This is a genomic window from Pseudomonas sp. C8002 (genome assembly GCF_013385765.1).
Taxonomy (GTDB): Bacteria; Pseudomonadota; Gammaproteobacteria; order Pseudomonadales; family Pseudomonadaceae; genus Aquipseudomonas.
On the sequence record NZ_JACAPJ010000026.1, the window covers coordinates 57,672 to 115,342 of the forward strand.

General features: G+C 60.1%; 43 protein-coding genes (2 of these 43 cut by a window edge). 16 read left to right on the forward strand and 27 right to left on the reverse strand.

Annotation, left to right across the window (positions count from 1 at the left end; genetic code table 11):
• The 5 genes in view from HX814_RS25345 to HX814_RS25365 are tightly spaced (at most 12 nt apart) and all read left to right on the forward strand, a layout consistent with a single transcriptional unit that may run on beyond the window.
• Window positions 1-1,204, forward strand: partial view of an ABC transporter substrate-binding protein gene (locus HX814_RS25345; protein WP_177009521.1) — the 3' portion only. The gene continues 203 nt to the left of window position 1, outside the view; 1,204 of the gene's 1,407 nt are visible here — the last part of the coding sequence; its start codon lies beyond the left edge, outside the window; the stop codon is at window positions 1,202-1,204.
• A gap of 12 nt (window positions 1,205-1,216) precedes the next feature.
• A complete protein-coding gene (locus tag HX814_RS25350; protein ID WP_003217654.1) occupies window positions 1,217-1,999 on the forward strand; it encodes an ABC transporter permease in 783 nt (260 codons plus the stop codon).
• Window positions 1,999-2,838: an ABC transporter ATP-binding protein gene (locus HX814_RS25355; protein WP_008433408.1), complete on the forward strand. Its 840-nt coding sequence runs from the start codon at window positions 1,999-2,001 to the stop codon at window positions 2,836-2,838. Before HX814_RS25350 ends, HX814_RS25355 begins: the two co-directional genes overlap by 1 nt.
• A complete protein-coding gene (locus tag HX814_RS25360; protein ID WP_177009522.1) occupies window positions 2,835-3,788 on the forward strand; it encodes a HEAT repeat domain-containing protein in 954 nt (317 codons plus the stop codon). Before HX814_RS25355 ends, HX814_RS25360 begins: the two co-directional genes overlap by 4 nt.
• Window positions 3,785-4,102 carry a DUF971 domain-containing protein gene (locus HX814_RS25365; protein ID WP_008433404.1) on the forward strand — a complete coding sequence of 106 codons (318 nt, stop codon included), beginning with the start codon at window positions 3,785-3,787 and terminating at the stop codon, window positions 4,100-4,102. The genes HX814_RS25360 and HX814_RS25365 overlap by 4 nt, the downstream gene beginning before the upstream one ends.
• Here the strand turns inward: HX814_RS25365 and HX814_RS25370 are convergent.
• Window positions 4,087-5,292: a multidrug effflux MFS transporter gene (locus tag HX814_RS25370; protein ID WP_008433402.1), complete on the reverse strand. Its 1,206-nt coding sequence runs from the start codon at window positions 5,290-5,292 to the stop codon at window positions 4,087-4,089. The two genes, HX814_RS25365 and HX814_RS25370, sit on opposite strands and share 16 nt — an antisense overlap.
• A 198-nt stretch (window positions 5,293-5,490) precedes the next feature.
• Complete coding sequence (locus HX814_RS25375; protein WP_008433396.1) at window positions 5,491-5,850, reverse strand: helix-turn-helix domain-containing protein; 360 nt, start codon at window positions 5,848-5,850, stop codon at window positions 5,491-5,493.
• Between the two features lie 98 nt (window positions 5,851-5,948).
• Here HX814_RS25375 and HX814_RS25380 point away from each other — a divergent pair, with 98 nt between their 5' ends.
• From HX814_RS25380 to HX814_RS31560, 3 genes are all read left to right on the forward strand, one after another.
• Window positions 5,949-6,698, forward strand: coding sequence for an SDR family NAD(P)-dependent oxidoreductase (locus HX814_RS25380; protein WP_003217670.1), 750 nt, complete (start codon window positions 5,949-5,951; stop codon window positions 6,696-6,698).
• A 251-nt stretch (window positions 6,699-6,949) separates the two neighbouring features.
• Window positions 6,950-7,486: a hypothetical protein gene (locus tag HX814_RS31555; protein WP_256344051.1), complete on the forward strand. Its 537-nt coding sequence runs from the start codon at window positions 6,950-6,952 to the stop codon at window positions 7,484-7,486.
• 82 nt (window positions 7,487-7,568) lie between these two features.
• On the forward strand, window positions 7,569-7,988 hold the full coding sequence (locus HX814_RS31560; RefSeq protein WP_256344052.1) for a hypothetical protein: 420 nt from the start codon (window positions 7,569-7,571) through the stop codon (window positions 7,986-7,988).
• 332 nt (window positions 7,989-8,320) lie between these two features.
• On the opposite strand, the gene HX814_RS31800 is transcribed toward HX814_RS31560, so the two are convergent.
• From HX814_RS31800 to HX814_RS25405, 4 genes are all read right to left on the reverse strand, one after another.
• A complete protein-coding gene (locus HX814_RS31800) occupies window positions 8,321-9,091 on the reverse strand; it encodes an asparaginase (protein ID WP_177009523.1) in 771 nt (256 codons plus the stop codon).
• A gap of 173 nt (window positions 9,092-9,264) precedes the next feature.
• Window positions 9,265-11,499 carry a hypothetical protein gene (locus HX814_RS25395; protein ID WP_177009524.1) on the reverse strand — a complete coding sequence of 745 codons (2,235 nt, stop codon included), beginning with the start codon at window positions 11,497-11,499 and terminating at the stop codon, window positions 9,265-9,267.
• Between the two features lie 2 nt (window positions 11,500-11,501).
• Window positions 11,502-12,659 carry an ATP-binding protein gene (locus HX814_RS25400; RefSeq protein ID WP_177009525.1) on the reverse strand — a complete coding sequence of 386 codons (1,158 nt, stop codon included), beginning with the start codon at window positions 12,657-12,659 and terminating at the stop codon, window positions 11,502-11,504.
• 298 nt (window positions 12,660-12,957) lie between these two features.
• The gene (locus tag HX814_RS25405) at window positions 12,958-14,622 is read right to left on the reverse strand and encodes a hypothetical protein (RefSeq protein ID WP_177009526.1); all 1,665 of its coding nucleotides are present in this window, start codon (window positions 14,620-14,622) and stop codon (window positions 12,958-12,960) included.
• Window positions 14,623-14,995: 373 nt separating this feature from the next.
• Between HX814_RS25405 and HX814_RS25410 the strand changes: the two genes are divergently transcribed.
• Both HX814_RS25410 and HX814_RS25415 read left to right on the forward strand, forming a co-directional pair.
• Window positions 14,996-16,261, forward strand: a complete 1,266-nt coding sequence (locus tag HX814_RS25410) for a hypothetical protein (protein ID WP_177009527.1) — start codon at window positions 14,996-14,998, stop codon at window positions 16,259-16,261.
• A gap of 160 nt (window positions 16,262-16,421) precedes the next feature.
• Window positions 16,422-17,588 (forward strand): reverse transcriptase family protein, encoded by a 1,167-nt coding sequence (locus tag HX814_RS25415; RefSeq protein WP_177009528.1) that lies wholly within the window; start codon window positions 16,422-16,424, stop codon window positions 17,586-17,588.
• Between the two features lie 740 nt (window positions 17,589-18,328).
• Here HX814_RS25415 and HX814_RS25420 read toward each other — a convergent pair.
• The 10 genes from HX814_RS25420 to valS form a co-directional block, all read right to left on the reverse strand.
• Window positions 18,329-19,909, reverse strand: coding sequence for an ABC transporter ATP-binding protein (locus HX814_RS25420; protein ID WP_177009529.1), 1,581 nt, complete (start codon window positions 19,907-19,909; stop codon window positions 18,329-18,331).
• A 15-nt stretch (window positions 19,910-19,924) separates the two neighbouring features.
• Window positions 19,925-20,947, reverse strand: coding sequence for an ABC transporter permease (locus HX814_RS25425; protein WP_173883025.1), 1,023 nt, complete (start codon window positions 20,945-20,947; stop codon window positions 19,925-19,927).
• Window positions 20,947-22,011, reverse strand: a complete 1,065-nt coding sequence (locus tag HX814_RS25430) for a microcin C ABC transporter permease YejB (protein WP_008433386.1) — start codon at window positions 22,009-22,011, stop codon at window positions 20,947-20,949. The genes HX814_RS25425 and HX814_RS25430 overlap by 1 nt, the downstream gene beginning before the upstream one ends.
• Entirely contained in the window at window positions 21,998-23,836 is a 1,839-nt protein-coding gene (locus HX814_RS25435; protein WP_177009549.1) for an extracellular solute-binding protein, read from the reverse strand. Before HX814_RS25435 ends, HX814_RS25430 begins: the two co-directional genes overlap by 14 nt.
• 129 nt (window positions 23,837-23,965) lie before the next feature.
• Entirely contained in the window at window positions 23,966-26,905 is a 2,940-nt protein-coding gene (locus HX814_RS25440) for a TonB-dependent receptor (RefSeq protein ID WP_177009530.1), read from the reverse strand.
• Window positions 26,906-27,096: 191 nt separating this feature from the next.
• On the reverse strand, window positions 27,097-28,050 hold the full coding sequence (locus HX814_RS25445) for a FecR domain-containing protein (RefSeq protein WP_177009531.1): 954 nt from the start codon (window positions 28,048-28,050) through the stop codon (window positions 27,097-27,099).
• Window positions 28,047-28,559 carry a sigma-70 family RNA polymerase sigma factor gene (locus tag HX814_RS25450; RefSeq protein ID WP_003217684.1) on the reverse strand — a complete coding sequence of 171 codons (513 nt, stop codon included), beginning with the start codon at window positions 28,557-28,559 and terminating at the stop codon, window positions 28,047-28,049. The genes HX814_RS25445 and HX814_RS25450 overlap by 4 nt, the downstream gene beginning before the upstream one ends.
• A gap of 181 nt (window positions 28,560-28,740) precedes the next feature.
• Entirely contained in the window at window positions 28,741-29,679 is a 939-nt protein-coding gene (locus HX814_RS25455) for an AraC family transcriptional regulator (protein WP_087693824.1), read from the reverse strand.
• A 17-nt stretch (window positions 29,680-29,696) separates the two neighbouring features.
• Complete coding sequence (locus HX814_RS25460) at window positions 29,697-30,539, reverse strand: oxidoreductase (RefSeq protein WP_003217687.1); 843 nt, start codon at window positions 30,537-30,539, stop codon at window positions 29,697-29,699.
• Between the two features lie 202 nt (window positions 30,540-30,741).
• Entirely contained in the window at window positions 30,742-33,309 is a 2,568-nt protein-coding gene (valS, locus tag HX814_RS25465) for a valine--tRNA ligase (RefSeq protein WP_177009532.1), read from the reverse strand.
• 140 nt (window positions 33,310-33,449) lie between these two features.
• On the opposite strand from valS, the gene HX814_RS25470 reads away from it, so the two are divergent.
• A complete protein-coding gene (locus tag HX814_RS25470) occupies window positions 33,450-34,577 on the forward strand; it encodes an NAD(P)/FAD-dependent oxidoreductase (protein WP_177015435.1) in 1,128 nt (375 codons plus the stop codon).
• Between the two features lie 32 nt (window positions 34,578-34,609).
• Here the strand turns inward: HX814_RS25470 and HX814_RS25475 are convergent, their stop codons facing one another.
• From HX814_RS25475 to HX814_RS25490, 4 genes are all read right to left on the reverse strand, one after another.
• Window positions 34,610-35,212, reverse strand: a complete 603-nt coding sequence (locus tag HX814_RS25475) for a dTMP kinase (protein ID WP_177009550.1) — start codon at window positions 35,210-35,212, stop codon at window positions 34,610-34,612.
• 32 nt (window positions 35,213-35,244) lie between these two features.
• A complete protein-coding gene (locus HX814_RS25480) occupies window positions 35,245-37,191 on the reverse strand; it encodes a PAS domain-containing sensor histidine kinase (RefSeq protein WP_177009534.1) in 1,947 nt (648 codons plus the stop codon).
• A gap of 96 nt (window positions 37,192-37,287) precedes the next feature.
• Window positions 37,288-38,619 (reverse strand): LLM class flavin-dependent oxidoreductase, encoded by a 1,332-nt coding sequence (locus HX814_RS25485; protein WP_177009535.1) that lies wholly within the window; start codon window positions 38,617-38,619, stop codon window positions 37,288-37,290.
• A 23-nt stretch (window positions 38,620-38,642) separates the two neighbouring features.
• Window positions 38,643-39,599 carry an ABC transporter substrate-binding protein gene (locus HX814_RS25490; RefSeq protein WP_177009536.1) on the reverse strand — a complete coding sequence of 319 codons (957 nt, stop codon included), beginning with the start codon at window positions 39,597-39,599 and terminating at the stop codon, window positions 38,643-38,645.
• 409 nt (window positions 39,600-40,008) lie between these two features.
• Here HX814_RS25490 and HX814_RS25495 point away from each other — a divergent pair, with 409 nt between their 5' ends.
• From HX814_RS25495 to HX814_RS25505, 3 genes are all read left to right on the forward strand, one after another.
• Entirely contained in the window at window positions 40,009-41,544 is a 1,536-nt protein-coding gene (locus HX814_RS25495) for an efflux transporter outer membrane subunit (RefSeq protein ID WP_256344055.1), read from the forward strand.
• 104 nt (window positions 41,545-41,648) lie between these two features.
• Window positions 41,649-42,761 carry an efflux RND transporter periplasmic adaptor subunit gene (locus tag HX814_RS25500; RefSeq protein WP_177009552.1) on the forward strand — a complete coding sequence of 371 codons (1,113 nt, stop codon included), beginning with the start codon at window positions 41,649-41,651 and terminating at the stop codon, window positions 42,759-42,761.
• A 9-nt stretch (window positions 42,762-42,770) separates the two neighbouring features.
• Window positions 42,771-45,818, forward strand: a complete 3,048-nt coding sequence (locus HX814_RS25505) for an efflux RND transporter permease subunit (protein WP_177009537.1) — start codon at window positions 42,771-42,773, stop codon at window positions 45,816-45,818.
• 36 nt (window positions 45,819-45,854) lie between these two features.
• On the opposite strand, the gene treS is transcribed toward HX814_RS25505, so the two are convergent.
• Together treS and HX814_RS25515 are read right to left on the reverse strand one after the other, a co-directional pair.
• A complete protein-coding gene (treS, locus tag HX814_RS25510; RefSeq protein WP_177009538.1) occupies window positions 45,855-47,906 on the reverse strand; it encodes a maltose alpha-D-glucosyltransferase in 2,052 nt (683 codons plus the stop codon).
• Between the two features lie 122 nt (window positions 47,907-48,028).
• Window positions 48,029-48,811 (reverse strand): SDR family NAD(P)-dependent oxidoreductase, encoded by a 783-nt coding sequence (locus tag HX814_RS25515; RefSeq protein WP_003217767.1) that lies wholly within the window; start codon window positions 48,809-48,811, stop codon window positions 48,029-48,031.
• 128 nt (window positions 48,812-48,939) lie between these two features.
• Here HX814_RS25515 and HX814_RS25520 point away from each other — a divergent pair, with 128 nt between their 5' ends.
• Window positions 48,940-50,088, forward strand: coding sequence for an aldose epimerase family protein (locus HX814_RS25520; RefSeq protein WP_102369085.1), 1,149 nt, complete (start codon window positions 48,940-48,942; stop codon window positions 50,086-50,088).
• 154 nt (window positions 50,089-50,242) lie between these two features.
• On the opposite strand, the gene HX814_RS25525 is transcribed toward HX814_RS25520, so the two are convergent.
• The 5 genes from HX814_RS25525 to HX814_RS25545 are packed head-to-tail and all read right to left on the reverse strand — an operon-like array spanning window position 50,243 to window position 56,139.
• Window positions 50,243-51,247: a substrate-binding domain-containing protein gene (locus HX814_RS25525; protein ID WP_003217769.1), complete on the reverse strand. Its 1,005-nt coding sequence runs from the start codon at window positions 51,245-51,247 to the stop codon at window positions 50,243-50,245.
• Window positions 51,248-51,295: 48 nt separating this feature from the next.
• Window positions 51,296-52,171 (reverse strand): SMP-30/gluconolactonase/LRE family protein, encoded by an 876-nt coding sequence (locus tag HX814_RS25530; RefSeq protein WP_177009539.1) that lies wholly within the window; start codon window positions 52,169-52,171, stop codon window positions 51,296-51,298.
• 39 nt (window positions 52,172-52,210) lie between these two features.
• Complete coding sequence (locus HX814_RS25535; RefSeq protein ID WP_177009540.1) at window positions 52,211-53,791, reverse strand: aldehyde dehydrogenase (NADP(+)); 1,581 nt, start codon at window positions 53,789-53,791, stop codon at window positions 52,211-52,213.
• 11 nt (window positions 53,792-53,802) lie between these two features.
• Entirely contained in the window at window positions 53,803-54,795 is a 993-nt protein-coding gene (gene araD1 / locus HX814_RS25540; protein ID WP_177009541.1) for an AraD1 family protein, read from the reverse strand.
• Window positions 54,796-54,816: 21 nt separating this feature from the next.
• Window positions 54,817-56,139 (reverse strand): MFS transporter, encoded by a 1,323-nt coding sequence (locus tag HX814_RS25545; protein WP_177009542.1) that lies wholly within the window; start codon window positions 56,137-56,139, stop codon window positions 54,817-54,819.
• Window positions 56,140-56,331: 192 nt separating this feature from the next.
• On the opposite strand from HX814_RS25545, the gene HX814_RS25550 reads away from it, so the two are divergent.
• A protein-coding gene (locus tag HX814_RS25550) for an IlvD/Edd family dehydratase (RefSeq protein ID WP_177009543.1) crosses the window boundary here: on the forward strand, window positions 56,332-57,671 show its 5' portion. 397 nt of this gene lie beyond the right edge of the window; only the first 1,340 of its 1,737 coding nucleotides appear in the window; its start codon is at window positions 56,332-56,334; its stop codon lies off the right edge, out of view.

Here is a 57,671-nt window from a genome sequence, read left to right on the forward strand (position 1 = left end):
GTGGAAAAACTTCACCAGTGGCGCGCCGCTGACCAATGAAATGGTCGCCGGCAAACTGGACTTTGGCACAATGGCCGACTTCCCCGGTGCCTTCAACGGCGTAGCGTTCGAGGCGGCGGGCAAGCACAGCCTGTTCATCAGCGTGTTGTCGGGCAACATCAAGGGCAGCGGCAACGGCATTGTGGTGCCGGTCGCTTCCAGCGCCCAGTCCCTGGCGGACCTCAAAGGCAAGACGATTTCCGTGCCGTTCGCCTCCACGGCCCATGGCATGTTGCTGCGTGCTGTTGCGGCCCAGGGCTGGGACCCGCTCAAGGACGTCAACATCATTGCCCAGGCGCCCGAAGTGGCAGGCTCGGCGTTGCAGGCCAACAAGATCGACGCCCATGCCGACTTTGTGCCGTTCGGCGAACTGTTCCCCAACCGTGGTTTCGCCCGCAAGATCTACGACGGCTCGCAATCCAACACCCCGACGTTCCACGGCGCGCTGGTGGACGAAAGTTATGCCAAACAGTATCCGGAAGTGGTCGTCGCCTACCTGCGCGCGAGTATCGAGGCCAATCAGTTGCTGGCCGCAGAGCCGGAGAAGTACAGCGAGCTGATCGAAAAAGTCACAGGCGTCGAAGCCGAGGTCAACTACCTGTTCCATGGCCCGCTGGGCGTGCAGACCCGTGACTTGAGCTGGAAGCCCGAATACCGCCAGGCCGTGGGCACCGCGATCGACACCCTCAAGCTGCTGAAAAAGGCCGACCGTGGCCTGGACCTCAATACCTTTATCGATGACCAGTACATCCGTGCCGCGTTCAAGGCCTCGGGCCTGGACTATGCGGCGCAATTGGGCAACTACGCCCAGGCGCCGTTGAAGGCCAACGACGCCCTGAGCGGCGCGCCGATCACCGACTGGAAACACGTCGCGCAAATCTGGGTCAAGGGTGAGCCCAAGGTGCGTGATTACGCGTCGGCCGAGGCGGCGTTCACGGCGCTGGACAGCCTGAACAAACAGGGCAAGGCGGTGCGCGCCGTGTATGCCCAGGCCGAAGACAGCGGCATCAAGCTACTGGCGAGCCAGGCCTGGTTTGCCACCAACCAGCACGGCCAACTCAGTGCATTCCTGCTCAAGGGCCAGGCGCAGCAATTTGCCCAGGCCCAGGGCGGCAAGGTGTTCAATTTCACCGACGCCGGCGCGCAGGCCGTTGCCGGTCGCTGAGGGAGCGTGTTCATGACAAGCACCCCATGGCGCTGGCTGCCCAAGGCCGCTTCCTTGCTGTTGTGCCTGTTGTTCTGGCAGTTGGCGGCCAGCCAGCACTGGAACCTGTGGCTGGTGACGTTTGCCAATGTGCCCACGCCGGGCTCCGTGGTGCAGGCTGCCCTGGGGCTGGCGGACTCGGGCAAGCTTGTGCGGCACTTGAGCGCAAGCCTGACCCGGGTGTTCGAGGGCTACCTGGCGGCCGCGCTGGTGGGGATCGGCCTGGGCATCGCGATTGGCCGCTGGAAGTGGGCGGAAGACCTGCTGTTGCCGCCGCTGGAGGTGATCCGGCCGATCCCGGCGGTGGCCTGGATTCCGCTGGCGATCCTGATGTTCCCGTCGTCGGAGCTGTCGATGATCTTTATCACCTTCACCGGCGCGCTGTTTCCGGTGCTGCTCAATACGGTGCATGGCGTGGAAGGCGTCGATCCTCGGCTGATCGCCTCGGCGCGCAGCCTGGGGGCAGGGCGCCGGGCGATCCTGCTGGAGGTGATTTTGCCGGGCGCCGCGCCGAGCATCATCACCGGCCTGGCGATTGGCATGGGCACTTCGTGGTTCTGCCTGGTGACAGCGGAAATGATCTCCGGCCAGTACGGTATCGGCTATTACACCTGGGAGTCCTACACCATCCAGAACTATGCCGACATTGTCGTCGGCATGCTGTTGATCGGCGTGCTGGGCATGGGCAGCAGCCTGTTGGTCAAGCGTCTCGGCGCACTGTTCACTCCCTGGCATCGACCACGAGGTAAAGCCTGATGAGTCATCTTGAAGGCCGTGTCGACATACGCGGCTTGTCCATTGTATTGGGCGAACAGCAGCAGGCATTCGAGGCGGTGAAAGCCCTGGATTGCAGGATCGAGCCGGGGCAGTTCGTGTGCATCCTCGGCCCGTCCGGGTGTGGCAAATCGACCTTGCTCGGCGCGCTGGCCGGGCATCTCACGCCAAGCCAGGGCACGCTGGAAATGGATGGCCAGCCGGTTGCCGGGCCGTCCCAGCAACGGGGCATGGTGTTTCAGCAACACACGCTGTTCCCCTGGCGTTCGGTGCGCGAAAACGTTGCCTTCGGCCTGAAGATGCGCGGCGTAGGCAAGGCCGAGCGCCTGGCCGCCGCCGATGAGATCCTTCACCTGGTGGGCCTGGAAGGTTTTGCCGAGCGCTGGCCCAACCAGCTGTCGGGTGGCATGCAGCAGCGGGTGGAAATTGCCCGGGTGTTGATCAATCGTCCCGGCCTGCTGTTGATGGATGAGCCGTTCGGCGCGCTGGATGCCCTGACCCGCATGAAGATGCAGGCCTTGCTGCTGGACATCTGGACGCGCATCCGCACCACCGTGGTGTTTGTCACCCATGACATCGACGAAGCGCTGTTCCTGGCCGACCGCATCCTGGTCATGAGCCCGCGCCCCGGGCGCATCATCGAGGATTTCCAGCTGACTTTTCCAAGGCCGCGCAGCACCGAACTGATGACCTCGCCGGAATTTACCCACCTCAAGCGCCATTGCCTGGAACTGCTGCACCACGAAGATGGTCGCCAGTTACCACGGCTGAACCCGCTCGGGCTACCCAACGATCACCCAAGACCGCGATTTGCCATATGACCTATGAAACCGAAAACCCCGACATCCAAGCCCTGCGCCCCCGGCTGCAAGCGCCGGATGCCGGCATGCGCCGGATCGCCCTGATTGACCTGGCTGACCTGGAAGACCCCGACGGCCTGGTGTGGCTGGTGGACAGCCTGCGCCACGACCCGGCCACCGACGTGCGCGCCCAGGCTGCCAGCCTGCTGGAGGCGTGGGAAGAAGACGCAGTGGTCGAGGCGCTGTGCCAGGCGCTGACCGACACTGAAGCGTCGGTACGTGATGCCGCCGCCCAGAGCTTGAGCGTACTCAAGACGACGCAGGCGGGCCGGCTGTTATTGCCGTGGGCCACCCACGCCGACGTCAGCGTGCGCACGGCAATCTTCCGTGCCCTGCGCGAGTTGCGCCTTGAAGCGGCGGCGCCGTCGGCAATGCTGGCGCTGAACGATACCGATGCGGGGGTGCGCCGCGAAGCGGTCGGTGTGCTCGGCTGGCTCAAGCACCTGCCGGCATTGGACGCCCTGGCGAGGTTGGCCAGCAGCGATCCGGACACCGAAGTCCGGCGTGCCGCCACCGGCGCCCTCGGCCTGGCCAGTGATGAGCGGGTACTGCCGGCGCTGTATGAAGCGTTGCAGGACGCCACCTGGCAAGTACGGGAAGAGGCCGCGACCACCTTGGGCAAAGTCGGTAGCACCCGCGCGGGAGACGCCTTGATCACGGCGCTGGCCGATGACTACTGGCAAGTCCGCCTGCGCGCCACCCGCAGCCTTGGGCGCCTGCGGTATGCACCGGCGTTGCAGGCGCTGCTCCTGACGTTGGGCCACAGCATCAGTAACCTGCGCAAGGAAGCCGCCCTGGCGCTGGGCGAGTTGGGCGACCGACAGGCCCTTGGCCCGCTGCGTGACGCGGCCGACGATGGCGACCCGGAAGTACGCAAGGCGGTGCGCATTGCCCTGGCACAACTGCAATGAACAGTGCACCGAACGGCATTGGCCGCGATGATGATGGGCGCTTGAGGCTGGAATGGCGCGACGGCGTGCAATGGATCGACCACGCTCGCCTGCGCCGTGAATGCCCGTGCTCGCAGTGCCGGGCCTTCCGATTGAGAGGCATGCCGCCGCTGGTGTCGGACCGTGTCCGGGTGCTGGAGGTCCATCCCCAGGGGTATGGCGTGCAGTTGATTTTCAGCGATGGGCACCAGCGGGGGATTTACCCGTGGGCTTATTTGGCAGCAATGGGGCTCCAGACCGGGGCGCCAATCTCCGCTGGTCAGGTGCGCGACTGAGGTTGCAGGTGTGCCGGCAGGCGGCGCAGCGTCCACCACACCGTCAGCATCGCTGCCACGGCGCTGAGGGCGATGCCGATCAACATCGGCGCCGGTGTGTGGTCTGCGAACAGGCCGGCCAGGGACATGGCTACGGCGGCGGTGATCATCTGGATCGCGCCCAACAGCGCCGAGGCCGAACCGGCCACGGCACCGTGATCTTCCAGGGACAACACGCCGGCCGCCGGCAACAGCAAGCCGAGAAAGCCAAAGCCAATAAACAGCAGTGCCATCATTAACGGCAGGCTGTTGCCCCACAGTGTGGTAAGTGCCAGCAAGGTCATGACGGTCGCCACGCCCGCCACCGACCAGCGAATCAACGGCGCCAGGCCGAAGCGTGCACTCAAGCGCGCGGTCAACTGGCTCAGGGCAAAAAACGACGCCGCGTTGAGGGCAAAGCACAGGCTGAATTGCGTTGGCGTGAGCCCGTAGTACTCGATGTAAACGAATGGCGCGCTGCCGATGAACACGAAGAACGTCGCAAGGCCGAAACCGCCCACCACCGACAACCCGGTAAACACCGGATCACGCAGCAACGCGCCGTAGCTGCCGAACGCATTGCCCAGGGTCTTGCCCAGGCGGCGTTCGGCGGGGTGGGTTTCCGGCAGTTGCACGGCGGTCATGATCAGGCACAGCACTGCGGCCACACCCAGTACCCAAAACACTTCGCGCCAGCTCCACACTGCAATGATCACGCTGCCGGCCAGCGGTGCGAGAATCGGTGAAATGCTCACCACCAGCATCAGCAACGCCATCAGGCGCGCGGCTTCATGGCCGGTGTACAAGTCACGCACAATCGCCCGTGGAATCACCATCCCGGCGCAGGCGCCAAAGGCCTGCAACGCCCGGAAGCCGATCAGCACCTCGATGGAGGGGGCGAGGGCGCAACCAATGCTGGCCACGATGAAAATCGCCAGGCCGGCATAAATTGGCGGCTTGCGCCCGAACACATCGCTGATCGGGCCGTAGAACAGCTGGCACACACCGATGATCATGAAGAACACCGTCAGGCTCATCTGCACCGCGGCAGGCGAGGCATGCAGGCTGGCGCCGAGTGTCGGCAACGCCGGCAGGTAGCTGTCGATGGCAAACGGGCCGACGGCGGTGATCAACCCCAGCAGCAGGGCGAGGTGGGCGATACTTCGAGACATGGTGGTTCCGGGCGGCGGTAAAAAAGAGGGGCCAGCTTAGTGATCGCCCTCGGCGCATACAAGCCGGTGTTTACAGACTCGCTACAGAGTCACCAACGGCAGGGTGTCGTGAATAGGCAATGGATACGGGAGATAGACGTAAGGTATTGATTTAACTCAACTAAATATCCATTTAGTCGAGTTGGATATTTCGCGAATTTAAGGCTGGGCGAGGGCGGTCGCTCGGCGCTCACTGATGCGTTCAACCGCCAGCATATGGTCGGTGCCCCATTGGCAAAGCGGCCCCAATGCCTGGGCCAGCGAGCGTCCGAAGGGAGTCAGGGAGTATTCGACCTTTGGCGGTATCTCCTTGTAGTCGATGCGCGCGATGATCTCATCGCGTTCCAGCTCCTTCAATTGCTGGATCAGCACCTTGTCCGTCACGCCGCCAACGGCGCGCCGCAGTTCGCCATAACGGTGAACTTCATGGGCCAGGTGATACAGGACCAACGGTTTCCATTTCCCGCCAATCACCGCCAGGGCGGCGTCGAGCCCGCAGTTAAAGGTGCTGTTTGACATGTTTTTGCCCTCAGGCTGGGTACTTACCAAAAGGTGCATACTATTCAAAACAATAGCGCAGATCTACGCTTGGGCCTCAACATTTGAGGGAAACACTCATGAGCAGGCTCAACGGGAAAATCGCCATCGTCACCGGTGGCAACAGCGGGATCGGCTTGGCCAGCGCCATACGCTTTGCGGCCGAAGGTGCACAGGTCGTTATCGTGGGACGCCGCCAGGATGAACTGGACAAAGCCTTGGTCCTGATCGGGCATGACGCGATCGCGATCCAGGGCGACATTTCAAACCTGCGTGATCTTGAGCGGGTATTCGCACAGATCAAGGCTGACAAAGGTCGTGTTGATGTGTTGTTCGCCAATGCGGGCCTTGGGGATCTGGAGCCCATTGGTGCGATCACGGAGGAATCGTTTGATCGCACCTTTGGCGTGAACGTGAAAGGCACGTTGTTCACCGTACAGAACGCGTTGCCATTGATGAGCGCCGGTGGCTCGATTGTGCTGACAGGTTCGACGACGGCCTCGATGGGCACCGCAGCGTTCAGCGTCTACAGCGCGTCGAAAGGCGCACTGCGAAACTTCGCAAGAAGCTGGGCGCTGGATCTGCAAGGCACAGGTATTCGCGTGAACGTGCTTTCACCTGGGCCGACAACGACACCAGGTTTGGACAGAGCGCTATCAGGTACCGGCCAGAAGGATGCGATTGTCGATTCGATGGTTACGCGTGTACCGCTGGGTCGTATGGGGCAGCCAGATGAAGTGGCGAATGCGGCATTGTTCCTGGCATCGGATGAGAGCAGCTTCATGACGGGCAGCGAGATGTTCGTGGATGGCGGTTTCGCTCAGGTGTGATCCAGGCTCATCGACCAAATCGAGACAGGCTGGGTTTGGTCGATGAGGAGCGTGGTGCACTGGTTGAAATCTGGCTGGCACTGGCCCTGATAACGGATCATATGATTACGCATAATGTATATTATGTTAAATCATATGCCATGTTATAAATGTTCATGAGGCTCATATGGTACTGATTCGACAAACACGCTTCTGACGTCCAATCTCTCAACGGGCCCTGTCTTTATGTTCATGGCGAGTCATTCAATGTGGTGGCTGCCGATGAAACTGATTCAGTGCCGTTTCTCTTCAGGTCAGGTCTGCCGTTGCTCGTGCAAGCTGGTCAAGCCGATAATCTTGTCGCCCGAATCCGCAAAGCTACAATGGCACCTTTTCCACAGATTGATCCGCGCACCCGTGACCAGTACCTGCGGTTGCTGAAGCAGTACCTGTCCTGGTGCGTCACCCGTTACATTCCGCGCGCACGTCACAACTCAACCACCCAGGCTAACATCGAAGTTGTATTTGCAGATGTCGCCGACGTCATTGAGCGGCGCTTTGAGAGCCATATCATCAACGCTCGTCCTGACCACTCTCGTTACCGCAGCCTGACAGATACTCACCTCCAGATCATTCGCACATTGATTCGCCCGGGCTCCGCGGAGAATCCGTTTCCAGAACGGCTGCAGTTGCGCAATTGGCTAATGATTGAATTGCTGCTGGAGACCGGTATCCGTCGCGGGGAGCTTCAAGCTCTACGCCACCGATATCAATCAGGGTTCTCAGCATGCTTATCTCAGCATCAATGACCGCGAACATGACCCAGGAGATCCGCGCGGTGAAGAGCCTGCACTGAAAACACACGGCCGGACCGTAGACATCTCGACACAGTTGTATGAGGTCTACGAGCGCTATATTCAGAGCGAGCGACGCCCAAAGCGTGACCGAAAACCTATGAAATTGCTGTACCGCTATTTGTTCATCTCGGATCGAGGCCGCCCGCTGTCGATCCGCGCGTTGTCGAACGTGCTAGATCGGCTGTTCCTGACCATTGAACTGGCTCATCCGGGGTTGTTGCCTACACTATCTGCGCATGACTTTCGCCATACCTTTGCAGATCGGTTTTTGGCTTACCTGGTCGAAAAGCGTGGGCATGACCTCGAGCGCGGCACGGACGAATTCCGACGAGTCTGCGGTTGGTCTGAGACTTCGACGATGCCACGTCGTTATGCAAGTCGTTATTTAGCCGAGTCGGTCAATCTCCACAACGCCCAGCGAGCCTCGGCAGCCTGGAGCCGACTTGACTGTTAAGGAGGTTCGCCGTGACCATATCAGTTGATCAAGAACACGCGTCACCCTCCTCCTCTTTGCCAGCCTACATGTTCAAGGGGCCGGCTCAGGTTGCGATTCGAACGCGCACCAATGATCAGCCAAAGTACGTCGATACCCGTCTACCGGCGTGGACGTGGTACGACGGTGGACTCGCAATGACAATCGACTGGGCTGCGCTCCATCTGTAAGCGGATGGCGAACACACCTTTACACCGCACCCACGTCGTAAGCGCTTGGCGAATCCACCTTACGGCTTTGTAACGAACATACCGTGTAGCAGCTTGGGTGATCGGGAATCGAGTGGCCGGATCTCAGAGCTTGGCTAGCTGCAATCTTGTCTGCAATTGACCTACGCACTCACCCGCAATGCTCCTCACAGCTGGATCAACCCATGGCTTTAGAAGCTCATGTTCGCGAATCAAGCCCAGCTGTAGTAGTACGCTGACAGCGGTCGTGTAAAGCGGCCCTAGGCTTCCGTCTGCAATTTTGATAGCTATACCCAGGCCGCGACTACGAATCCCAATTGTGTAGACCCCATCTGCGCCGACCTTAGCAATGCAATCGCCATTAGATGCGAGCGCTATGGCCTGATCACAACGACCCGTACCTGACACCATCTCGGGGTGGGAAGCCATCGCGGAAGCAATCGAAGACAATGCATTATCGTGATCACTATCAATGCCCGACTCGCCGGTGGCAAGACGCGCCCAGAGCAACGCAAGGCGCGACAATGGCATGCCGTAGTTTGGAGCACTGCAACCGTCTATTCCAGACCAAAGCTGGTTTGACGGGAGGTCTGCCAGCATCGCAATGCCTTGACGGATATCCACTTGGAGAGGGTGATCCGGATCAAGGTAATTTTGGTTATGTCCATGTAAAGAACAGTAGCCTAGAAATCCCGCATGTTTACCTGAGCAGTTGTTATGCCTCTGATCGAATGTGCTCCCAAGCGGTGGTAGGTTATGTTCACCGTACTGAATCGGCAGATGGCATCCGCAACGCAGGTCAGCTTCTGACTTGGAAATTTTTTCAAGCAGCCGGGAGACTGCTATCACGTGAAAATCTTCGCCCCGGCCTTTCAATAAGGATACTGGTTTATCGCTATTGTTCGGTGAACGGTATCAAATTAGACAGTTAACCAGGAAGCTATTGAGAGTTTCGCCATAGGACTCAACTGACACCGCGGTGAAATAGGCCACCCCCGGCCATAAGCTAGGGGTGGTTGGCATCTGAATTCAGGAGCGGAGGTATAAACTTAAAGCGGAGACCCCGCTTCAGGGTCAAGCAGGTGTACGATTTCAGGGATTTTGTCTTCCAAAACCTTGATTAGCCTTTGTCGTAGGCGCGCATCTTCGGTCTTATGGAGTCGAATTTTTTCGATGGCCAACGCCATCACGAACTCCATGGCTGCCTCTCCTCGTTCGTACCCATAACCTGCGGCCAGGCGATAGATAATGTCCGACATCGCCAAGCTTTGGGTTTCATTGGCACGGTAATCCAGCTCTGTTGGTAACGCAGCATGGAGGAACGCTGCCTGAATCACACCGTCGTCGAATCTTGAAAACACCTCTGGCGACAACAGCACTTGTTGGAGCTCACCTGACTCCAGGCGTTTGGCGTTCGCAACTTTTTCGCCGTACCTGGCGTTTTGCAGAATCCATAAGATGGTCAGGAAGATGTCCGTGGACGTTGCAACCGTGACGTTAGTTTTTCCCTCGGGCTTGCCATCCACGAACGCGAAGCCTCGAGCCAGCGTCATCGGCTCACCAGTCTGGCTGCTGGGCCAGAAAGGATTCAACGCCAGTCCCTGAGCAGGCGCTTGGTTAAAGACTTCCATTCGCTTACTGATCGGGTCAGAAAATTTACTGCTAATCGAATGCAAGGACTGCAGTAGATCCCGCTCTTCCTCCCAGTGCCGCGCGCATGCCAGTTCAGCAGCAGGGATCTCGATGTAGGTTTTGAAGATAAATCGGCTATGGTCTTTCGCTGGCTGTGTCAGGTTGGCATGCAGCTCCCTCATCGTCTGATAGCTTCGGCCGAACAGCGCACCTGCTATGTAGAGACGAGTGCCACTCCGCTGGGCAGTACGCAACCGCCGACTAACGCTTTGTAGCCGAGAGCCACGCTCAACTGCAGCGGTCAGGACAATCACCGAACCATCGAATCTCGTACCAGCATTGAAATCATCAAACGACACCCTGTTTTCGATCTTAACTCCACACTCTTCGAGGTAGGCAATGGTTTTGTCCGCTAGCTGGGCACTTGCTTCATCGTCATCGTGAATGATCCACCGCGTGGATGACACCGCTTCTTCCAGCAGAACGGTGTCGAACCATTCCTTGAACCCTGGAGTTTCAATCAGCTTGCTCTTATCGACATGCACCGTTCGCGACCGTGTTCCAGGCTTGTCCTGTCTGAAACAGCTGAACAGACCTTCGCCCATATACAAATAGAACTTGGGCTGAAGGATCGTTGGGGCGTGGTCAGTGGTGATGTTCAGGAGCTTGGTGTCACTGTGCTCAGCCACGAACCGCTCCCCGTGAATACGGATGAGCCCCGTGCCACCGGAGTCTCCCTCGTTGAGCACTTCAAAATCCGCTGGCTGCTTCAGAGTATGCAATATCGAACAACTGTCCGAAGTGGGCTCGAACGACAAGATGGTCGTCACAAGACACGAGTCAGCACTGTTGATCTTCACCCACTGGTCTGCCAGCCCGCATCGAGTGGAGGCCGAGATCAGGCACATCGCGGACGCGCCTTGCGGCAGAGGCCCATCCTTGACCAAGCCTTCATGCGAGTGGAAAGATCGAATGTCCGCGATAAGCGGCTGCTTGAAACGCATGAGGTACATTTGCAAGGAAAAAGCCAATGGCAGTAATGCGATCGTGTCCACGTACAAGATATCGGGGGGAGCTTGCCTTTTGTCTTTGATCTTCTTGATGAGTGGCAAGCACGCAAACGCCAAGAAATGGGCATGGTGCGCTTCTGAGAGCAGATCCTCAGCACGGATGAAATAGTTTGAGGCGCGAGACGAGGGTTTTGAGTAGAAGAACCCCGCGGGTGCTTTCTTCAATACGTCGGAGCGCTTGACCAGGCTAGCAAGGCCAGCTTTTGCAATGGCTCGCGATTGAGCCTTTATCACCGCACCGACCTTGGTATCAATGCCTGAAACATGCACATAGTCGGTGATCGCACCTGTCTCATCATAGAAGCCCACCCCGTACGTTTGAGGTGAGCCCGGCCCCTTTCGCTCAAACTGAGCCATCAGTGGCGAAGCCCTGTCAGCCTTGTGAGCTTTGAACTCTTCAAGCGTGTACTTGGGAACAAGGAACAGCAGCGCATCTGGCATAACGTGGCGGGGCAACTGAGTCTGCAGGGCGTGAGCAATCTGGCTTCCGGTGAAGAAGTCAGGGCCAGTGAAAAAGACAGCGAGATGCAAGGGCTTGCCGTCCTGACGAAGCTCGGCTTCGAAATCCATGAGATCAAACATTGTCAGCCCACCGGGATGCAGATAGTAAATACTGTGCCTTCAGCGGCGGCCAATCGTTCCTTAGTACCCCTGGCTGATGGTTCGAACTCCATCATTCCACTGCTTCCTTGAAAAGCTTGATTTAACGAAAGGCGCCCTGTACGTACTCGTACGTAAGCCTTAAGTCTGTTAAGCGCCTGTAGCGCAAGAAAAAGTCCCATCCCGGACGCAGCTGCGTCGGGTTTGGAAGTGATATGGCTTCTGAAGCAATTCAATGTCGCTCGTAGCTCATCATCGAAGTCGAGTTTTTCAAGACTATCGACCGGACGTCCTTCTTGGGCAGTAAGCCAACGCCTAGCAAGGCCTGGCCCGCTGTCGATGACCGAAATTTCGAGGAAGTCCAGTGTTTCCGACTTCAAAAAAAGCTTCAGTATGAAGCGTGCCAGTTCAGGCTCACGGTCGGAGTAAGCCAAGGCGTCTTTGCGATTGATCCGATTGAGTTTGATCGAGGTACCACGCAGCGCCTTTTTGTATTTGATTCCAGCGACATCAGTCACTGCATGCTGATCAGCGTTATCAATCAACTCTCGCAGAACACTCCCCAGTTCGGGAAGCCCGGCTTTAAGCAGAGTCGCCCTGTCCTGTTTCGCAGTCATTAATTCCGATGACTGTGCAATTAAGTGGGAAAACCATGAGTGAGGTTGAACATGTGGCGAGCTGTGATCGAAGTAGAAAGGTTTAATAAATTCTCGTTTTGCGAAGTTGACACTGAACAGGTTGATAGCCGTAGGTCGAGCACCTTTGGTGCTGGAGGTGTTACGGATGTCGCCGACAAACATCGCCTCAATCAATGGCTTTATCGCCAGCAGGGCTTCACGACGGTCTACGATCTGGTGATCCTCTGCATGGATCTCGCTGCTCATTATGAGAGCGAAGAGCCCCGCGGCGCTTTTGGCAATTTGAGGAATTTGGGCGATAGCCTCCTCAATCGGGGCGTAGAGATGCAGGACTGACTGCTCATAAGCCCGGGCCCAGGTAACGATCAACTGAGCAAGGGCCGCATCTACCCCTAGCCCTCCGCCATGGCTCATGCTGATCGGCAGCCTGAGTTGTGGATCGTTACCTATTGAGTCGTAAAGGCTTTCGATGTCGTACAGGTTTAACTTACGGCTGATCTGCATTCAGGCCTCACGCTCCCTCGTTGCTTACGTACCGGTCGGCTACCAATTGTTGACTTTTGGGTAGCCGGAAATTTATGGAGAATGTACTCGAAACGGAAAAATTCGGCGATCTGAATCGCCCTAGGTTTCGTAGACACCTCCAAGCCTAATAATGGGGTCCCAAAAGGAGGACCTGTGAGTCGTCAGCGTTACTCAGAAGACTCAAGATCGAAGCGTTCAAGTGACCAAGCCGGGTTCTTTATTAGCTTATGATGACTGAACGACGCGCTTGCCCTGAGCGATTGACTACAAGAGCCATTCATGAAATGTGCTTAAACAGTAATCCCGTCGGCGAGTTTGCACGAGCAATTTGTTCTGCCTGCAGATCTTTATACTTTGTCCTGATGTCCTTGAGATTAGGGAGCCCAACCATCCCTAAAAAACCACCCAGCGCGCCTAAGCCCACATTCCCTGTCAGGGCCCCCGCTACTCCGATTGTTCCGGCAGCCAGACATGATGCAACGTCGATTCCGTAAAGCTTGAGTTTTTTGTTGCGCGCGTCTTTCAGCGACGCCTGGTGCGCTGCGAAAGCCCGATCCAGGTTTTCGACGACTTGGTCGGCTGTCCGGAAGTAATTCTCTGGTCGCACCTTGATCAGCTCAGAAACACCCTGACCCAGTAAAGACCTCAGCTCTTCAGCCAAACCAGCCTTCCGGATATTGAGCACTGTTTCCGGAGGAACGTTGCCGAGCCACTCTAAATTTTTATCTGCTTCAGCACTCAATGCACGCATCACATGCATGCTTTTTCGATCATCAATTGGACGCTCTACCACTCCACCTTGGTAGTCCAGCATCCAATTGAAGTACTTCCACGACGTCTCCGCGCCTATAAATGGTGTCCCGCCAAAGTGATTAGCGCACTGCTGAGAGGCCAATGCTTGGGGCATGCGTCCCAAGCAAACATGCAACACATGATTTCCTGCTATAGCAGGGTTCAAGCCTGGGGTGGCTCCATCTCTCAGAGCTCTGACCAGTTGCGCACGAGCATCTCTCCCCCACTCTGTATTAATGACCAGTCGATCAGCACCTTTAAGCTCGGCAAGCACTGCGTCGATAGAAGCCAGCTTTTCACAAAACTCCACCAGGTGTTCAACAGACTCGAAATCACGGCCAAACAGGTAGCCGCCATGATCACAGGACAGAGGCCGGCTCTGCTCAGCTAGCAGCTCTCTATCTTCATCATTCATATCCTTTGGATTAGGTGAAATGACCACCAATGGAGGCTCTATTTCCGCCAGTGCGATATCCCTATAAGTCATCGCATTCAAAACGTGCTTGATAAATAGCTCAACGACCTGTTTGGCTGGCAATGCTTCAAAAAGCGGGGCGATCTTGAGAATCGGGCAAGGGAGCACAATAGTGTCGATGTAAAGTCCGGCGGTCGATATAACGTTTTCCCAATGCGCGGGAAACAGGTCACCAGAGAAGGTGGCTTTGAACTGCTGGCCATCTTGAAGGTGGAATGCGGCGGGATCTGACACCGATGACCAGAACTCCCTGATACCCTCTGCGAGTTCAGGCAGAGCTTTTGTACAATGCTTCACCAACTCATCATTTCTCACCGCAACTGCAGCCGCCTGTGCAGGTGTCGCATCGGCCTTGACCATCGGCTTGTAAAGAAAATCAAATTCCCGGAACAGAAATTCGAAATATACACTCTGGATTTTTTGCAAGCTTGCAGATTTTTTAGAGTCCTCTCGGTAGGCAAAGGCTCTAATGGCCAAAGTCATGGCCCGAATCCGACCATCAACAGTAGTCGGATCGACAAGCCCGTCAGGGCGTAACCGAATCGCCATTAAACTTCCTCTGAAGTCATCTACCAGATGCGCTGCAATATGAAGTTTTCCTTCATCGAGCCGGGCTCGGAGCAAGAAGACTCTGTCCGTGAGATCCTGAACTTCTTCTTCGGAGTATTGGCGCATCCTAGTCATCTCTTCATCGTTCAATGGTGTGTCGGCACTAACGTCCCTCAGATATTCTATTGCAGATCACGCTGGCAGCGCACGCGACGTTGCTTTCATCGTTGCGAAAGGGATCACGGGCGACGTTACGGACGAGCAAACGGAGATGGGCTTACAGCCCTGTCACCCGCCGCCCGTGAGTTCGCGATCCTTGCATACTCAAGAACTGCTGGACTGAACAAACGAGCCGACTCCACTATGCTGGCTTGGCCCCGTCCAAAACGCGACGCATCTGCCAATACCAATGGTCCAGTGCGATCAACATAACCAGGCGACGCCAAGCTTCCCCGATAGCGGCCAACACCCACACCAGCAGAAACAAAAGGGAGACATCGTGCAGCCATTGAAGGAGCAAGAAAAAACCCAGCTATGGCTCGATCAGTTTGGTAGCTCCGCCGACCGTCTGTTGGCCGAAAGGCTGCTCGACTCGATCAGCTACTGCCCTCTCAACGAATTCAGAAATAGCCTCACCAAGCTCATAAAAAACACACTTCCACCAAAGTCCGCATCAGCGCTTTTCATCGAGCGCGAACTACAAAAAACAAGAGCTAAGCTCCCGCCTCCGATCTACGAGTCGAAAAAGACCTACAATCCAAGGTCAAAGAAGAAGCACCTGCGAGCTCAGGGCGCAGCGATACAGGCCATTAAATCGCTTAAGTACACCAGCCAAGATATTGGAAGTGAAACGCTAACGACCCACGTCGCAACTACACTCTGCCGCTCCAACGGCACTCGTTTTCTGCTTCAGCCCACTGCAAACAATGTCAGAGATTCCAAAGTCAGAAACTTCGTCATCCTCACTGACTTTATCGGCAGCGGAGACCGAGCATTCGCGATGCTTGATGCCATGTGGAATGTTCCCTCAATTAGAAGCTGGCACTCGGGAAGGTTCATAAAATTCTGGGTGATGGCTTACAGCGGTACAGGGCAAGGCATCAGAAAAGTTGAAACCCATAGGTTTTCTCCAACCGTCGCCGTTGTGACCGACTGCCCTACCCTTCATAACAGCTTCGATGCAGACCTGGAGGATATGAAATCCCTCTGCAAAAAATACGGAGCACACAGCGACAACCCATTAGGCTGGAAAAACACCGCCGCGCTACTGGCCTTCGAACACGGGGCGCCGAACAACATGCCGGCGATATTCATCTCGGAGAAAAACAGAGGTAAGAGAAGATGGGCGCCCCTCTTTCCAAAACGTGTCACCGATGTCCTTCGTCAGTCCGCCCAGCTTACTCAAACCAATATGGACAGCCTGTTCAGCAACGCCCTGAACTCTCTCCAAGCCAATGAAATTGCGCAGTCCCCTCGATTCAAACGATCCAATGACCAAAGCAAATCCGCAATCATCGTTCTGCTAGCCCACTCGCAAGGCAAACGACGAATAGCGGAGCTGCGCCGAGTCCTGCCACTGTCTTTAGACACGCTCATCCACGCATTAGATCGTGCAGTTCGCAGGGGCTGGATCACCAACTCGGGAGCGCTGACGCTGGCGGGCCATAAAGCCATCCGCTTCCTCAGACGCCAGGGGCGGAAGTTTTTTGTAGCCCCCGCGCCCCTCGCTCCGTATTATCCAACGCAGCTGAGGGCTCCGCATTAGCGGAATCTAGTATCCCGCACGTTGTGCGGGCGGTTTGGGAGCAAATTATGCTTACCGTCGAACGATCTGACGCGTACTGGAGGTTGGCAGCCTTCGTGGTGTTCGCTATCGAAGTCTGGCGCCAGAAGGCTTCCATCCGCAGGGCGGAATTCAAAGGTAGATGACCCGCTGGAGCTCTCAGCCCTATCTAAAAGCAGGCCGCCAAGCAGGCGTGTCTGAGAGTATTCTGCAAAATGCTGTGCAGACGGCAAAGCAGATGAAGCACAGCTGCCCGCCTATATTTACCCTGAAGCACCTCGCTCACCTGACTGACGTCCCATATCCTTTTTTACATCGGACGATTAGCCGCAAGTACAGGGAAGAAGCGTACAACGTCTTCAAGCTGAAGAAGCAGAATGCTGGGCACAGCCCAGATCGGTTCAGGTGGATCTGTGCGCCCACTGAGGATTTGCTCCGGGTGCAGCGTTGGATCAACACCCATATCCTGTCCAAAATCCAGCCGCACGAAGCAAGTTTCGCCTACGACAACCGCAACGGGGTGCTGGAGACCGCACAACTGCACTGTGGGGCGACATGGCTGATCAAGCTCGACCTCACTAACTTCTTCGAGTCGATCTTGGAGCCTCAAGTCTACGAGCTCTTCAGGTCATTCGGTTACCAACCACTGGTGGCATTCGAGCTTTCGAGGCTCTGCACCCGTGTTCGCGCCAGCAGTAACCCGGATCAACGACATGGCAACAAGCCGCTTCCTCCGGGCTTACCCTATTCCGGGGACACCCGCATTGGCCACCTGCCCCAAGGAGCCGCGACGTCTCCGAGGATTGCCAATCTGGTCATGCAGTCCTTGGACGAGACGCTGCAGACCTATGCGACAGAAAATGATTTGATGTATTCGCGGTATGCGGACGACCTCGTATTTTCCTCCAAAGGCGTATTTGACCGGCCACAGGCTACTCTGCACATCAAGGCTATCAACAAGTGCATCGCTGAGGAAGGGTTCTGGCCAAACACTGCCAAGACGAAAATAGTCACGCCAGGCGCCCGCAAGATCGTACTGGGACTGCTGATTGACGGCGGCACACCTCGGCTTTCGAAAGCCTATAAGAAACATGTCAGTGACCATCTCTATTATCTGGCCCACCCCAAGATCGACGCCATGGCCCATGCGACGCGGCGTGGATTTCATTCGCTGCAGGGACTGATCAATCACATCAGCGGGAAGATCGCCTACGGCTTCAGTATCGAACCCGACTGGGCGAACGAGCACGGCAAGCGCCTCAAAGGCATCTGTGCGAAGCTTCATGTTGACCATGTCCTGTTCCCGTGAATCCCATCGTTAGCAGAAACACTCTCGGGAATCCGTGAATCGCCCAGTATTCTCTAGAGACCTTCGAGCCTCACAATTGAGGCTGTTGGGAGGTGCCATGAGCGACTAGCTCCGGGACATACCACACTGCTCAATTCTGAGCCTGACAGGGACTACCCTATTTCCAACCAGTTACCAAAGTCTGTTTTTTTTGAAAATCAGCATTCATCACCCTCTGGACTGAGACCGTCAGAGATTTGGGCGACGAGGCTAAGGACGGCGGAGAAAACTAGGTCTATGAACATCTATCGATGAACAGCTGTATTCATTTCTGGAGCATTAAGCCAGCGGTGTTCGACTCATGAGCGACTCATGAACATCTGACATCGCCCACTTGTTAAATGACGTATAGCGCCCGGGATTTGCTTGAGCAGGAAATGCGCTCGAGTGGCTAACGCACCTTGCCCTTTCAGATCAAACCGACCGGCCATGTACTTGGGGACAGTCAGTGCCAGCGCGACGACAGCCAACACCAGCGGTAAAAGCGAAACCCACAGCACTGTATTCCAGCCATAAGCCGACAGTAACCCACCCGACGAAAAAAACCCGACCGCCATTACGCCGAACACTCGGAGCTGGCCTACTACGTCATTTATCGGCCTGAGTGCGCCAGCCTGCCCAAACTGACGACGTTCCGGGACTGGTTGTTGGCAGAAGCACAGCAGACGGTAAAGCGTGAGATCAGCGCCCACTAGGCTGTACTACTCGCGATTCCTCAACGACGACGCTACCAGCAAATCCCGCGTATAGGCATGCTCCGGTGCGTCGAACAATTGCTCGGTACTCCCCGCCTCCACCACCACGCCATCCTTCACCACGATCAAGTCGTGAGCCAACGCCCTTACCACCGCCAGGTCGTGGCTGATGAACAAGTACGTCAGCCCATGTTCCTCCTGCAACCTGCGCAGCAAGCTCACCACCTGCTTTTGCACGGTGCGGTCGAGGGCTGAGGTGGGTTCGTCGAGCAATATCAAATCCGGCTTGATCACCAGTGCGCGGGCGATCGCGATGCGTTGGCGCTGGCCGCCGGAGAATTCGTGGGGGAAGCGATGGCGTGTATCGGGGTCGAGTCCGACGTCGCGCAACACGGCAATCACTTGAGCTTCGCGCGCGCAAGCATTGAGGTCCGTGTGTACGCGCAGGCCTTCTTCGATGATTTGCTGCACGCTCATGCGCGGACTGAGGCTGCCGAACGGGTCTTGAAACACCACCTGTAGTTTGCGCCGCCACGGACGCAGGGCCTTGCCTTTGAGTGCGTCGAGGGCCTGGCCCTGGAAGCGAATGCTGCCTTGGGCGTCGATCAACCGCAGGATCGCCTGGCCAAGGGTGGATTTGCCCGAGCCGGATTCGCCAACAATGCCCAAGGTTTTGCCACGTTGCAGGCGCAGGTCGATGCCGTCCACCGCCTTGATCGGCGGTTTGCGCCGCAGCAGGCCGCCTTGCGGGAACCAGACCTTGAGGTTGTCCACTTCCAGCAGGTTGCCCGCCGTTTCACGCACCACCGCCCTGCCCTCTGGCTCGGCTTCGAGCAACTGCCGGCTGTAGGCGTGCTGCGGCGCGGCAAACAGTGCCTGGCAGTCGGCCTGTTCGACGATCTGGCCGGCGCGCATCACCGCCACGCGCTGGGCGATGCTGCGCACCACGTTGAGGTCGTGGCTGATCAACAGCAGCGCCATGCCCAGGCGTTGCTGCAGGTCTTTGAGCAGCGCAAGAATGCGTCGCTGCACGGTCACGTCCAGGGCCGTGGTGGGCTCGTCGGCGATCAACAACAGCGGTTCGCAAGCCAGGGCCATGGCGATCATCACCCGCTGGCGCTGCCCCCCGGAGAGCTGATGCGGGTACGCCGCAAGGCGCTGGCGCGGCTGTTGGATGCCCACCAGTTCGAGCAACTCCAACACGCGCTCACGCGCCGCCGCACCGCCCAGGCCTTTGTGCAGCAGCAGGGTTTCGGACAGCTGCCGTTCGACGCTGTACAGCGGGTTGAGCGAGGTCATCGGCTCCTGAAAGATCATCGCGATGCGATCGCCGCGAATCTGCCTTAAACGCTCCGGCCGCGCGCCGAGCAGCTCTTCGCCCTGGTAGCGAATACTGCCCTGGGTACGCGTGGTGTGGGGCGGCAGCAATTGCAGGATCGAGTGGGCGGTCACCGATTTGCCGGAGCCCGACTCGCCCACCAGCGCCAGGCACTCGCCCGGGTGAATATCCAGGTCGATGCCACGCACCGCTTTGTGCCCGTCGAACGCCACTTTCAGGTTACGAATTTCAATCAACGCGTCAGTCACGGCACAGCTCGCTTATCAGGATCGGGGGTCGAAGGCGTCGCGGCAGGCTTCGCCGATAAACACCAACAGGGACAGGATCAACGCCAACGCAAAAAACGCGGTCAGCGCCAGCCACGGGGCTTGCAGGTTGTTTTTTCCCTGGCCGATCAACTCACCCAGGGACGCACTGCCCGTGGGCATGCCGAAGCCAAGAAAATCCAGGGCGGTGAGGGTCGAAATGGCCCCGGTCAAAATGAACGGCAAGTAGGTCAAGGTGGCAGTCAGCGCGTTGGGCAGAATGTGCCGCAACATCACCTGAACATCGCCCACACCCAGGGCTCGCGCGGCCTTCACGTACTCCAGGTTGCGCCCGCGCAGGAACTCGGCGCGCACCACATCCACCAGGGTCAGCCAGGAAAACAGCGCCATGATCCCCAGCAGCCACCAGAAACCCGGTTCGACAAACCCGGACAAGATGATCAGCAAGTACAGGACCGGTAGCCCCGACCAGATCTCGATCAGGCGCTGCCCCAACAGGTCAACCCAACCGGCGTAATAGCCTTGCAGCGCGCCGGCTGCGACCCCGATCAAAGTGCTCACCACGGTCAGCGCCAAGGCAAATAACAGCGATACCCGGGTGCCGAAAATCACCCGCGCCAATACATCCCGGGCTTGATCATCGGTGCCCAGCCAGTTGCTCGCGCTGGGCGGCGCCGGCGAAGGGGTCGTGAGGTCGTAGTTGACCGTGTCGTAGCTGAACGGAATAGGCGCAAACAGCATCCAGCCGCCCTGCCCTTCAATCAGTTCATGCACGTAAGGGTCACGGTAATCCGGCTGAAACGGCAACGTGCCGCCGAAATCCTGCTCGGTGTAGCGCTCGAAGGCCGGGAAATACAGTGAGCCCTGGTACGCCATCACCAGTGGCTTGTCGTTGGCCAGCAGTTCGGCACCCAGACATACGGCGAACAGCGCCAGGAACATCCACAGCGACCACCAGCCGCGGCGATTGCGCTTGAAGTGCAGCCAGCGGCGACGAGTGATCGGAGTAAAAACCGGCATCAATGCGACCTCGCGGAAAAATCCAGCCGGGGGTCCAGCAGGCGGTAGCACAGGTCGCCCAGCAACTTGATGACCAACCCGACCAGGGTAAAGATAAACAGCGTGCCGAAGACCACGGGATAGTCCCGTGCCACTGCCGCTTCGTAGCTCAGGCGACCGAGGCCGTCGAGGGAGAAAATCACTTCAATCAGCAACGAGCCGCCGAACAACATCGCGGTGAGCGCCTGGGGCAGGCCAACCACGATCAGCAGCATGGCGTTGCGAAACACGTGTTTGTACAGCACCTGTTTTTCGCTGAAACCCTTGGCCCGCGCGGTCACTACGTACTGGCGGCTGATCTCGTCGAGGAAGCTGTTTTTGGTGAGGATGGTCAGTGTGGCAAAGCCGCCAATCACCAGCGCCGATACCGGCAAGACAAGGTGCCAGAAGTAGTCCACGACCTTGCCCGCCCATGACAGGCTGGCAAAGTTCTCCGAGACCAGGCCGCGCACCGGAAACCAGTTCAACAGGCTACCGCCGCCGAATACCACGATCAGCAGCAAGGCGAACAGGAACGCCGGCATGGCGTGGCCGATAATGACCGCCGCACTGCTCCACACATCGAAGCGGCTGCCATGGCGCACGGCCTTGCGGATGCCCAGCGGGATCGACACCAGGTAACTGATCAGCGTGGCCCAGAAGCCCAGGGACAAAGTCACCGGCAGTTTTTGCAGGATCAGGTCGGTGACCTTGGCGCCGCGAAAGAAGCTATCGCCAAAATCCAGCCGCGCGTAGCTGCTGAGCATCAACCACAGCCGCGCGCCAAGGGGCTTGTCGAAGCCGTATTGGCGCTCGATATCGGCCACCAGCGCGGGGTCCAGGCCACGAGTTGTGCGCGATTCATTGCTGCCGGTTTCCACCCGTGTGCCGGCCACCGACGCTTGGCTGCCGATGCCTTGCAAGCGCGCGATGGCTTGCTCAACCGGGCCACCCGGGGCGGCTTGCACGATAAAAAAGTTGACCAGCAGGATGCACACCAACGTCGGCACGATCAGCAATAAACGGCGCGCGCTATAGGCCAGCATGTTGGGAGACCTCAGTCAGTTGACGCATCTGTGCGGTGGTCAGCGGTGTCGGGCTCACTTCCCACCAGGTGTCGATGCCCACGTCATTGAGCGGCGCTGTGCGGGGCCGACCAAAACGGTTCCACCACAGCGAGGACGAGCCCGGCGGGTAATAGTTGGGAATCCAGTAGAAGCCCCACTGCAACACGCGGTCGAGGGCATGGGCGTAGCGCACCATGGTCGGGCGGTCGTTGGCGCGGACAAGGCCATCGATCAAGGCGTCCACCGCCGGGTTGCGCAGCGCCATGTAATTGTTGGAGCCAGGGTCATCGGCACTCTCGGAACCGAAGTAGTTGGTCAGCTCGCGGCCCGGCGATGGGCTGACCGGGTAGCCGTTGACGATCATGTCGTAGTCCCGTGCGCGCACGCGGTTGGCGTATTGGGCTGAGTCGATCATGCGGATCGTGAAGCCGATGCCGATCTGCGCCAGGTTGCGTTTGTAGGGCAGCAGCAAACGCTCGAAGCCTTTCTGGGCATTCAGGAAGGTGAACTGCAACGGCGTGCCCTCGGCGTTAACCAACTGGTCTCCGCGCGGGGTCCAGCCCGCCTCGGCCAGTAACTTCAGCGCTTGCGCCTGCTGCGGCCGAATGCGCCCGCTGCCATCGGTGCGCGGCGGCTGGTAGACCTGGGTGAACACCTCCTCCGGCACTTGCCCGCGCCAGGGTTCCAGAATGGTCAGCTCCTGGGCATCCGGCAGCTGGGTGGCCGCCAATGCGCTGCGGGAAAAGAAGCTGCGCTGGCGCAGGTACAGGCTGTGCATCATCTGCCGGTTGCTCCAGTCGAAATCCCACAACAGGCTCAGCGCCTCGCGCACGCGGCGGTCCTGGAACTGCGGTTTTTGCAGGTTGAACACAAAACCCTGGGTGCCCTGCACGGCATTCGGCGCCAGTTGTTCACGTTGCAGACGACCGTCGCGCAAGGCCTCGCCGTCGTAGCCCACCGAATAACTGGTGGCGGAAAATTCGCGATTGAAGTCGTAACCCTGGGCTTGCAGGATCTGGCGCGACACGTCGCCGTCGGCAAAAAATTCAAGCCGCAGGGTGTCGAAGTTGTACTGCCCCTGCGTCACCGGCAGGTCTCGCCCCCACCAGTCCTTGACCCGTTCGAAGGTGACACTGCGGCCGTTGTCCACGCTGCTGATACGGTACGGGCCGCTGCCCACCGGCGGTTCAAAGCCGCCGCCGTTGGCGAAATTGCGCCCCTGCCACCAATGTTCCGGCAGCACCGGCAGTGAAGCGAGGTCCAGGGGCAAGGTGCGATTGTCGGCGCTTTTGAAGGTGAACCGCACTTGGGTCGGCGATTCCACCAGCACCTGGTCCACATCGGCAAAGCTTTGGCGATACGCCAGGCTGCCTTCGGTGGTGAACAGCTTGAAGGTGTAGGCCACGTCCTGCGCGGTGATGGGCGTGCCATCGGCAAACCGCGCCTTGGGATTGAGGTAGAAACGCAGCCATGAATGGTCATCTGCCAGCTCCATGCCTTGCGCGACCAACCCGTACACGGTGTACGGCTCATCCTGCGAACGGTACGCCAACGGGCTGTAGAGCCAACCCTGGATCTGGGTGATGCCGGTGCCTTTGTCGACATACGGGATCAGGTGATCAAACGCCCCGCCTTCCATGGACGAACGACGAAAACTGCCGCCCTTGGGCGCGTTCGGGTTGACGTAATCCAGGTGTTTGAAGTTGGCCGGGTACTTGGGCGCTTCGCCGTATACCGTCAAAGCGTGCGTCGGTTGAGCGAGCAGTGACGGCGCCCAAAGCCCCGTCAGCACTGCCCACACCATGAAGCGAAACAGGCTCACAAACTCAACTCCTTTTCCAAAAACACTGAAGACTCACTTATGCAGGGTTGTGCGTCGACGCCAGGGTTTTTATAGAGCACCGGTTAGACCGTTAGCGCATGTGCTTATGCGCTACTTGCCGAAGTGGTAACTCACGTCCAGCCAGACCTGGCGGCCATAGGGGTCGTAGTTGCCGCTGGGGTAATACGGCCAGCCGGCGGAGTCATCGTGCTTGACCTGATTGAGCAGGTTGTTGACGGTCAGGCCGACACTCGCCTGCTCGTTCACCTGGTAACGGGCGCTGGCGTTGAAGGTGGTCCACGGCGACAGGCGCCCATCGCCGGCGCCATTGGTCACGCTGCCGTAGCGAATGCCGGTCAGCGTGGTGGTGAGGTGCTGGTAGTCCCAGGTCAGGCTCGCGTTGACCTTGCTGCGCCAGTCGTGGTTGTCGGTGCTGGAGCGCAGGTTCTGGGTTTGCGCATCGTCCGATTCCTTGAGGTAGTGGGACAGCACCAGGCTGTAGCCAATCGCCGAACTGAACGCGCCGTACTGGCCTGCGCCCCAGCGAATATTACTCTTGAGGTCCAGGCCGCTGACCCGCTCGCTGGCGGCGTTGATCGCATTGACCTGCACCCGTTGCAGCACGTTCGGGTCCACTGCCGCCGTGCTGGCATTGCGCTGGATGCGTGCCAGGACGTCGGCGCAAGTGGTCGCATCAAGCTGGCCGTTGCGGCACTGGTTTTCCTGTTGCAGCAAGCGGTTGATGTCGACGGTGGTCAACAGGTCCTTGATTTCGACGCGCCAGAAGTCGGCGGAGAAATCAAACTGATGTGAGGGCGACCAGACAAAGCCATACGTCCAGGACTTGCCACGCTCGGAGGCGAGGTCCGAATTACCGGTCTGGGTGTAATCCACGCGGCCTCGGTCACACGCCCCCTCTACGCCCTTGCTGCAACCGTAATAGTCGATCTGGTCAGGCGTGTAGCCATTGGTCGCGGCCTGGTAGAGGTAGTTGAGGTCGGGTGCGCGAAAGCTGGTGCCGTAGCTGCCACGAAACAGCAGGCTGGTCACCGGGCGCCATTCCAGGCCCAGGTTGTAGGTTTTTTGTTGCTCGGTGCGGCCACTGAATTTGTATTGGTCCCAGCGCCCGGCCGCCGAGGCGAGCAAGGTGTCGGTAACGGGAATGCTCAGCTCGCCACCCGCGGCGTAGCGGTCACGCGAACCGCCTGAATTGGAGGCCGGCGTGGTGTTGTAAAACGTGCCGTCATTGAGTTGGTCGTCGACATCGACGCTGTAGGATTGCCGCCCCACTTCGGTCACACCGGCAAAGCCCACCGGCCCGGCGGGCAGCTCGAACAGGTCGCCGTTGATGTTGGCGCTGAAGGTTTGGGAAACCGATTTACTCTTCTGCACCAGGTTGCCGCGAAACTGATCCCACTGCTCCGGAGTCAGCGGCTGGTCCAGCCGCGAAGGGTCTGGCGCGAAGACCGGGTGCCCGTCCTGTGTGCCCAGTTGCGGCCCGAGGTAGTAATCGCGGATGCCGCTCAAAGGCGTGTAGCGGGTGGTGCGGTCGCTGGTGTACTCGGAGCGGTTCGCCGCAATCTGATAACCCCAATCACTGTTGGTGAACTTGTCTTCCAGGCCCAGGGTGCCGGTCCAGGACACTTCGCGCCATTTGCTGTTGTTGCTGGTCTTTCCACCGATTTCCTCGCTGGAGAAGTTGCGTGACCAGCGCTCCAGGTTACCGGTGTTGCGGTTGATAAAGTCCGGCGAGGTGAAGCTTGGGCCGCGCGTGTTGTTCTGCGTGTGATCAAAGCCAAACATCAAGTCGGCGAACACTTTGCCGGTGTCGCTGAAGTGCCAGGTGCCGCGCGTGTAGCCGTCATAGTTTTCCTTTTGCGCCTGCAAGGTCCAGTAGTCGTTGTAGTACTGGTTGGTGGTGCAGCGGGTGCTGCTGCCACCGAGCTTGCCGTTGTAGATACCGCCGTAGGCACCGCAGCCGGGGCCAAGGTAGGCGCCGCTGTCGAGGTTACGGCGGTAGCCCACATCCTTGGCCGGGCCGTCGCTCATAAAGCCGCGCTGGTTGGCCCAGATCGGTTGGCGCTGGGTCAGCTCCAGGCCGAATACCCCGTCAAAATCGCCCCAGGTCTCGCCGCCGCTGATCTGCAGGCGCTGGTTGTCTCCGCCGCCACGCTCGGCGGCGCCACCACGCAGATTGACGTCCACGCCGCTGATTTTGTCTTTGAGGATGATGTTCACCACCCCGGCAATCGCGTCGGAGCCATACACCGCCGAGGCGCCGCTGCTGAGGATCTCGATACGCTCGATCATCACCGCCGGGATGTTCGCCAGGTTGGTGAAGTTGACCGCGCCGTCGTACGCCGTGGGGTAGTCGGCCACGCGCCTGCCGTTGATCAGCACCAGTGTGTGGTTCGGCCCCAGCCCTCGCAGGTTGAGGGCACTGGCGGCCGGTTGGAAGGTGTTGCCGTAGTCTTCGCCCTGGGTCATGCCGGTGTTCTGGGTTTGCGAGGCGATGGCGTCGTAGACGTTTTTGTAGCCCCTGCGGGTGACTTCGTCAGCGGTGATGACCGTGACCGGCGACGGCCCTTCAACCTGGGCACGGGCAATGCGTGACCCCGTGACCACGACCTTTTCCAACGCCACATCACCCGGGACTTTCGCCGCCGTGGGCGCCGCCTTGACCGCCGCTGCAGGTGGCTTGGCCGCCCGGCGCAGGGTCCAACCGCCGTCGCCACTGGGCACGGCGTCAAGGGCTGCACCGCGCAGTGCCTGTCGCAGCGCTTGCTCGGTGGTGAAGGTGCCCCGCACCGGCGCGCTGGTCAGGCCTTGCACAAGGTCTTGCTGGAAGGAAATGATCTGCCCGCTGCTGCGTGACAGGGTCAACAGCGCTTGGTCGAGGGGGCCGCTGGCGATATCAAAATCAAAAGTCTGGGCGGTCGATATTGCAGACAGCGGCTGTGCCAGCACCGCCGTGCCATGTCCCGCCAAGGTCAGGCCAATCGTCAGAGACAGTGCCGCCAGAGATGCGCGACTGAGAGGTTTGAGTTGCATAGTTGAGGTTCCCATCATTGATATGCCGTTGATGGGTTGAACAACAGATCGGGTTTTTTTATAGGCGGCCGTTAGGCTAAAAAAGCATGGGTTTATAACGGCCCGAAACAACACTCCCAGGCAGATACACCCTGGCCTGTATTGGGTTGTGCAACAGTGGCGGGGGTTTTATAGGGCTGGGAAAATTATTTTTATCGGCGCTCGATACTGACCCAATAAGGGCTGTGATAATCGATCTGCACCGGCAAGGATTTGGCCAGCAATTGCAGGGCGCCCTGGCTGTCGTCCAGCGGAAAAATCCCGCTCAGCCTCAGGCTCGCCGCCTCGGGGCTGACGCGGATGATGCCGCGCCGGTAGTCACGCAGGGCTTGCACCACTTCACCCAATGAGCGGTCACGCACTTCCAGCAAGCCTTGGGTCCACGAGGCCTCGCCGCCGCTGGCGGTTTCCAGGTCGAGGATGCCGTGGGCATTGAACGTGGCTTTCTGGCCGGCACTGATCACCTGCACAGCGCCGTCGCGCGTGGTGATTTCCACCTGGGAATGCAGCATCGTGATTTGGGTTCGATCCTCGCCCTGCTGTACCAGAAACCGCGTACCCAAGGCGCGCATGCGGCCGTGTTCGGTCTCGACGATAAACGGTCTGAGGCTGTCCTTGAAAACGTCGACCAGCAGCTTGCCGTCGAGCAACTGCAACAGCCGTTGCCGAGCATCGAAATGCGTCAGCACCTTGCTGCGCGCATCCAGGGTCAATGCACTGCCATCCTCCAGCGTGAGGTTCAAGCGCTCGCCCGTACCGGTGCGCAAAGCGCCCAACGGCAACCAGCTGTCGGACAGCCGCGTGATCAGACTTCCAAACGACACAACGCCAACCAGCGCCAGGGTATTGCGCAAGAAGCGCCGGCGGCCCGACGGTGCGTTGAGGGTGTGCAACAGGCTGTCGCGGGGCATGCGGCGCAGTTCGTCATTGTTCAGCACGGCCGGAACGCCGCCCATCATGTTGAAGATTTCGGCACGCCGTGGGTCGCCCTCACGCCAGCGACGGAACGCCTGGTGCTCCTGAGCACTGGCGTGCCCGGATTGCAGCAACGCCATCCACTGCGCCGCCTCGTCGATGATCGCCTCATCCGGCGCGCTGTGGCTCATGGCTGTGTCATCGCCAGGTAGCAGCGCTTGAACGCATCGGCCATGTATTGCTGAACCCGGCTGACCGAGACCTGCAGGCGCTCGGCAATCTGCGCATAGGTCAAACCGTCCAGCTGGTGATACAAAAACGCCGCCTTGGCCTTGGCCGACAAACCGTCGAGCAAGCGGTCGACTTCCAGCAGCGTCTCGATCAACAGCAAACGCTCCTCGGGCGACGGGTGCACCATCATCGGCGCCTGGGCCAATGCTTCCAGGTAGGCACGTTCCAGGTCCTGGCGACGCCAGCCCTCATACATCAGGCGCCGCGCGATGGTGGTCAGCAACGCCCGCGGCTCGCGGATTTGCGAAGGGTCGGGCAATGCCAGTACCCGCAGGAAGGTCTCCGATGCAATGTCCTGAGCCCCATGGGCGCAACCCATCGCCCGGCTTACCCGCGTGCAAAGCCAACTGTAGTCACTTTTGAACATCTGCCCAATCAGACCGAAATGTGGGTTCTGATTTACACCCATTGCATGCTCCATGCGAATAAAGGCCATTCAGCCTGGCGGTTGATGAGCAATGGAAAGCCATCGCTGGAGGCGGACTTTGCATGAGGGGAGCATAGGTTAGGAAAGAATAAAAAATAACAGCAGCCTGTCAAATTGGCATATGCAGAAAAATCAGATACGGGGCAGCGCCCTGGCTGTCAGGTCAGTGCGAAGACACATAGACAGAAGGCTGCACCGGCGCTGGCAGCGAATAGGTTGCTTTCATCCATTCGACTTCAGCATGGGGTGTGCGGCCGAAGTAGCGCTTGAACTCTCGGCTGAACTGCGATGCGCTTTCATAGCCCACGTTAAAAGCCGCAGATGAGGCCGACATGTCGTCGCGGAGCATCAACAACCTTGCCTGGTGCAGACGAGTCGATTTCAGGTACTGCATGGGTGAGGAGTCGGTGACTGTTCGAAAGTGCAGATGAAAGCTGGGTACGCTCATACTCGCCTCCTGGGCCAGGCACTCGACGTCCAGCCGCTCCTGGTAACAGCTGTGTATCTTGCGAATGGCGCGGGTCACCTTTGCGAAATGGCCTTGCTTGCCAAGGGCCGCCCGCATGGACCCTCCTTGTTCACCTGCGATGATCCGGTAGTAAATCTCGCGCACCAGCGAGGGGCCGAGGATCGGGCCATCGACCGGATGGCTCATCGCTTCGAGAAAGCGCAGTGTGGACTCGCGCAACATCTCGTCCATCGGCGAGGAATACATGCCTTTGGGACGTTCGTGGGTCGGACCGGATTTTTCGTCAATTTCCAGGATCAGTTCGCCAGCGAGTTTGAAATCCAGGCGCATGTATACCGCCAGCATCGGTTCCTCTTCGCTGGCGTCGGTTTCCATGGTGAAAGGCACTGGCACAGACACCACCAGGTAGTGCTGGGCGTCGTAAAGGTAGACCTCGTCGCCCAGATAGCCGAGCTTGCGCCCCTGGCACAGGATGACGATGCCAGGCTCGTAGAGCACTGGCGTGCGGGTCAGCGGGCGATTGGAGCGCAGAAAGCGTATGTCTTCCAGTGCGCTCAGGTTGTAGCCCTCCAGGGGGGCCAACTGCTCCATCAGTTGGACCATGCGCCGGGTTCGCGCTGCAAAATGATTCATAGGCCCCTCTTGCGGTTTCACGAAGCGTGACCATCCGTAGAGCGTGTCAGTGCTTCCCATTGGTCGATGTCACGCAGGGATTGCGTCAGCTTTTCGCGCACAAAGCCTATCGCATCGCTGCCGAGCAGCAGGTGGGCCGGTGGGTTGTCGCTGGCGATCAACTGCAGCATGGCTTGCGCAGCTTTTTGCGGGTCCCCCAGTTGGTGGCCGCTTTTCGCTTCGCGCGCCTGGCGTACCGGATCAAAGCTGGCATCGTAGTCGGCGATGCTGCGGGGCGTACGCTGCATCGAGCGGCCGGCCCAATCGGTGCGAAATGAGCCTGGCGCCACAGCGGTGACAAAAATGTTGAATGGCTTGAGTTCTTTGCTCAGGGTGTCGGAGATGCCTTCCAGCGCGAACTTGCTGGCGCAGTAGTAGGCGATACCCGGCATCGTGATGGTGCCGCCCATGGACGTGATGTTGATGATGTGCCCGCTGCGGCGCTGGCGGAAGTACGGCACGAACGCCTTGGTCACGGCAACGGCGCCGAACACGTTGACGTCGAACTGACGACGCATTTCTTCCAGCGGCGACTCTTCGAAAATGCCCTCATGGCCGTAACCTGCGTTGTTCACCAGGACATCCACCGGGCCGTAGCGGGTCTCGATCTCGGCAACGACGCTGTCGATCCGCTCAAAGTCGGTGACATCCAGGATCACGCCATGAGCACGCTCCGCTGATAATGCCTCGAACGTTTGCAGCGCGGCTTCGTTGCGAACGGTACCAATGACACGGTGGCCTGCAGCCAGTGCCTCGGTCGCGAGGGCCTTGCCAAAGCCGCTGCTGATGCCGGTGATGAACAGGGTTTTGCGAGTGCTCATGGAAATTCCTCTCGGTTACTGAGTGCTAATGGTAGCCAAGCCACCGCTGGCGACCTATGCCGGATCATCTATGAGGCTTGCCTATTCCTATTCGCTTCTACTCGTACTCTCAATTGTCCCGATGTGGCTCGATTGACGCAGGCTGATGCGTGATCCGGCCCGCCCCAGTGGGTGTCACTGAGGCGGTCGGCACCACTCCACGTTACGTCAGCCAGACATCGACCTGCCGCTCCGCGCCCTCTATAAACACCAAGGCCTCGACCTGCCCCGCCTCTATCAGGTCTTGGCTGACGCCTTTTATCAGTTCAAGCTGCGCGGCGCTGTCGACCAGCTCAACACGTGCTACCGGAGCCTTCATGGATTGGCTGGCGTCAGACTTTGCTTTGCGAATCGCAGACAGCACGCTGCTCAGGCTCATCAATAACTGTTCAACAGCCGTATCAGGGCAAGCGTCCCCTTGCGGCCAGGGCGCCTTGTGCACTGAGCCGCAATTCCAGGATTGCCAGACCTCCTCACACACAAAGGGCAGAAATGGCGCAAACAGTCGCTGCTGCACGCTCAGCGCATGTGCCAATGCATTACGTGCCGAGTAGCCATCGGGTCGATAGGCACGACGTTTGACCAATTCGACGTAGTCATCGCAAAACCACCAGAAGAATCCTTCGATACGCGACAACGCCCCGCTGTAGTCATAGGCCTCCAGCGCGACGGTAGCGTCCTGGACTACGCCACCCAAGCGTTCAAGCATGGCTTGATCCAGCGGCTGGTCGATATCCCCGGTGTCATCCTTCGCAAAGCCTTGAACCAACCTCGAAAGATTGAACAGCTTGACGGCCAGGCGGCGGCCGATTTTCATCTGCTGCTCTTCAAAGGCTGTGTCACTGCCGAGCCGCGCCGAGGCAGCCCAATAGCGCACGCCGTCACTTCCATACTGGTCGAGCAAGGCTTGTGGGGTGACCACATTCCCCTTGGACTTGGACATTTTCTTGCGATCAGGATCAAGGATCCACCCGGAAAGCGCGACGTTGCGCCATGGCGCGCAACCGTGTTCAAAATGGCTGCGTACCAGTGTCGAGAACAGCCAGGTTCGGATTATGTCGTGACCTTGGGGCCTGAGGTCCATCGGGTATATTTTGGCAAACAACCCATCGTCCTCTCCCCAGCCGCCGGCAATCTGAGGCGTCAGGGAACTGGTGGCCCAGGTGTCCATGATGTCTTGTTCACCGATAAACCCGTTGGGTTGACCACGTTGTTCGGGTCGATAGCCCGGTGGCGTATCCAGGCCCGGATCGACAGGCAGGCTTGCCTCACTGGCGATAATCGGAGCGCCATGCTCGGCTTCGCCTTGTGCGTCCAGGCGATACCAGAACGGAATCGGCACGCCGAAGGTACGTTGGCGACTGATTAGCCAGTCTCCATTCAACCCCCCTACCCAATGCTCGTAACGCCTGAGCATGTGCGGCGGATGCCAGTCCAACGCCTGGCCAGCGTCGAGCAACACGTCCCTCAGGCTCGCGTCGCGTCCGCCATTGCGCAAGTACCATTGCCGCGTCGCGAGAATTTCCAAAGGCCGGTCGCCTTTCTCGAAGAACTTTACCGCGTGGTTAATCGGTCGTGGTTCATCTCGCATGGCGCCGCAGTCACGCAACATCGAAACGAGCTGCGTACGAACCTGGGACAGGGTACGGCCGGCCAGGCCTGCGTAGGCCTGTTGGCTGCGCGGAGTCGTCAACCAGGAGGGCGTCTCAAGTAACAGGCGCCCATCCTTTCCCAGGACTGACCGTGTGGGCAGCTGCAACTCCCGCCACCAAATCACATCGGTTAGATCGCCAAAGGTGCAGACCATCGCCAACCCGGTGCCCTTGCCGGGGTCACCCAAAGGGTGGGCCAGCAGCGGAACGTCCAGGTCAAAAATCGGCGCGCGCACGGTCTGCCCGAACCTCGCCTGATAACGAGCGTCGTCCGGGTGAGCCACCAGCGCCACGCATGCCATCAGCAACTCAGGTCGAGTCGTAGCAATCTTCAGTTCGGCACCATCAGCCGCGTCGAAGCCGAGTTCGTGATACGCACCCGCAACCTCGCGCTCCTCAAGCTCTGCCTGGGCTACGGCCGTCTGGAACGTCACATCCCAGAGACACGGAGCCTCCTGGCTATACAGTTCGCCACGCTGGTAGTTACGCAGTAACGCGCGCTGACTGGCTCGTTGGGAGCGTTCATCAATGGTGGCGTATGAAAGACTCCAATCAACGGACAAGCCCAGTTGCACGAACAGTGCACGGAACGCTTGCTCATCGATGGCCGTCAGCTCATGGCACAACTCGATAAAGTTGCGCCGACTGATGACTGCAAAGTCAGCCCGTTTTAATGGAATTGACTCGGAGGGTTTGAAGCCAGGCTGGTAAGCGGCCAACGAGTCGCAACGTACGCCGTAGAAATTCTCGACCCTGCGTTCGGTCGGCAAGCCATTGTCGTCCCAACCCATGGGGTAGAACACAGCCTTGCCGCGCATCCGCTGGAACCGGGCGATGATATCGGTGTGGGTGTAGCTGAAGACATGGCCAACGTGCAACGAACCTGAGGCTGTCGGTGGCGGCGTGTCGATGGAGAATACAGCGTCGCGTTGGGCGCTGTGGTCAAAGGCATACGTGCCTTCGAGCTGCCAATGCTGAGACCAGCGTGTTTCGAGGTTTTCAAGCGAGGGGGTGACGGTTTGATCGTTTAGAACTTCATCACGTTTAACGGTGACATAGCTTCCTCCTGTCAACATCATGGGGCGCGACAACGGTTGTGCGCCGAAGCAAACTTTATATTCAATCGCCTGCGGAAAGTAAACCCCTTGAACCAGGCCATTTTTTCCACAAAATAGCGTAAAAACAGTCCGGAAGATTTCTCACATTCAACAGGTACCCTATGCACACCCCCGTCACAATCATCGGTGCTGGCCTGGGCGGTCTCATCCTGGCTCGCGTGCTGTACGTCCACGGTATTGCCGCCACCGTCTATGAAGCAGAGCCGTCGGCAACCGCACGCGCCCAAGGCGGGATGCTCGATATCCACGACTACAACGGCCAACTGGCCTTGCAGGCAGCGGGCCTGACGGACGAGTTCCGCGCGCTTATCCTGAAAGGTCGCGAGGCGACTCGGGTGCTTGATTGGCAGGGTGCCACTCTGTTGGATCAACCCGACGACGGCACAGGCGGCCGTCCCGAGGTCATGCGTGGCGAGCTGCGCAAGATGCTCCTCGATTCACTGCCCGCCGGTACTGTGCGCTGGGGCCACAAGGTCAAGAGCGTGCGCGCCCTCGGCGAGGGTCGCCACGAAGTGACCTTCGCCGACGGTACTTGCGTTGCCACACACCTGCTGGTTGGCGCGGACGGAGCCTGGTCAAAGGTCCGGCCGCTGCTCAGCGACGCTGCCCCCGAGTACATGGGCCGCTCGTTGATCGAAACCTACCTGTATGACAGCGACGCCCGGCACCCGGCCACCTCCAGGGCGGTAGGTGGCGGTGCGATGTTCGCACTTCAACCGGGAAAAGGGATCCAGGCGCACCGTGAGACGGGCGCCACGCTGCACACCTACGTAGTGCTCACCGAATCCCAAAGCTGGTTTGCCGCCATCGATTTCACCGACACGGCAACGGCGGCGGCACGGATCGCGCAGGAATTCGCTGGCTGGTCCCCTGCCCTCACGGCATTGATCACCGACAGCGACACCGAACTGGTATGGCGCCCGCTCTTTATGCTGCCGGTTGAGCACCGCTGGGACCGGGTGCCGGGCGTAACGCTGATCGGTGATGCCGCACACCTTGCGGCCCCGAATGGCGAAGGCGCGAACCTGGCCATGTACGATGGTGCCGAACTCGGCAAGGCCATCGCCTCACACCCTGATGACGTCGAAGCCGCCCTGGGCGAATACGAACAGGCCATGTTCCCGCGCAGCGCGCAAATGGCTGCCGAGGGGAATGAACTGCATGAGTTGCTGTTTGGTGACGATGCCCCCTATAGCCTGGTCAGCATGTTCAACGGGGCAAGTGCCTGAACAGGCCTCGATAGCCGACCGTATCGGCGGGGTCAATCACACTGGAAGGACTCAAGGACGTTATAAATTTCGGCAACCACCTGCCGTGTTGCGCCCTCAATGGTTCCTTCATTCCGGCATAACACCCAGCCGTGATCCGCAACCGCTCGCTCGAACGCCTGGGTACAGGCGACATGTTCTGCCAGCGTGTGGATCACGGTACTGCTCAGCCCACGCCGGCGTGCCGCGGCCCGTGCCCATGAAATATCAGGGTCAGTGACGACCCCGATATGCAGGTCCGGCACTTGCACGTTTCGATCAATGTTCAACTGCAGGATTTCTGCCAGCGGGACTTCCCGGCGAAACGCGGCATCAGACGGGTACCAGCGGTCGATCAGGACGATGCTGCCTGGTGGCTGTCTAGCCAGCACGTGCCGGGAAATCCACGCACGGCTATCAGCGAAGCGTTCACAAACCTCCCACTCCAGATCCAGGCCGGGATGCCTGGCGAGTCTGTTAACGAGGGTCATTGTTTCACTTCTGAAGGGATCGCTTTTTCTCTCGCAAAGCCGGATCACCATTCTGTTGTCAGCCCTAAGCGCTTTTGTTACGGACTCCAGCAATGTGGTTTTGCCAGTACCCTTGGGGCCATCCATGGAAACAAACAACGGACGGCCAGCCGCCTGGCTCAACACGGCTTGTCGGTCCGGCTGCGCATGGTTTCGGCGATCACCTTGGCCAGTGCAGATTGATCGAATGGCTTGGGTAAGCGCGTCAATGTGGTCTTGAGGTCCAGGGAGATTTCCGCAAAGCCCGAGGAAAGAATGATGGGAAGGTTGGGATACAACGACTCGATGTTGCCGGCAAGCTCGATCCCGGTCATGTCCGGCATTGCCATGTCTGTCACGACCAGGTCAAAGCACGCGCCTTGCGCCAGGAACGCCAACGCAGCATGCCCGTCTCCTGCCGACACAACATGATGACCCAGGTCTTCAAGCATCGCCCCGGTGCTGATCAGCACCAGCGGGTCGTCATCTACCAGCAGAATCTCGAGGCATTGCTGATGGGCTGCATCGGGTGTATCTGCAGTTGATGCCAGCGCCGCAGACTGTGTGGTGTCGGTCACCGCCACCGGTAACCAGAGCTCTGCGGCTGTGCCCTCTCCTACCCGACTCTTCAGCACAAAGTGGCCCTGTGACTGTGCCGCCAGGCCATGCACCATCGAAAGCCCAAGCCCGGTGCCTTTTCCCGCGCCCTTGGTGGTGAAGAACGGCTCCATGGCCCGTTGCAAGGTCGCGTCATTCATCCCGGGGCCGGTGTCGGTGACAGAGATGCAAATCAGCCTTTGCGAGTCATTCGCCCCGCCGGGAAACGAATCCTCCCGCGCTGAAATCAGGATCCTGCCCCGACCTTCCATTGCGTCCCGGGCGTTGATCACCAGGTTCATCACAGCCATTTCCAGTTGGCTCATGTCGACCAATACCGGCCGCAGGATCAATGGGAACTGTGTGTCGACGTTGATGCCTGCGCCCAACATGCGGGACAGCAGGTCTGACATGTTGCGGATCAGATCGCCCACATCCACAGGCTGAGGGTCAAGCTCCTGGCGACGGGCAAAGGCCAGCATGCGCTGAGTCAGCGTTGCGCCCCGCTGGGCGCCCGCGATGGCATTATTCAGTAAGGCGCAGGTTCTCGAGTCCTGCGGGACACGCTTCTTGGCGAGTTCAAGACTCCCCAGAATCACCATCAAGAGGTTGTTGAAGTCATGGGCGATGCCGCCGGTGAGCTGGCCCAGGGACTCCATTTTCTGGGATTGGAATAACGCCTCTCGGGTTTCCTTGATCTCCTGTTGAGCCTGGACGCTTTCGGTAACGTCCCGGGTGATCTTCGCAAACCCCACCAGCTCACCCAGTTCATTCTTGATCGGGTCGATAACCACATGGGCGAGGAATCCCGTGCCGTCCTTGCGCAGGCGCCAGCCCTGCCCTTCGTAACGACCTTCCCTGACCACCGTTTCAAGGGCGCGCTGCGGGACGTTGTGGTCTACGTCCTCACGCTGGAAGAACATGGAGTAATGCCTGCCGATGACTTCTGCCGGCTGATAACCCTTGATGCGCTGGGCGCCGGCGTTCCAGGTGGTGATCACGCCGTTGGGGTCCAGCATATACAGCGCGTAGTCGGTGACGCCTTGCACCAGCAGGCTGAATTGCTGCTCGCTCTGGCGCAGCGCCTGCTCCGCGGCCTTACGCTCGGTCAGGTCCCGTGTGACCTTGGCGAAGCCAATCAACGTGCCGTCGTCGGCGCGTATCGGGTCGATGATCACCAGTGCCCAGAGACGAGTCCCATCCTTGCGGATGCGCCAACCTTCGCCCTCGAAGCGCCCTGACTGCTCGGCGCTCTTGAGTGCCCGGCCCGGCAAGTCCGAGGCCAGGTCTTCCGGGGTGTAGAACAGCGAAAAATGCCTGCCCAGCACTTCACTCTGTTCGTACTGCTTGATCTTCCTCGCCCCGGAGTTCCAACTGCGAATCAACCCGTTCGTATCAAGCATATAGATGGCATAGTCGACCACTGCGTCGACGAGCAGTCGATACCGGTCGTCCTGATTGAAAGGCCCTTGTGCAGGATGGGATGGCATCAGGAAAGTCTCGGGACAAATGAGTGGCTTGAGCCCTCAGTATGTCTAAAAAAATCCCCGGCCCACCAATTTATTCATCTGGACGGTTTTTTTGAGTCAACCGCCGCCGTTGCGCGCAAACCGTGGAATCTTCAATCCCAGGCTTTCCCGCAAGGTCGTACCTTCATAAGCCGTGCGATACACGCCGCGCTCCTGCAACAACGGGATGACCTCGTGCGTGAAGCGCTTGAACTGCTCCGGATGGCCGATGTAGATATTGAAACCATCCACCGCGCGGGCTTCAAGCCAGTCAGCCATTTTCCGAGCGACGGTATCCGCCGATCCGACAAACGCTCCCGGGCGCAATTGCCGCCCGAACTCCACCGCCTGGCGCAATGTAAAACCTTTCTCCCGTGCCTGATCGGCAATGCGTTTGGCCGCGGTAAAAAAGCTGCTGCGTGCCGCCTCCAGGCTCTCCTGCGGGAACGGCGCATCAAGGTCGTACTGGCTGAAATCATGCCAGCCGAAATTGCGTCCGAACTCCTTCAGCGCCAGCTCGAAACTGTGGTCGGCCTGATGGTAGTGCCGCTCGATTTCACGCGCCTGTTCATCGGTATCGCCTACATAAATCTCGGCGCCGGGCATCACCAGCAATTGCTGCGGGTCACGGCCATGTTGCAGCGCCCTGCTCTTGATATCCCGATAGAAAGCCTGGCCCTGCTCGATGCTGGCCGCATGGGTAAAGATCACATCGGCCGTGGCCGCACCGAGGTCGCGGCCTTGTTCCGAATCGCCAGCCTGGAAGATCACCGGTTGGCCCTGGGGTGAGCGCTGGATATTCAGCGGCCCGACCACGGAAAAGTGCTCGCCCTTGTGATTCAGGCTGTGGAGTTTGGCGGGGTCGAGAAACCGGCCGGTGGCGCGGTCACGCACGAAGGCATCTTCCTCATAGGAGTTCCACAGGCCCTGCACGACCTGGACGTGTTCGGCCGCCCGGCCATAGCGGGTGTCGTAGTCATAATGTTCGTCGCGGCTGTAGTTGCCGGCGGTACCGGCGTCGCCGCTGGTGACCACGTTCCAGCCGGCGCGGCCTTTGCTGATCAGGTCGAGTGAGGCCAGGCGCCGCGCGACGTTATAGGGCGAGTTGTAAGAGGTCGTCAGCGTACCGACCAGGCCCAGGTGCCGGGTGCTTACGGCAAGTGCCGATAACAGCGTCAGCGGCTCCAGCCGGTTCAGGTAGTGGGATGGCGAACCCGGTGTGATGAATTGGCTGTCGACGATGAACATCAAGTCGAACAATGCCGCCTCGGCCTGGCGTGCAATGTCGATGTACCAGTCGACGTTGACGCTGGCATCGGCCGGCAATTGCGGGTCGAGCCATAGATTGTGGCGGCCGGGCCCGCCGCAGCCCATGGTCAGGGCACCGAGTTTGAGCTGTCTTTTAGTCATGTCCAACGTATTCCTGGAAACGTTCAGGGCTGGGTTCTGGCGACGGCTGGTTGCAAGGACGCCGCGAAGGAGTCGTCGAACAGCTTGGCTGCCGGGTAAGACTTGACCAGTCCCTGGCTTGCGAAAAAGTCCACGGTCTTTTGTGCTTCTACAGGCGACTGGGCTGTCACCGGTTCGACCGTCGTGCGTGCCCGGGCAAACCAGGCGCGGGCAATGTCGGCATCTGCGCGGGTGCGCTTGGCCCACGCATCTGCATACGCGTCGGCGTTGGCCGGGCTTTGGCGTGTCCAGTCACGGGCTTTCTTCAGGCGTTGGAGAAAATCGCTGATTTGCGCACGCTTGTTATCGACGGCCCTGGTGCTGGCGGCGACGAAACTCTGGGCCGGGATCAGCCCGTCTGCGGTCGCCAATACCCGTGCGCCCTGGCGTTCCTGTTGGGTGACGTAGGGTTCCCAGGTGGCGATGACGTCGACCGAACCGCCTTCCAGTGCGTGGGAAGCATCCAGTGCACTGAGGTAGCGCAACTCCAGGGCGTCTTTCGGCACGCCGGCCTTATCCAGTGCGGTCAGCAGCAGTTGCTGGCTCCAGGAGCCTTTCCAGATGGCGGCGCGCTTGCCTTTGAGGTCCGCAAGGCTGTGGATCGAGGAATCCTTTTTCACCAGGATGGCCACGCCCTCGAGGTTTTGCCGGCTGATGGCAATCACCTTGATCGGTGCGCCGAGTGCACCGAGGAACAGCACGGGCGCATCGCCGAGCAGGCCGATGTCGAGGCTGTTGGTATTGAGGGCTTCCGCCACCGGAGACCCGGCGGTGAATTGCTTCCATTCAAGGGTGTAGGGCAGATCATCCAGCACCCCCGCCGCTTCCATCACGGCCTGGGCGTTGTAGCTTTGGTCTCCGACCACCAGCGTTTGCGCGTTCGCGGTCAGGCACAGCAGCGTGGCGGCCAACCCGGCCACCAGTTTTGTCAGGTAACGCACGTTCGTCTCCAGATGCCTTCTCAAGCATTGAAAGTCGATCCGCGCGTGCGGTCTCGGCAGTGTTCGTAGGGAGGGCTACGATGAGGGGCTGACGGCTGCATGTAAAATACTTATAACGCATAACCTAATTCGATATTAATGCGTTAAATGCATTTTTGTGGGTGGTCGGCGCGCACGGACATTGCGTACCCGCCTGCACCACCTACACTGATTTGAATTCGGCGACTCTCGCGCCATTTTTTCAGCCGTATGGCCCGATGCCCGCGCACTCATTGCTCAACAAATAAAGCAGTTAACCAACTGATTAATCAGAGTAAATATGAAAGAGCAGCCTCGGCAGCTTGCATCGGCACCGCAACCAGTGGCGCACAGCCGCGCCCTTTTTCGACCACCCCACCTTCTGGCTCCCTTGAGCCTGCTGTGCATCGCCCTCGCCGGATGCACCGTCGGGCCCGATTTCGCGCGCCCTGAGGTGCCGGCGAACGCCGATTATTCACGAGAAAAACTCACCTCCACCACCAAGGCCGATATCGACACCGGCGGTGCGGCGCAGCGGTTGATCGCCGGGATGGATATTCCCGGGCAATGGTGGACGCTGTTCCGCTCACCGGAACTGAACGCGCTGGTGGAGGAAGCCTTGCGCGCCAACCCGGATGTCACCGCCGCGCAGGCGGCATTGCGCCAGGCCAACGAGCTGGTCTATGCCGACCAGGCGTCGCTGTTTCCCTCGGTGAGCGGCAACGTGCAGAAGGCCCGCGAGAAAGTATCGGGCGTCACCTCGGGCCTGCCGGAGTCGCCGATTCTCACGGTGAGTTCGGCGTCGCTGAGCGTGTCCTACGCCCCGGATGTATTCGGCGGCACGCGCCGGCAAATTGAATCCACCTCGGCCCAGGCCGAGTACGAGCGCTTCCAGTTGGAGGCGACCTACCTCACCTTGACCTCCAATGTGGTGAACACCGCAGTCAGCCTGGCCTCTATACGCGACCAGATCGCCGCCACCGAAACCATCATTCGGCTACAGAGTGATCAGCTCGACGTCCTGCAGGCGCAGCGCCGGCTGGGTGCTATCGGCGACTCCGACGTGCTCACACAGCAGACCGCGCTGGCGCAAACCCGTGCCACCTTGCCGCCCCTGCAAAAGCAGTTCGCCCAGACCCGCAACCAGTTGATGGCCTACCTCGGCCGGTTTCCCAACCAGGACCGGGACGAGCGCTTCAACCTCGCCTCCCTGCACCTGCCCGAAGAACTGCCGCTCAGCCTGCCTTCGGCCATCGTTGGCCAGCGACCCGATGTGCGTTCCGCGCAGGCGCAACTGCATCAGGCCAGTGCCAATATCGGCGTGGCCGTCGCCAATCAGTTGCCGCAGTTCAGCATTACCGGGTCGGTTGGCTCCACGGTGGCTAGCGGGACCAAATTGTTTTCGGCGGGCAGTGGGGTCTGGAGCCTAGCCGGGTCGATCACCCAACCGATCTTCGATGCCGGCGCACTCGAACATCGCAAACGCGCTGCCGTGGCCGCCTATGACGAGTCGGCAGCCCGCTACCGTGGCACGGTGATCGGCGCGTTCCAGGACGTGGCCAATGCGCTGCGGGCGCTGGAGGCGGATGCCGATGCGCTCAACCAGCAGGTGGTGGCCGAGCGCTCTGCCCAAGCCAACCTGGACCTGGTGCAGGCGCAGTTCAAGCTCGGTGCCGTGGCGTACATCAACCTGCTCACGGCCCAGCAAACCTACCAGAACACCGTGCTGGCCCGGGTCAGGGCGCAGGCCTCCCGCTACAGCGACACCACCGCGCTCTTCCAGGCATTGGGTGGCGGATGGTGGAACCGTACCGATGTGGACCCTGCCACCAAGGGCCGGCCTGATCGGTTCGGCCTGCCTTCGTGGAACGAGATCATTCCGGCCAGGAACGAGGCAGCGCCTGCCGATTCGGCACGGTTCAACTGAACTGAACTCTTGAAACAGCGAGAACATCCATGGCTGACGTCATAACCGCCTCTCCCCTGCCCACCGAGCCCGGCGCACCGCGCAAGCGCCGACTGTGGCGGCCGATGATCATCATGATCGTGGTGGTGCTGGTGATTGTCGCGATCATTGCCGGGGTGAAGTTCGTGCAGATTTCGGCGCTGATCGCCCAGTCGAAAATGCCCCTGCCCGCCTCCGTGGTCACGGCCATGAAGGTGCCGTTCAGCGACTGGCAACCGAATGTCAGCGCCGTGGGCTCAATGAAAGCGGTCAGGGGGGTGGATGTGACCACTGAAGTGGGCGGCATCGTGCGCACCATCGGCTTCACGCCCGGGCAAGAAGTGGCGGCCCAGGCGCTGCTCGTCCAGCTGAATGCCGACTCGGACATCGCGCAACTGCATTCCCTTGAGGCCACGGCCGACCTGGCGGTGATCGTGCTCAAGCGTGACAAGGCGCAACTGGCGGTTAACGCCATCTCCCAGGCACAAGTGGACACTGACACCGCCGACCTCAAAGCCAAGGTCGCCGCCGCTGAACAACAGCGCGCGCTGGTGGCGAAAAAAACCATCCGCGCACCGTTTGCCGGGCGCATCGGCATCACCAGCGTCAACCCTGGCCAATACCTCAACCCCGGCGACAAGATCGCCACGCTGCAAACCTTCGATCCGATCTACATCGACTTCACGGTGCCCCAGACTCAAATGGAGGCCATCGCCATCGGCCAAGGGGTTTCGGTAACGGCCGACGGACTGTCGAATCAAACCTTCACCGGCAAGATCAGCACCATCGACACCCAGTTCGACGCCACCACGCGCAATGTCACCGTGGAAGCCACCGTCGACAACCCCAAACAGAACCTGGTGCCCGGGATGTTTGCCCGCGCCGTGGTCAACTCCGGTGCGACGCAGCGCTACCTCACCGTTCCGCAGACATCGGTGACCTACAACCCTTACGGCACCACAGTATTCATTGCCACATCGAGCAAGAACGACAAGGGTGAGGAAGTCCTCACCGCGCAACAGACCTTTATCAAGACCGGACCGACCCGGGGCGATCAGGTGGCGATCCTGTCGGGCGTGAAGGAAGGCGACCTGCTGATCACCAGCGGCCAGATGAAGCTCAAGAATGGCTCGCCGGTGAAGGTCGATAACAGCGCCGCGCCGCTGAACGATCCTGCGCCGACTCCCCAAGAACACTAAAGGTGTCCCATGAAGCTTACCGATACCTTTATTCAGCGGCCGGTCTGGGCGATTGTTGTCTCGCTGTTCATCCTGATCCTGGGGCTGCGCTCGATCTTCGAATTGCCGGTGAACCAATGGCCACGCACCGAAAATACCGTGGTCACCATCACCACCGCCTACTACGGCGCGGACGCCTCCACCGTTGCCGGCTTTATCACCCAGCCGCTTGAATCGGCCATCGCCCAGGCCCAGGGCATTGACTACCTGTCTTCAACCAGCATCACCGGTGTCTCGACGATTACCGCCACGCTGCGGCTGAATTACGACGCGAGCAAGGCCCTCACCGAGATCAACACCCAGGTCAACTCGGTCAAGAACCAACTGCCGGCGCAGTCCCAGGAGCCGGTGCTGACGGTGGCGGTCGGGCAGACCACCGACGCCATGTACCTGGGTTTCTACAGCGACACCTTGCCCACCAACAACATCACCGATTACCTGGTGCGAGTGGTCAAGCCCAAGCTGGACTCGATCCAGGGCGTGCAAACCGCCGAAATCCTCGGCGGGCGCCAGTTCGCCCTGCGCGCCTGGATGGACCCGAACAAACTGGCGGCGCATAACGTGACCGCCCAGGACGTATCCACCGCCCTGGCCAACAACAACTACCTGTCTGCCGTCGGTTCCACCCGCGGGCAAACGGTGACGGTCGACCTGACGGCCGGGACCGACTTGCACACGGTGGATGAATTCAAGCGGCTAGTGGTCAAGCAGAAAGGCGATGCCCTGGTGTACCTGGAGGACGTGGCCACCGTCACCCTCGGCGCCGAAAGCTACGACAGCAGCGTGGCGTTTTCCGGCAAGCGTTCGGTGTTCATCGGCATCAAGACGGCGCCGACTGCAAATATCCTGACGGTGGCCGACAGCGTGCGCGAGGCCTTCCCCGAGCTGCAATCCCAGTTGCCCACCGGGGTACGCGGCGAGATCGTGTATGACTCCACGGAGTTCATCAACACCTCGATCTATGAGGTGGTGAAGACCCTGGTCGAGGCGATGATCATTGTGTCGGTGGTGATCTACCTGTTCCTCGGCTCGTTCCGCGCGGTGATCGTGCCGCTGGTGGCGATCCCGCTGTCGCTGGTCGGGACCTTCTTCATCATGTACCTGCTGGGGTACTCGATAAACCTGCTGACCCTGCTTGCCCTGGTATTGGCGATCGGCCTGGTGGTGGACGACGCGATTATCGTGGTGGAGAACGTCGACCGGCATATCAAGGAAGAAGGCAAAGGCGTGCTGGAAGCTGCGCTGGTTGCCGCGCGGGAACTGGGTGGGCCGATCATCGCGATGACCGTGGTGCTGATCGCCGCCTACGTGCCCATCGGGCTGCGCAGCGGCCTTACCGGTGCGCTGTTCAAGGAGTTCTGCTTCTCACTGGCGGGTGCCGTGACTGTGTCGGCCGTGGTGGCGTTGACGCTTTCGCCGATGATGACCTCCCGGCTGTTCAAGTCCGGGCAGGAAGAAGGCCGGTTTGCCCGCAAGCTCGATCAGTACTTTGACTGGTTGCGGGGCCGTTACCACCGCATACTCTCGGGTGGCCTGAACGTATGGCCGGTGCTGGTGACGTTTGGTTTTGTGCTGTTCCTGCTGGTGGCCGCCAGCGGCATGACCGCCAAAAGCGAACTGTCGCCCACCGAGGACCAGGGGCTGGTGTTCATGCAGATCAAGGGCCCGCCCACCGCCTCGCCGCAACAGATGGAACGGATTGCCGACCAGGCCTTCCAGATCGCCAACAAAGAGCCGGAATACGCGCAGATGTTCCAGCTGACCGGGTTGCCCATTCTCAACCAGGGCCTGGGCGGTGTACTGCTGAAAAACTGGGGCGACCGCTCGCGCTCCCAAGCCCAACTGATATTGGAACTCCAGCAGAAATGGAACCAGGTGCCGGGCGCCACCATCGCCGCCTTCCCCCTGCCGTCGCTGCCGGGCGCCCAGGGCTTGCCGGTGCAGTTCGTGATCACCACCACCGACTCGGTGGAAAACCTCAACGAAGTCGCCCAGGCCGTGGTGGCCGAGGCCCAGAAACAACAGCTGTTCTATTTCTCCGACATGGACCTGAAACTCGACAAGCCACAAGCCAAGCTGGTGGTGGACCGGGAAAAAATCGCCGCACTGGGCATGACCCAGGCCGACGTCGGTGCGGCGCTGTCCGCGGCACTGGGCGGCAACTACGTGAACTACTTCTCCACTGCCGGGCGCTCGTACAAAGTCATTCCCCAGGTGTTGCAGGTTGATCGCCTCAACCCGGACCAGATTCTCGATTACTACATTCGCACGCCATCCGGCAGCATGATCCAGGCGCGCACCGTGGCGCATATCGAAACCTCGACCCAGCCGGAATCCATCAACCACTTCCAGCAACTCAACTCGGCGACCCTGTCGGGCGTCAGCGGCGTGGCCCAGGGCGAACTGCTGGCGAAACTGAACACCATTCTGACCAATATTGCGCCGTCGGGTTACACCTCGGACTTCTCCGGCGAATCACGCCAGTTCATGCAGGAATCCGGCGGGTTCTTCGGCCTGCTGATGTTCTCAATCCTGATCGTGTACCTGGCCCTGGCGTTTCAGTTCGAGAGTTTCCGCGACCCGGTGGTGATCCTGTTCTCGGTGCCCCCTGCACTCTTCGGAGCGTTGGCGTTTATCACCATGGGCTTTGCCTCGATCAACGTGTACACCCAGGTGGGGCTGGTGACGTTGCTGGGGTTGATCACCAAGCACGGGATCCTGATCGTGCAGTTTGCCAACGAGTTGCAGCGCGCCGGTCACAGCAAGCGTGAGGCCATAGAAGAAGCGGCCGGCGTGCGTCTGCGGCCGATCCTGATGACCACCGCCGCCATGGTGCTGGGCGTGGTGCCGCTGGTGTGGGCCTCCGGTGCCGGGGCTGCGGGACGGCATGACATGGGCCTGGTGATCTTCGCCGGGTTGTCGATCGGTACCGTGCTGACACTGTTCATGGTGCCGGCGATGTATATGTTTATTGGTTCAACGCACCATCAGGAGACGGAACAGCCGGTCCCCGTGTAGGAGCGAGCTTGCTCGCTCCTGCAGTGGATCAGTGGGTCAGATCACTACCCGCAGCGCCAAGCCTTCATACGCATCCAGGGTGATGGTGAAATCACCCTCGGGCGTCAGATCGCCCTCCACCCGCTCATTGATGATGTCCACCACCGGGCCCGGCGCGATATTGGGCAAGTGCAGGGTTTCCGTAATCGGCGTCGAGCCGAAGTTCAGCGCCGTGATCTGGGTACCTTTGCCCGCCGGCAGCTCGTGCACCATGATCAACAGCCCCGGGTGCTGCACATCCGGCACCAGGATCTGGCGGCTGGCGGCGATGTCGTAGGCTCGGCGCACCGCGAGGATTCTTTGCAGTTGCGAGGCAAACGAATCCGGGTCGGCCAACTGGCTGATCAGGCTGCCATACAAGCTTTTCGGGCGTGGCATCTGCCCGGCGGATTGCTCCGCATCCGGATTCAGGTCCACCAGGTCATAGGCGCCGCGATGGATCCAGCGTGTGTCGCCATCCAGCATCAAGTGGGCCACCTCCTGCGCCGGTAACGGCAATGCGCCCACCAGGTCCCAGCCGGACAGTGCAAACACCCCCGGTTGCATCGCGTTGTACATCACCAGCAGCAGGTGAATCTGGCGGATCTGCTGGATATCCGCCGGGGTAATCGCCTCAAGGTCGCGAATACCCAGCGCCGCCGTGATGATGCTGGCGGTGGTGCAGGACACGCCATTGGTCACGAACTTCAGGTTATACGGCGCGTGTTCGCCAGCCAGGCGTTCGTACATCTGCTCACGGATATGCTCGCGCAGGATGCCGCCGGGAAAGGTCTGCCCCTGATAGAGGTAGGTGTCATGGGCGTGCAACGTCCAGAAGTGCACCAGTTCCAGGGTCAGCTCGTCATGGTTCTGCAAGGCGTGGATCAGCGAGCCGGGGTCGATGCCCAGGGTGTGCATCTCCCGCAGCATCAGGCGCAGGAACTCGGTGTCGCCCATCAATAACGCGTGCTGGTAAGCCGGGCGCGTGATGAAGTCGTAGGACAGGTCGGCGCCGCCGTGGGACATGGCGGCGATGTCGTCCACCGTCAGGTTCAGTTCCTGGAAGCTGAAACCGCCCGCCTTGCGAATCGCGCCGCCCAGGATCTGGTTGCCGGTGATGGACAGCGGATGGCTTTCAGACCAGGCGTTACCTTCCAGTTTTCGTTCCACGCCAAGGAAACCGTTGGCGTCCAGGCGCAGGATTTTCGCCCCCATTACGTCGATGGCGTGCAGGGCGTCGCCGATGATCATCTGCTGCGCGGCGAAGGTCGGGTCCAGCCAGTTCAGCGATGGTTGCCCTTCCTTGAAGTAATGCAGGTACACCCAGCGGCGGGGCTTGCCGTCCACGCCGATGACCACATCAGTCGCGCTCCAGTCGGTTTCCTTGACCCCGGGTTCGAAGAAGATCACCCGTTGCAACTGGCCGACGATGTAGTGCTTGTCCCTGAGCACGTCGACCTGCTGCGGGCTGAGGTTCTGCGCATCGCGGCCCTCGCTGATGTCGGGCAGCAGCGGCCAGTCTTCTTCGCGGATCTCCACCATGTGGTAGAGCCCGGGATAGTCTTCGTAGGCCATCTCGGCCAGGCGGAAGTCCGCGCCCTTGCCGGTGTGGGACGGGATCACATCGTCGATGATCACTGCGTTGTGCGCGGCGGCCATGCGGGCCAGCGCCTGAAGCTGGGCTTCGGTGCCCAGTTGCGGGTCGATGTCGAAGCTGATGCGGTCAAAATTGCCGTCAATGGTGGGGGTGTGCTCGGTGCCGGAAAGACCGCCCGAGCGTTTCAATGGACCGTTGTGAATGCCCTGGATGCCGATTTTTGACAGCGCGTGCCACAAGGTTTCATCGCCCAGGGCCTCCAGTACGCTGCCGTTCTCGCGGGTGACGATGGACGCCGGATAGGCCGTGAACCACACCGATGCCAGGGCCGAAGCATCACGGGGCCTGGTATGGGCATACGGCTGTTGCCACAACCGGCCTTGCCCCGAGTAGAGCCTGGCGCGCTGCTTGGCGGCATGCAGCATCGATTGTTCCACCAGCCAGGCCACATGTTTCTTATCGGCGTCCGTCATAAATCAATCACCTGCACCCATGAAGTAGTCGGTTGCGGTGGCTGCATATGAGCCACCGTTCGTTACTGTATGAGGCCCCGGGCGGCGATTCGTTGCATTCGGAATGGCGACCCTTCCCCGGTCTAGACCCATCCTCCGTCCACAATGAAGTTCTGTGCGGTACACATCGCCGATACATCAGAGGCCAGGAACAGCGCCATATTGGCGATATGTTCCGGCTCCACACTGCCCGGCAGGCACTGGCTGCGGGCGATCAACTCCCGGGCCGCGTCATCCACCCACATCGCCAGTTGTTTCTCGGTCATCACCCAGCCCGGCACCAGCGTATTGACCCTGATACGGCTGGGCCCAAGCTCCCGCGCCAGGGCCCGGGTCATACCGTGGGCGGCCGCTTTGCTGGCGGCGTATACCGGATAGCCGCTGGAAGCCATCATCCAGCCAATGGAACCCAGGTTGATGATCGACCCGCCGCCTGCGGCCTTCATCATCGGCACCACGGCCCGGGCCGCGAAAAACCCGTGCTTCAGGTTGACCGAAATCAGTTGGTCGAACCGCTCCGAGTCGATTTCATCCAGGGTGTGCCGAACGTCGTTGGCGGCATTGTTCACCAGCACGTCGATCGGTCCAAGGCTCTGCGCCAGGCACGCTATCGCGGCCTTGTACGCGATCTCGTCGGTGATATCGCAATGGGCGAATTCGACGGCATGGCCCTCGGCCGACAATATCGCCGCCAATCGGTCGCCCTGCCCTTGCGCCCGGTCCACGAAGGCTACCTTGGCCCCCTGGCGTGCGAAGGCACGCACCATGGCCTCGCCTATCCCGGAAGCACCGCCGGAGATCAGCACGGTTTTATCCCGCAGGTCCGGGTACATCGCCTGCGCGCCGGGCTGTTTTTCAGTGTTCATGGGGCAGTCACTCCGCTGTATTTAGTCTTATTTTATATTGCATGTTTTGCGATATTGGCTATAAATCAGCCCTGCAGCCGAATAAATAGTAGAACTATTTAATTAACAACAATAAAGGTAGCTCAGTCATGCGGCAATCCCGATTCCTGCTTACCGGCCTTGGCCTCTCCCTGGCGGTGGCCAGCCTGGGCGCTCAGGCGGCTGGCTTGTCCAGCGAACACAAACCCTTCGGTAAAACCAATGACGGCACCGCCGTCGAGCAGTATGTATTGCGTAACAGTCATGGCGTACAAGCCACGGTCATCACCTATGGCGCGGTCTTGCAGTCGCTGAAAGTACCCGACAAACACGGCCAGTTCGCCGACGTGGTGCTGGGGTTCGATGACGTCCAGGGCTACCAGGCCGGTACCGCGTTCTTCGGCGCGACCATCGGCCGTTTTGGCAACCGCCTGGACAAGGGCAGCTTTGAACTGGACGGCAAACGCTATCAAGTGCCCCTCAACGACGGGCCGAACTCGCTGCACGGCGGCCCGCAAGGTTTCGACAAGCATGTGTGGAAAGCCCAGCCGGTCAAGCAGGACGATTCGGTGGGCGTGACCCTGAGCTACCTGTCCAAGGACGGCGAGATGGGTTTCCCCGGCAACCTGAAAGTCGATGTCACCTATAGCCTCAACGACAAGAACGAACTGCACATCGACTACAAGGCCACCACCGACAAACCCACGGTGCTGAACCTCACCAACCACAGTTACTTCAACCTCGCCGGCGCCGGCAGCGGTGATGTGCTCAAGCAGGTCGCCACCCTGCATGCCAGCCATTACACCCCGGTCAACAGCACCCTGATTCCCACCGGCGAACTGGCCCCGGTCGCCGGCACGCCGATGGACTTTCTCAAGCCCACTGCCATCGGCCAGCACATCAAGGACGATCATCCCCAGCTGAAATTCGCCGAACCTAAACAAGGCGGTTTTGACTTCAACTGGGTGCTGGATGCCAAGGGTGATATCGGCAAACTGGCCGCCGACGTTCGTGACCCGCAGTCCGGTCGCCGCTTGCAGCTGTATACCAGCGAGCCTGGCGTGCAGTTCTATACCGGCAACTTCCTCGACGGGACGATCAAGGGCAAGGGTGGCAAGCCTTACGCCCACTGGAGTGCGTTCACCCTGGAAACCCAGCATTTTCCCGACGGCCCCAACCAGCCGAGCTTCCCCTCTACCCGTCTCGATCCTGGCCAGACCTACACGCAGAATACCGTGCTGAAATTCTCTGCCGACTAAACCTGTGTGAGCTGTCGAGCTTCAGCGAGGCTGCGATGACGTCGGCACTATCAATATCCAAGGTGCCTGACCCACCGCTATCGCAGCCTCGCCAAAGCTCGACAGATCCCACAGTACCGGCGTTAGCAGGGCTGCCGGGAAACGTCAGCGGCCATCAGTTCCACAAACCGATCTTTTCCAGCTCCTGCTTGAAGTTCTCGCGGGTGATCAGCGTCACCTCATCCATGGCCGTGTACTTCGGCGGCTCCTTACCCGTAGTGACCCACTCGAACATCATGCTCGCGGTGTTGTAGCCCTCGATGTGCGGGCTGGGCAGCATCGAGCCGAAGAAGCCGCTGTTGGCTTTCTTCAATTCGCCAATGGCATCGGTGCCGTTGATGCCGATGCCGATGACATTCGCCGCCGCAAACCCGGCGCTTTCGGTGGCGCGCACGCCGCCAAGCACGGTGTTGTCATTCATGCCGCCGATGATCAGGTTTTTCGCGCCGCCGGGCAGCTTGACCAGCGCCGAGTTGGTGGCGTCCATGCTGCCGGGGACGTCGAGGGTCTTGAGGGCTGCGTACAGGATGTGATCATCCGGAATGCCCGCGGCCTTCAGGGATTTGACCGAGCCATCAGTGCGCTTTTTGCCGGTATCGAGTTCGTTGTAGGTGTTGATCACCGCATAGGTGTCCTTCCAGTCCCAGCCACGTTTTTTCGCTTCAGTGGCCATGGCACTGCCCTGCTTCTCGCCCACTTCAAACGCGGCCATGCCCAGGTAAGGCACGTCTTCCATGAAGTTGCCCTTGGCGTCCACAAAACGGTCATCCACGGCGATCACTTTCAAGCCGTTGGCTTTGGCCTTGGCCATGATCGCCGGGCCGAGGGACACGTCCGGCGGGCAAATCACAAAACCCTTGGCACCGTTGGCCGCCAGGCTGTCGATGGCCGAGAGGGTTTTCTCGCCGTCGGGCACGGCGATCTTGATCACCTCGAAGCCCTTGTCCTTGCCGGCCTTTTCGGCGAAGGCCCATTCGGTCTGGAACCAGGGCTCTTCCGCCTGCTTGACCAGAAAGCCGATCTTCACCGGCTCGGCCGCCAGCAACAGGCTGCTCAGGCCGACGGCGGACACCGCCACAGCGGCGCAGCACAGGGAACGGATACCACGACGACGATTCATAGGGTGACTCCTTGTTGTTGTTTTTGAGTGCGTTAAACAGCCTGTTGGTTATCCTGCAAAGCGGTGGCAGATTTTCCCCGGCACATCGACCTCAATGGCCAGCACCGCACCGTCCAGCGGGTGATCCAGCGGGCTGGCGGCACTGGTGATGTACAAGGTCTTGAGGTCGGGGCCTGCGAACACGCAACTGGTGGGACGGCTGACCGGCAATTCGATGACCCGGTCAACTTCACCGTCCGGCGTCAGCCGCAGCAGGCAGCTGCCGTCCCAGCGCGCGTTCCAGATATAGCCTTCGGCGTCCATGGCCGAACCGTCCGGGCCACCCCGGGAGTGAGGCCCGAACCAGACTTGCGCAGGTGCGAGCTGGCCCTGTTCAGTCATCGGGTATCGATAGAGCGTGCCGTCCAGGCTGTCGCCGAAATGCACGTGGGTGGCGGCGTCGTTCCACAGCAAGGTGTTGGGAATCCCCAGGCCTTGCAGCAACGGCGTGACCTGCCCGTCGGTATCGACCCGGAACAGGCCGCCGGAACGTCGCAGCACCGGCAAGTCTTCACCGTGCTCGCCGATGTTGTTCTGCATGGTGCCCAGCCACAGCCGGCCCTGAGCGTCGCAGCGGGCTTCGTTGGCACGGTTGCCCGCTTGCGGATCGGCGACGCAAAGCAAGGTCAGGCGCGGATCGCTCGGCGTCGAATCGAGGTCGAGGCGATACACGCCGCTGCTCAGGGTCACCAGTGCATCGCCGCTGGCGCACGGAATAAACGCCGAGACCGGCTCAGGCAATTGCCAGGTGTGCAATTGCCCGCCCTGCAGGCGCAAGGCCTGCTGGCCGATGATGTCCACCCAATACAAGGCCTGGCCCGGTACATCCCAGAACGGCCCTTCGCCCAGCCGAGCCCGGTGCGGTGTGACTGCGGTCCACGACATGAAACCTCCTGCTTTCTTGTTGTTTTCAGGTGGTACCGGTTACAGCGCGTCGCGCGACGGCTGCCCATCTACCAGACGCTGAATGCGCAACGGGTTGGCATTCTTCAGCGCGTCGGGGAGCAGGCTATCAGGGTAATTCTGAAAGCACACAGGTCGCAGGAAACGCTCGATCGCCAGGGTGCCCACGGAAGTGCCACGGGCATCCGAAGTCGCCGGATACGGCCCGCCATGGACCATCGCGTCACACACCTCGACGCCCGTGGGGTAGCCGTTGAGCAGGATGCGGCCAACCTTTTGCTCCAGCAGCGGCGTCAACTCGCCGAACTGGGTGAAATCCGCCGGCTCGCCGATGATCGTCGCGGTCAATTGGCCGTGCAGGCCGTGCAACGCCGCAGTGAGTTGGACCTGGTCGGCGACTTCCACGAACACCGTGGTGGGGCCGAACACTTCCTCCTGCAGCACTTCATCGCCGTTGATCAGCAGGCTGGCGTCCGCTTTGAACAGCTGTGGCTGCGCCTGATTGCCGGTTTGCGTCTGGCCCGCCAGGTGCTCGATGCCAGGATGGGCCAGCAGCGTGTGCAGGCCTTTGCCGTAGCTGTTCAAGGTGCCGGCATTGAGCATGGTTTGCGCGGGCTGGCCGCCGATCAGTTGGGCGACCTGTTGGGTGAAGCCTGTGAACGCTGGCGAGGCAATCCCGATCACCAGGCCCGGGTTCGTGCAGAACTGGCCGCACCCCTGCACCACCGAGGCGACCAGGTCGCGGGCGATGGTGTCTGCCCGGGTTTGCAGGGCCTGGGGCAAGACGATCACCGGGTTGATGCTGGACATCTCGGCGAACACCGGGATCGGTTGCGGGCGTGCCGCCGCCATATCGCACAACGCCCGGCCGCCCTTGAGCGAGCCGGTGAAACCCACGGCCTGGATCGCCGGGTGCTTGACCAGCGCTTCCCCCACACCGCCGCCGAAGATCATGTTGAACACGCCGCCGGGCATACCTGTGCGCTCGGCCGCCCGCATGATCGCATCGGCGACCCGCTCGGCGGTGGCCATGTGGCCGCTGTGGGCCTTGAACACCACCGGGCAACCGGCCGCCAGCGCGGCGGCGGTGTCGCCACCGGCAGTGGAAAAGGCCAGGGGGAAATTGCTCGCCCCAAACACCGCGACCGGCCCCAGGCCGATGCGGTATTGACGCAGATCCGGGCGCGGCAAGGGCTGACGATTCGGCAGCGCCTGGTCGATCCGCGCGCCGTAGAAATCACCGCGCCGCAGTACCTTGGCGAACAACCGCATCTGGCCGCTGGTACGACCGCGCTCACCCTGGATACGCCCGGCGGGCAATGCCGTTTCGCGGCAGACCAGGGCGACAAAGTCATCGCCCAGGGCGTCCAGTTCATCGGCTATCGCCTCCAGGAACGACGCACGATGCTGCGCGCTCAGGCTGCGATAAGCCGGGTAAGCCTGAGCGGCGGCGTTGGCCGCGGCGTCGACCTCCTGCGCGGTGGCCTGGTAGAAATCAAAGGGCAATGCCTCGCCACTGGTGGCGTCGATGCTCTGCAGGGTGATGCTGCCGGCAGCGCTGCGCTGGCCGCCGATGTAGTTGTGGCCACAAATCCGGGTCATGCCTGTCTCCTTCAAAGGGTGCCTATGCCGCCAGGTGCCACGCCGCTGTTGGCCACGGCAATGCCGTTGATCAATGGCGCGCCGAATTCGGCCTGGCTGATTTCAAACACATCGCCTGGCTGGGTACGAATGCCGTCGGCAAACGACAAGGTGGCGGTGCCGAAGAAATGGATATGCACGTCACCTGGGCGCAGGAACTGGGTGTATTTGAAATGGTGGTATTCAAGGTTTTCGAGGCTGTGGCACATGTTGGCTTCGCCACTGAGGAATTCGTGCTGCCACAACACCTCGCCATTGCGCACGATACGGCTGGTGCCCGCCAGGTGCCGGGGCAGTTCACCCAGGCGCAACTCGGGACCATAGCTGCAACTGCGCAGCTTGGAGTGGGCCAGGTACAGGTAATTCTTGCGCTCCATCACGTGGTCGGAAAACTCGTTGCCCACCGCGTAGCCCAGGCGATACGGCTTGCCGTCGTGACCAATCACATACAGCCCGGCGATTTCCGGCTCTTCGCCGGCGTCTTCGGCAAACGCTGGCCACGGGAATGGCTGGCCCGGACGCACCACGATGCTGCCGTCGCCCTTGTAGAACCATTCCGGCTGCACACCGGCCTGGCCAGCAGCCGGTTTGCCGCCCTCCACGCCCCATTTGAAGATGCGCATGCTGTCGGTCATCGCGCTTTCGTCACTGGCGTTCTGGTGCATCTTGTCCCGCGCCGACGCACTGCCCAGGTGGGTCAGGCCGGTACCGCTGACCAGCGTGTGGGCCGGGTCCGGGTGATCCAGCGGTGGCAAGATCTTCTGCGCGGCCAGCAGTCTGGCGTAGTCGTGGCTCTCGGCCAGGCCGAGGTGATCTATGTGCTGTTGCAAGGTGACGCCAGCCTCGATGGCGGCGAGTGCCAGGTCGCGTACCGTGCGGGCGGCCCGCACCTCGCGTACCTGATCGCCTTCGACCACGCCCACTCGGCGTTCGCCGTTGTTCAATTCAAACTGCACTAACCCCATGAGTGTTCTCCTGATTGCCAATTAAGTACGCGTGGCGCCACGGGCGCTGGCGGCGAACTGATCGGGCGGCAGCACGTGCCTGCGCTCCAGCAACCGATAGACCACCCCGGTCAACACCACCCCGAACAGCATCACGCACGCCAGGAAGTACAAGCCCGACGCAAGGTTGCCGGTGTACTCCTTGAGGGCGCCGATCACGAACGGCCCGATGTAGCCGCCGAGGTTACCCACCGAGTTGATCAAGGCGATCCCCGCCGCTGCACTCGCGCCGGCAAAGAAACGTCCCGGCAAGGTCCAGAACACCGCCGTGCAAGAAAACAGCGCAAACGCCACCAGGCACAGCGCTGCCAGTTGCCACAGCGGCACTGTCAGCCAGGCGCTGAGGAACAGGCCGATGGCGCCCAACACGTAGAGCACGGCAAGATGACCGTAGCGATCATTCAGGCGATCGGAACTGCGCGGGACGATCAGCAAACCGATGATCCCGAAGATGTAGGGCACTGCCGACACAAACCCGGTGGTCAGGTCGCTGCCGCCAAACTGCTTGATCAAGGTCGGCAGCCACAGGCCCAGCCCATAAATGCTCAAGGTCACCGGCAAGTAGAACAGCGCCAGCAGCAGCACGCGCTTGTCCTTCAGCGCATGCAGCGGGTTGCCGTGCCGGGTCTGGCCGTAGGCTTGCAGGTCTTTGGCCAGCTCGCCGGTGAGCCAGGTCTTCTCCGCCTGGTCCATCCATTTCACCTGTTGCGGCCCATCCGGCAGGTAGCGCAGCACCGGCCAGGTCAGCAGGATCGCCGGGGTGCCGATGACGATGAACAACCACTGCCAGCCGTGCAGGCCGAGTATCCCGTCCATGCCGAGCAAGCCGCCCGCCACGGGGCCGGTGATCATCATGGCGATGGGTTGGGACAGGATGAACAGCCCGAGGATCTTGCCGCGGTGCCTCACCGGGAACCATTGGGTGATGTAGTAGAGGACACCCGGGAAGAACCCGGCTTCGGCGGCGCCCAGCAGAAAGCGCATCACATAGAAACTGTGGGGGCCCTGGACGAATGCCATGCCGATGGTAATCGCGCCCCAAGTCACCATGATTCGTGCGAACCAGCGCCGCGCGCCGAAACGGTCGAGCATCAGGTTGCTGGGGATTTCCAGCAGGAAGTAGCCAATAAAGAACAGCCCTGCTCCCAGTCCATACGCCGCATCGCCGATGCCGACATCCGCGCCCATGTGCAATTTGGCGAAGCCCACGGCCGAGCGATCCACGTAGGCAATCAGGTACAGCAGGATCAGAAAGGGAATCAGTTTCAGCGTGATGCGACGTATCAGCCGCTGTTCCTGGCTCATGTGAGCGGTCTCCGATTGTTATTTTTATAGAGCGTTTCGGGTTGCCTCTCGCGGAAAACCGCCAGGGCCAGGCCTCGTTGAATCGGACTATATAGTAATACTATTTAATCAACAACACTTCCAAACACCCGAATTTACGCCTATGTTAAGCCGAGAATGGATCAATATAGTCTTACAATAAGAGAGTCAGCCATGTCCGAAAAAAAGCCCGTCCTGCGCTCCGCCAGCTGGTTTGGTACCGCCGATAAAAACGGCTTCATGTACCGCAGCTGGATGAAAAACCAGGGGATTGCCGATCATCAGTTTCACGGCAAACCGATCATCGGGATCTGCAATACCTGGTCGGAGCTGACGCCCTGCAACGCGCACTTCCGCCAGATTGCCGAGCATGTGAAACGCGGCGTGATCGAAGCCGGTGGCTTTCCGGTGGAATTTCCGGTGTTCTCCAACGGCGAATCGAACCTGCGCCCCACCGCGATGCTCACCCGTAACCTGGCCAGCATGGACGTGGAGGAAGCCATTCGCGGCAACCCCATCGACGGCGTGGTGCTGCTGACCGGCTGTGACAAGACCACCCCGGCGCTGCTGATGGGCGCCGCCAGTTGCGACGTGCCGGCGATCGTCGTCACCGGCGGGCCGATGCTCAACGGCAAGCACAAGGGCCAGGACATCGGCTCGGGCACCGTGGTGTGGCAGCTCAGCGAACAGGTCAAGGCGGGCACCATTACCCTCGACGATTTCCTCGCGGCCGAAGGCGGCATGTCCCGCTCGGCGGGCACCTGCAACACCATGGGCACCGCCTCGACCATGGCCTGCATGGCCGAAGCACTCGGCACTTCCCTGCCCCACAACGCGGCGATTCCCGCGGTGGATGCGCGGCGTTATGTACTGGCGCACATGTCCGGCATGCGTGCGGTGGAGATGGTGCGTGAAGACCTGAAGCTGTCGAAGATCCTGACCAAGGAGGCTTTCGAAAACGCGATTCGCGTCAACGCAGCCATCGGCGGCTCGACCAACGCGGTGATTCACCTGAAAGCCATCGCCGGGCGCATCGGCGTCGAGCTCGACCTGGACGACTGGACCCGCATGGGCCGTGGCATGCCGACCATCGTCGACCTGCAGCCGTCCGGGCGCTTCCTGATGGAGGAGTTCTACTACGCTGGCGGCCTGCCGGCTGTGCTGCGCCGCCTCGGTGAGGCCAACCTGATACCGCACCCGAATGCCTTGACCGTCAACGGCAAGTCCCTCGGCGAAAACACCCGGGAAGCGCCGATCTACGGCCAGGACGAAGTGATCCGCACCCTCGACAACCCGATCCGCGCCGACGGCGGCATTTGTGTGCTGCGGGGCAACCTCGCGCCACTGGGTGCAGTCCTCAAGCCCTCGGCTGCCAGTCCCGAGCTGATGCAGCATCGCGGGCGTGCCGTGGTGTTCGAGAACTTCGACATGTACAAGGCACGGATCAACGACCCGGAACTGGACGTGGATGCCAACTCGATCCTGGTGATGAAAAACTGCGGGCCCAAGGGTTA

Coding starts and splice junctions, on each gene's coding strand:
- HX814_RS25350 (WP_003217654.1), top strand. CDS start 1,217: ATGACAAGCACCCCATGGCGCTGGCTGCCCAAGGCCGCTTCCTTGCTG.
- HX814_RS25355 (WP_008433408.1), top strand. CDS start 1,999: ATGAGTCATCTTGAAGGCCGTGTCGACATACGCGGCTTGTCCATTGTA.
- HX814_RS25360 (WP_177009522.1), top strand. CDS start 2,835: ATGACCTATGAAACCGAAAACCCCGACATCCAAGCCCTGCGCCCCCGG.
- HX814_RS25365 (WP_008433404.1), top strand. CDS start 3,785: ATGAACAGTGCACCGAACGGCATTGGCCGCGATGATGATGGGCGCTTG.
- HX814_RS25370 (WP_008433402.1), bottom strand. CDS start 5,292: ATGTCTCGAAGTATCGCCCACCTCGCCCTGCTGCTGGGGTTGATCACC.
- HX814_RS25375 (WP_008433396.1), bottom strand. CDS start 5,850: ATGTCAAACAGCACCTTTAACTGCGGGCTCGACGCCGCCCTGGCGGTG.
- HX814_RS25380 (WP_003217670.1), top strand. CDS start 5,949: ATGAGCAGGCTCAACGGGAAAATCGCCATCGTCACCGGTGGCAACAGC.
- HX814_RS25395 (WP_177009524.1), bottom strand. CDS start 11,499: ATGTTTGATCTCATGGATTTCGAAGCCGAGCTTCGTCAGGACGGCAAG.
- HX814_RS25400 (WP_177009525.1), bottom strand. CDS start 12,659: ATGCAGATCAGCCGTAAGTTAAACCTGTACGACATCGAAAGCCTTTAC.
- HX814_RS25405 (WP_177009526.1), bottom strand. CDS start 14,622: ATGCGCCAATACTCCGAAGAAGAAGTTCAGGATCTCACGGACAGAGTC.
- HX814_RS25415 (WP_177009528.1), top strand. CDS start 16,422: ATGACCCGCTGGAGCTCTCAGCCCTATCTAAAAGCAGGCCGCCAAGCA.
- HX814_RS25425 (WP_173883025.1), bottom strand. CDS start 20,947: ATGCCGGTTTTTACTCCGATCACTCGTCGCCGCTGGCTGCACTTCAAG.
- HX814_RS25430 (WP_008433386.1), bottom strand. CDS start 22,011: ATGCTGGCCTATAGCGCGCGCCGTTTATTGCTGATCGTGCCGACGTTG.
- HX814_RS25435 (WP_177009549.1), bottom strand. CDS start 23,836: ATGGTGTGGGCAGTGCTGACGGGGCTTTGGGCGCCGTCACTGCTCGCT.
- HX814_RS25440 (WP_177009530.1), bottom strand. CDS start 26,905: ATGCAACTCAAACCTCTCAGTCGCGCATCTCTGGCGGCACTGTCTCTG.
- HX814_RS25445 (WP_177009531.1), bottom strand. CDS start 28,050: ATGAGCCACAGCGCGCCGGATGAGGCGATCATCGACGAGGCGGCGCAG.
- HX814_RS25450 (WP_003217684.1), bottom strand. CDS start 28,559: ATGGGTGTAAATCAGAACCCACATTTCGGTCTGATTGGGCAGATGTTC.
- HX814_RS25455 (WP_087693824.1), bottom strand. CDS start 29,679: ATGAATCATTTTGCAGCGCGAACCCGGCGCATGGTCCAACTGATGGAG.
- HX814_RS25460 (WP_003217687.1), bottom strand. CDS start 30,539: ATGAGCACTCGCAAAACCCTGTTCATCACCGGCATCAGCAGCGGCTTT.
- valS (WP_177009532.1), bottom strand. CDS start 33,309: ATGATGTTGACAGGAGGAAGCTATGTCACCGTTAAACGTGATGAAGTT.
- HX814_RS25470 (WP_177015435.1), top strand. CDS start 33,450: ATGCACACCCCCGTCACAATCATCGGTGCTGGCCTGGGCGGTCTCATC.
- HX814_RS25475 (WP_177009550.1), bottom strand. CDS start 35,212: ATGGATGGCCCCAAGGGTACTGGCAAAACCACATTGCTGGAGTCCGTA.
- HX814_RS25480 (WP_177009534.1), bottom strand. CDS start 37,191: ATGCCATCCCATCCTGCACAAGGGCCTTTCAATCAGGACGACCGGTAT.
- HX814_RS25485 (WP_177009535.1), bottom strand. CDS start 38,619: ATGACTAAAAGACAGCTCAAACTCGGTGCCCTGACCATGGGCTGCGGC.
- HX814_RS25500 (WP_177009552.1), top strand. CDS start 41,649: ATGATCATCATGATCGTGGTGGTGCTGGTGATTGTCGCGATCATTGCC.
- HX814_RS25505 (WP_177009537.1), top strand. CDS start 42,771: ATGAAGCTTACCGATACCTTTATTCAGCGGCCGGTCTGGGCGATTGTT.
- treS (WP_177009538.1), bottom strand. CDS start 47,906: ATGACGGACGCCGATAAGAAACATGTGGCCTGGCTGGTGGAACAATCG.
- HX814_RS25515 (WP_003217767.1), bottom strand. CDS start 48,811: ATGAACACTGAAAAACAGCCCGGCGCGCAGGCGATGTACCCGGACCTG.
- HX814_RS25520 (WP_102369085.1), top strand. CDS start 48,940: ATGCGGCAATCCCGATTCCTGCTTACCGGCCTTGGCCTCTCCCTGGCG.
- HX814_RS25525 (WP_003217769.1), bottom strand. CDS start 51,247: ATGAATCGTCGTCGTGGTATCCGTTCCCTGTGCTGCGCCGCTGTGGCG.
- HX814_RS25530 (WP_177009539.1), bottom strand. CDS start 52,171: ATGTCGTGGACCGCAGTCACACCGCACCGGGCTCGGCTGGGCGAAGGG.
- HX814_RS25535 (WP_177009540.1), bottom strand. CDS start 53,791: ATGACCCGGATTTGTGGCCACAACTACATCGGCGGCCAGCGCAGCGCT.
- araD1 (WP_177009541.1), bottom strand. CDS start 54,795: ATGGGGTTAGTGCAGTTTGAATTGAACAACGGCGAACGCCGAGTGGGC.
- HX814_RS25545 (WP_177009542.1), bottom strand. CDS start 56,139: ATGAGCCAGGAACAGCGGCTGATACGTCGCATCACGCTGAAACTGATT.